The 54,828-nt window shown below is 63.6% G+C and carries 56 protein-coding genes and 1 pseudogene (2 of these 57 running past the window's edge); 24 read left to right on the top strand and 33 right to left on the bottom strand.

Annotated features, from left to right (window positions below; translation table 11 throughout):
- From MMB74_RS14340 to MMB74_RS14365, 6 genes are all read right to left on the bottom strand, one after another.
- Nucleotides 1-886, bottom strand: the start of a protein-coding gene (locus MMB74_RS14340) for an ATP-binding protein (RefSeq protein WP_277429312.1). Its footprint begins 1,565 nt before the window's first position; the window shows 886 of its 2,451 coding nt (coding positions 1-886); the start codon lies at nucleotides 884-886; its stop codon lies off the left edge, out of view.
- 7 nt (nucleotides 887-893) lie between these two features.
- Nucleotides 894-1,841 carry a 1-phosphofructokinase family hexose kinase gene (locus tag MMB74_RS14345; RefSeq protein WP_277429313.1) on the bottom strand — a complete coding sequence of 316 codons (948 nt, stop codon included), beginning with the start codon at nucleotides 1,839-1,841 and terminating at the stop codon, nucleotides 894-896.
- Between the two features lie 35 nt (nucleotides 1,842-1,876).
- Nucleotides 1,877-3,796, bottom strand: coding sequence for an ATP-dependent zinc metalloprotease FtsH (ftsH, locus tag MMB74_RS14350; RefSeq protein WP_277429314.1), 1,920 nt, complete (start codon nucleotides 3,794-3,796; stop codon nucleotides 1,877-1,879).
- Between the two features lie 52 nt (nucleotides 3,797-3,848).
- On the bottom strand, nucleotides 3,849-4,499 hold the full coding sequence (locus MMB74_RS14355) for a BON domain-containing protein (RefSeq protein ID WP_277429315.1): 651 nt from the start codon (nucleotides 4,497-4,499) through the stop codon (nucleotides 3,849-3,851).
- Nucleotides 4,500-4,655: 156 nt separating this feature from the next.
- Nucleotides 4,656-5,306 (bottom strand): BON domain-containing protein, encoded by a 651-nt coding sequence (locus tag MMB74_RS14360; protein WP_277429316.1) that lies wholly within the window; start codon nucleotides 5,304-5,306, stop codon nucleotides 4,656-4,658.
- 237 nt (nucleotides 5,307-5,543) lie between these two features.
- Nucleotides 5,544-6,188: an alpha/beta family hydrolase gene (locus tag MMB74_RS14365; RefSeq protein ID WP_277429317.1), complete on the bottom strand. Its 645-nt coding sequence runs from the start codon at nucleotides 6,186-6,188 to the stop codon at nucleotides 5,544-5,546.
- A gap of 190 nt (nucleotides 6,189-6,378) precedes the next feature.
- On the opposite strand from MMB74_RS14365, the gene MMB74_RS14370 reads away from it, so the two are divergent.
- Nucleotides 6,379-7,506, top strand: coding sequence for an aminotransferase class V-fold PLP-dependent enzyme (locus tag MMB74_RS14370; RefSeq protein ID WP_277429318.1), 1,128 nt, complete (start codon nucleotides 6,379-6,381; stop codon nucleotides 7,504-7,506).
- A gap of 209 nt (nucleotides 7,507-7,715) precedes the next feature.
- Here MMB74_RS14370 and MMB74_RS14375 read toward each other — a convergent pair whose 3' ends face one another.
- The 4 genes from MMB74_RS14375 to MMB74_RS14390 all read right to left on the bottom strand — a co-directional run bounded on the left by MMB74_RS14375 (nucleotide 7,716) and on the right by MMB74_RS14390 (nucleotide 10,378).
- A complete protein-coding gene (locus MMB74_RS14375) occupies nucleotides 7,716-8,381 on the bottom strand; it encodes a CPBP family glutamic-type intramembrane protease (protein WP_277429319.1) in 666 nt (221 codons plus the stop codon).
- 47 nt (nucleotides 8,382-8,428) lie between these two features.
- The gene (locus MMB74_RS14380; protein ID WP_277429507.1) at nucleotides 8,429-8,956 is read right to left on the bottom strand and encodes a hypothetical protein; all 528 of its coding nucleotides are present in this window, start codon (nucleotides 8,954-8,956) and stop codon (nucleotides 8,429-8,431) included.
- 228 nt (nucleotides 8,957-9,184) lie between these two features.
- The gene (locus tag MMB74_RS14385; RefSeq protein ID WP_277429320.1) at nucleotides 9,185-9,670 is read right to left on the bottom strand and encodes a nuclear transport factor 2 family protein; all 486 of its coding nucleotides are present in this window, start codon (nucleotides 9,668-9,670) and stop codon (nucleotides 9,185-9,187) included.
- A 27-nt stretch (nucleotides 9,671-9,697) separates the two neighbouring features.
- The gene (locus MMB74_RS14390; RefSeq protein WP_277429321.1) at nucleotides 9,698-10,378 is read right to left on the bottom strand and encodes a TetR/AcrR family transcriptional regulator; all 681 of its coding nucleotides are present in this window, start codon (nucleotides 10,376-10,378) and stop codon (nucleotides 9,698-9,700) included.
- A gap of 142 nt (nucleotides 10,379-10,520) precedes the next feature.
- Between MMB74_RS14390 and MMB74_RS14395 the strand changes: the two genes are divergently transcribed.
- A complete protein-coding gene (locus tag MMB74_RS14395; RefSeq protein ID WP_277429322.1) occupies nucleotides 10,521-11,186 on the top strand; it encodes a YceI family protein in 666 nt (221 codons plus the stop codon).
- A gap of 114 nt (nucleotides 11,187-11,300) precedes the next feature.
- Here MMB74_RS14395 and tdh read toward each other — a convergent pair whose 3' ends face one another.
- The gene (gene tdh, locus MMB74_RS14400) at nucleotides 11,301-12,329 is read right to left on the bottom strand and encodes an L-threonine 3-dehydrogenase (protein WP_277429323.1); all 1,029 of its coding nucleotides are present in this window, start codon (nucleotides 12,327-12,329) and stop codon (nucleotides 11,301-11,303) included.
- 13 nt (nucleotides 12,330-12,342) lie between these two features.
- On the bottom strand, nucleotides 12,343-13,542 hold the full coding sequence (locus tag MMB74_RS14405; RefSeq protein WP_277429324.1) for a glycine C-acetyltransferase: 1,200 nt from the start codon (nucleotides 13,540-13,542) through the stop codon (nucleotides 12,343-12,345).
- 157 nt (nucleotides 13,543-13,699) lie between these two features.
- Here MMB74_RS14405 and MMB74_RS14410 point away from each other — a divergent pair, with 157 nt between their 5' ends.
- Nucleotides 13,700-14,314, top strand: coding sequence for an XRE family transcriptional regulator (locus MMB74_RS14410; RefSeq protein ID WP_277429325.1), 615 nt, complete (start codon nucleotides 13,700-13,702; stop codon nucleotides 14,312-14,314).
- Nucleotides 14,315-14,397: 83 nt separating this feature from the next.
- Nucleotides 14,398-14,772: a DUF2471 family protein gene (locus MMB74_RS14415; protein WP_277429326.1), complete on the top strand. Its 375-nt coding sequence runs from the start codon at nucleotides 14,398-14,400 to the stop codon at nucleotides 14,770-14,772.
- Nucleotides 14,773-14,867: 95 nt separating this feature from the next.
- Here the strand turns inward: MMB74_RS14415 and MMB74_RS14420 are convergent, their stop codons facing one another.
- Nucleotides 14,868-16,073 (bottom strand): DNA-binding protein, encoded by a 1,206-nt coding sequence (locus MMB74_RS14420; protein ID WP_277429327.1) that lies wholly within the window; start codon nucleotides 16,071-16,073, stop codon nucleotides 14,868-14,870.
- A gap of 1,822 nt (nucleotides 16,074-17,895) precedes the next feature.
- Here MMB74_RS14420 and MMB74_RS14425 point away from each other — a divergent pair.
- A complete protein-coding gene (locus tag MMB74_RS14425; protein ID WP_277429328.1) occupies nucleotides 17,896-19,254 on the top strand; it encodes a replication initiation protein in 1,359 nt (452 codons plus the stop codon).
- Nucleotides 19,255-19,540: 286 nt separating this feature from the next.
- Here MMB74_RS14425 and MMB74_RS14430 read toward each other — a convergent pair whose 3' ends face one another.
- On the bottom strand, nucleotides 19,541-20,602 hold the full coding sequence (locus MMB74_RS14430; protein WP_277429329.1) for a ParB/RepB/Spo0J family partition protein: 1,062 nt from the start codon (nucleotides 20,600-20,602) through the stop codon (nucleotides 19,541-19,543).
- Between the two features lie 24 nt (nucleotides 20,603-20,626).
- Nucleotides 20,627-21,289 (bottom strand): ParA family partition ATPase, encoded by a 663-nt coding sequence (gene parA, locus MMB74_RS14435; RefSeq protein ID WP_277429330.1) that lies wholly within the window; start codon nucleotides 21,287-21,289, stop codon nucleotides 20,627-20,629.
- A 1,044-nt stretch (nucleotides 21,290-22,333) separates the two neighbouring features.
- On the opposite strand from parA, the gene arsC reads away from it, so the two are divergent.
- Nucleotides 22,334-22,693 (top strand): arsenate reductase (glutaredoxin), encoded by a 360-nt coding sequence (gene arsC / locus MMB74_RS14440; protein ID WP_277429331.1) that lies wholly within the window; start codon nucleotides 22,334-22,336, stop codon nucleotides 22,691-22,693.
- 179 nt (nucleotides 22,694-22,872) lie between these two features.
- On the opposite strand, the gene MMB74_RS14445 is transcribed toward arsC, so the two are convergent.
- From MMB74_RS14445 to MMB74_RS14460, 4 genes are all read right to left on the bottom strand, one after another.
- A complete protein-coding gene (locus tag MMB74_RS14445; RefSeq protein WP_277429332.1) occupies nucleotides 22,873-23,337 on the bottom strand; it encodes a DoxX family protein in 465 nt (154 codons plus the stop codon).
- The gene (locus MMB74_RS14450) at nucleotides 23,321-24,082 is read right to left on the bottom strand and encodes a DNA-binding domain-containing protein (protein WP_277429333.1); all 762 of its coding nucleotides are present in this window, start codon (nucleotides 24,080-24,082) and stop codon (nucleotides 23,321-23,323) included. Before MMB74_RS14450 ends, MMB74_RS14445 begins: the two co-directional genes overlap by 17 nt.
- The gene (locus MMB74_RS14455; RefSeq protein ID WP_277429334.1) at nucleotides 24,076-24,942 is read right to left on the bottom strand and encodes a DUF692 domain-containing protein; all 867 of its coding nucleotides are present in this window, start codon (nucleotides 24,940-24,942) and stop codon (nucleotides 24,076-24,078) included. Before MMB74_RS14455 ends, MMB74_RS14450 begins: the two co-directional genes overlap by 7 nt.
- 89 nt (nucleotides 24,943-25,031) lie before the next feature.
- Nucleotides 25,032-25,277, bottom strand: coding sequence for a DUF2282 domain-containing protein (locus MMB74_RS14460; RefSeq protein WP_277429335.1), 246 nt, complete (start codon nucleotides 25,275-25,277; stop codon nucleotides 25,032-25,034).
- A 472-nt stretch (nucleotides 25,278-25,749) separates the two neighbouring features.
- Between MMB74_RS14460 and MMB74_RS14465 the strand changes: the two genes are divergently transcribed.
- A complete protein-coding gene (locus tag MMB74_RS14465; RefSeq protein WP_277429336.1) occupies nucleotides 25,750-26,307 on the top strand; it encodes an NADPH-dependent FMN reductase in 558 nt (185 codons plus the stop codon).
- Between the two features lie 4 nt (nucleotides 26,308-26,311).
- Here the strand turns inward: MMB74_RS14465 and MMB74_RS14470 are convergent, their stop codons facing one another.
- Both MMB74_RS14470 and MMB74_RS14475 read right to left on the bottom strand, forming a co-directional pair.
- Nucleotides 26,312-27,067, bottom strand: coding sequence for a hypothetical protein (locus MMB74_RS14470; RefSeq protein ID WP_277429337.1), 756 nt, complete (start codon nucleotides 27,065-27,067; stop codon nucleotides 26,312-26,314).
- Between the two features lie 55 nt (nucleotides 27,068-27,122).
- Nucleotides 27,123-29,387, bottom strand: a complete 2,265-nt coding sequence (locus MMB74_RS14475) for a hybrid sensor histidine kinase/response regulator (protein WP_277429338.1) — start codon at nucleotides 29,385-29,387, stop codon at nucleotides 27,123-27,125.
- Nucleotides 29,388-29,883: 496 nt separating this feature from the next.
- Between MMB74_RS14475 and MMB74_RS14480 the strand changes: the two genes are divergently transcribed.
- The 11 genes and pseudogenes from MMB74_RS14480 (at nucleotide 29,884) to MMB74_RS14530 (ending at nucleotide 39,339) form a co-directional block, all read left to right on the top strand.
- Nucleotides 29,884-30,252 carry a response regulator gene (locus MMB74_RS14480; protein ID WP_277429339.1) on the top strand — a complete coding sequence of 123 codons (369 nt, stop codon included), beginning with the start codon at nucleotides 29,884-29,886 and terminating at the stop codon, nucleotides 30,250-30,252.
- Entirely contained in the window at nucleotides 30,245-30,868 is a 624-nt protein-coding gene (locus tag MMB74_RS14485; RefSeq protein WP_277429340.1) for a chemotaxis protein CheC, read from the top strand. The genes MMB74_RS14480 and MMB74_RS14485 overlap by 8 nt, the downstream gene beginning before the upstream one ends.
- A gap of 8 nt (nucleotides 30,869-30,876) precedes the next feature.
- Nucleotides 30,877-31,806 carry a diguanylate cyclase gene (locus tag MMB74_RS14490; RefSeq protein WP_277429341.1) on the top strand — a complete coding sequence of 310 codons (930 nt, stop codon included), beginning with the start codon at nucleotides 30,877-30,879 and terminating at the stop codon, nucleotides 31,804-31,806.
- Between the two features lie 291 nt (nucleotides 31,807-32,097).
- On the top strand, nucleotides 32,098-32,946 hold the full coding sequence (hpnD, locus tag MMB74_RS14495) for a presqualene diphosphate synthase HpnD (protein WP_277429342.1): 849 nt from the start codon (nucleotides 32,098-32,100) through the stop codon (nucleotides 32,944-32,946).
- 165 nt (nucleotides 32,947-33,111) lie between these two features.
- The gene (gene shc, locus MMB74_RS14500) at nucleotides 33,112-35,076 is read left to right on the top strand and encodes a squalene--hopene cyclase (protein ID WP_277429508.1); all 1,965 of its coding nucleotides are present in this window, start codon (nucleotides 33,112-33,114) and stop codon (nucleotides 35,074-35,076) included.
- Nucleotides 35,076-35,774, top strand: coding sequence for a phosphorylase (locus MMB74_RS14505; protein ID WP_277429343.1), 699 nt, complete (start codon nucleotides 35,076-35,078; stop codon nucleotides 35,772-35,774). Before shc ends, MMB74_RS14505 begins: the two co-directional genes overlap by 1 nt.
- A 242-nt stretch (nucleotides 35,775-36,016) precedes the next feature.
- The gene (locus MMB74_RS14510) at nucleotides 36,017-36,331 is read left to right on the top strand and encodes a hypothetical protein (protein WP_277429344.1); all 315 of its coding nucleotides are present in this window, start codon (nucleotides 36,017-36,019) and stop codon (nucleotides 36,329-36,331) included.
- Between the two features lie 294 nt (nucleotides 36,332-36,625).
- Nucleotides 36,626-37,075: pseudogene (locus MMB74_RS14515) on the top strand (lytic transglycosylase domain-containing protein); the annotation flags it as partial.
- A gap of 306 nt (nucleotides 37,076-37,381) precedes the next feature.
- Nucleotides 37,382-37,990, top strand: coding sequence for a hypothetical protein (locus tag MMB74_RS14520; RefSeq protein WP_277429345.1), 609 nt, complete (start codon nucleotides 37,382-37,384; stop codon nucleotides 37,988-37,990).
- Between the two features lie 75 nt (nucleotides 37,991-38,065).
- Nucleotides 38,066-38,656 carry a sigma-70 family RNA polymerase sigma factor gene (locus MMB74_RS14525; protein ID WP_277429346.1) on the top strand — a complete coding sequence of 197 codons (591 nt, stop codon included), beginning with the start codon at nucleotides 38,066-38,068 and terminating at the stop codon, nucleotides 38,654-38,656.
- Nucleotides 38,653-39,339 (top strand): hypothetical protein, encoded by a 687-nt coding sequence (locus tag MMB74_RS14530; RefSeq protein ID WP_277429347.1) that lies wholly within the window; start codon nucleotides 38,653-38,655, stop codon nucleotides 39,337-39,339. The genes MMB74_RS14525 and MMB74_RS14530 overlap by 4 nt, the downstream gene beginning before the upstream one ends.
- A 60-nt stretch (nucleotides 39,340-39,399) precedes the next feature.
- Here MMB74_RS14530 and MMB74_RS14535 read toward each other — a convergent pair whose 3' ends face one another.
- On the bottom strand, nucleotides 39,400-40,170 hold the full coding sequence (locus MMB74_RS14535; protein ID WP_277429348.1) for a hypothetical protein: 771 nt from the start codon (nucleotides 40,168-40,170) through the stop codon (nucleotides 39,400-39,402).
- Between the two features lie 282 nt (nucleotides 40,171-40,452).
- Here MMB74_RS14535 and MMB74_RS14540 point away from each other — a divergent pair, with 282 nt between their 5' ends.
- Entirely contained in the window at nucleotides 40,453-41,772 is a 1,320-nt protein-coding gene (locus MMB74_RS14540; RefSeq protein WP_277429349.1) for a S8 family serine peptidase, read from the top strand.
- A gap of 67 nt (nucleotides 41,773-41,839) precedes the next feature.
- Here the strand turns inward: MMB74_RS14540 and MMB74_RS14545 are convergent, their stop codons facing one another.
- The 11 genes from MMB74_RS14545 to sctU all read right to left on the bottom strand — a co-directional run bounded on the left by MMB74_RS14545 (nucleotide 41,840) and on the right by sctU (nucleotide 50,933).
- Nucleotides 41,840-42,295: a CesT family type III secretion system chaperone gene (locus tag MMB74_RS14545; RefSeq protein WP_102612670.1), complete on the bottom strand. Its 456-nt coding sequence runs from the start codon at nucleotides 42,293-42,295 to the stop codon at nucleotides 41,840-41,842.
- 85 nt (nucleotides 42,296-42,380) lie between these two features.
- Nucleotides 42,381-42,566, bottom strand: a complete 186-nt coding sequence (locus MMB74_RS14550) for a hypothetical protein (protein WP_146012142.1) — start codon at nucleotides 42,564-42,566, stop codon at nucleotides 42,381-42,383.
- Nucleotides 42,567-42,655: 89 nt separating this feature from the next.
- A complete protein-coding gene (locus MMB74_RS14555) occupies nucleotides 42,656-42,916 on the bottom strand; it encodes a type III secretion system protein (protein WP_277429350.1) in 261 nt (86 codons plus the stop codon).
- Nucleotides 42,917-42,924: 8 nt separating this feature from the next.
- Nucleotides 42,925-43,926 carry an HrpD5 family protein gene (gene hrpD5, locus MMB74_RS14560; protein ID WP_277429351.1) on the bottom strand — a complete coding sequence of 334 codons (1,002 nt, stop codon included), beginning with the start codon at nucleotides 43,924-43,926 and terminating at the stop codon, nucleotides 42,925-42,927.
- A gap of 94 nt (nucleotides 43,927-44,020) precedes the next feature.
- Nucleotides 44,021-44,983 (bottom strand): hypothetical protein, encoded by a 963-nt coding sequence (locus MMB74_RS14565; RefSeq protein WP_277429352.1) that lies wholly within the window; start codon nucleotides 44,981-44,983, stop codon nucleotides 44,021-44,023.
- On the bottom strand, nucleotides 44,980-45,243 hold the full coding sequence (sctS, locus tag MMB74_RS14570; RefSeq protein ID WP_277429353.1) for a type III secretion system export apparatus subunit SctS: 264 nt from the start codon (nucleotides 45,241-45,243) through the stop codon (nucleotides 44,980-44,982). The genes MMB74_RS14565 and sctS overlap by 4 nt, the downstream gene beginning before the upstream one ends.
- A 31-nt stretch (nucleotides 45,244-45,274) precedes the next feature.
- Nucleotides 45,275-45,925, bottom strand: a complete 651-nt coding sequence (gene sctR / locus MMB74_RS14575; RefSeq protein ID WP_277429354.1) for a type III secretion system export apparatus subunit SctR — start codon at nucleotides 45,923-45,925, stop codon at nucleotides 45,275-45,277.
- Nucleotides 45,909-47,024 (bottom strand): type III secretion system cytoplasmic ring protein SctQ, encoded by a 1,116-nt coding sequence (gene sctQ / locus MMB74_RS14580; protein ID WP_277429355.1) that lies wholly within the window; start codon nucleotides 47,022-47,024, stop codon nucleotides 45,909-45,911. Before sctQ ends, sctR begins: the two co-directional genes overlap by 17 nt.
- 43 nt (nucleotides 47,025-47,067) lie before the next feature.
- Nucleotides 47,068-47,787: a type III secretion system protein SctP gene (sctP, locus tag MMB74_RS14585; protein WP_277429356.1), complete on the bottom strand. Its 720-nt coding sequence runs from the start codon at nucleotides 47,785-47,787 to the stop codon at nucleotides 47,068-47,070.
- Between the two features lie 7 nt (nucleotides 47,788-47,794).
- The gene (sctV, locus tag MMB74_RS14590; protein WP_277429357.1) at nucleotides 47,795-49,855 is read right to left on the bottom strand and encodes a type III secretion system export apparatus subunit SctV; all 2,061 of its coding nucleotides are present in this window, start codon (nucleotides 49,853-49,855) and stop codon (nucleotides 47,795-47,797) included.
- Complete coding sequence (sctU, locus tag MMB74_RS14595; protein WP_277429358.1) at nucleotides 49,842-50,933, bottom strand: type III secretion system export apparatus subunit SctU; 1,092 nt, start codon at nucleotides 50,931-50,933, stop codon at nucleotides 49,842-49,844. Before sctU ends, sctV begins: the two co-directional genes overlap by 14 nt.
- Before the next feature lie 267 nt (nucleotides 50,934-51,200).
- Here sctU and MMB74_RS14600 point away from each other — a divergent pair, with 267 nt between their 5' ends.
- The 5 genes in view from MMB74_RS14600 to sctL are tightly spaced (at most 32 nt apart) and all read left to right on the top strand, a layout consistent with a single transcriptional unit that may run on beyond the window.
- Nucleotides 51,201-51,782, top strand: coding sequence for an HrpB1 family type III secretion system apparatus protein (locus tag MMB74_RS14600; RefSeq protein ID WP_277429359.1), 582 nt, complete (start codon nucleotides 51,201-51,203; stop codon nucleotides 51,780-51,782).
- 32 nt (nucleotides 51,783-51,814) lie between these two features.
- Nucleotides 51,815-52,210, top strand: a complete 396-nt coding sequence (locus tag MMB74_RS14605; RefSeq protein ID WP_277429360.1) for a type III secretion protein HrpB2 — start codon at nucleotides 51,815-51,817, stop codon at nucleotides 52,208-52,210.
- A 16-nt stretch (nucleotides 52,211-52,226) separates the two neighbouring features.
- Entirely contained in the window at nucleotides 52,227-53,054 is an 828-nt protein-coding gene (gene sctJ, locus MMB74_RS14610) for a type III secretion inner membrane ring lipoprotein SctJ (protein WP_277429361.1), read from the top strand.
- 16 nt (nucleotides 53,055-53,070) lie between these two features.
- On the top strand, nucleotides 53,071-53,763 hold the full coding sequence (locus MMB74_RS14615) for a type III secretion protein HrpB4 (protein ID WP_277429362.1): 693 nt from the start codon (nucleotides 53,071-53,073) through the stop codon (nucleotides 53,761-53,763).
- Nucleotides 53,760-54,828: the 5' portion of a type III secretion system stator protein SctL gene (gene sctL, locus MMB74_RS14620; RefSeq protein ID WP_277429363.1), read on the top strand. 59 nt of this gene lie beyond the right edge of the window; 1,069 of the gene's 1,128 nt are visible here — the first part of the coding sequence; the start codon lies at nucleotides 53,760-53,762; its stop codon lies off the right edge, out of view. Before MMB74_RS14615 ends, sctL begins: the two co-directional genes overlap by 4 nt.

Below are 54,828 nucleotides of genomic sequence, written 5' to 3' on the forward strand. Positions count from 1 at the left end.
ACGAAGGCAGATCGGGGGATTCGCCGGACTCCTCGCCTTTGCGGAACATCCCGACGTTGTCGAGCACGTCTAAGCGGACCGCTTCCAAATAGTCGAGCACGCGCGGCAGATCCGCGAAGGCCTGCTTGATCTGAGCGATCGGGCGTGTCACGGAAGCCATCGCCGTTTCACGATTCAGCGCTCGCAATTGCTCGCGCCGTTCCTTTTGCCATGCCGGAACTTGGTGCAAGAGCTTTTCGAGTCGTTCTTTGAATTCCTTCAGCGCGGCATCCATCTCCGCCCGGGCTTGCTCGGGCAAAGCCTCGTACTGCTCTTGGCTCATGGTCTCCCCGTCGCGCATCGGCGTCAGCGAAAATCCCATCGGGGTGCGCACGAGCGCGACGTGTCGCGCCATTGCATCGTCCCCAAGGTCGCCGAACGCCTTCTCTTCCCTCGACGTAAACGCGGCATCGATCTGTTCGACGCGCGCCCGATACGCTTCCCCCTCGAAGGTGGCAGGAATCGCCGCTTTCAAATCTTCGACTAGTTGGCTCATCTCCCGCCGCAATGCGCTGGCTCTACCGGGAGGCAAGCGGATTGCATGCGGCTTGTGCGGCTGCGCGAAGTTATTGACGTAGCACCAGCCGTCCGGGGTCGCTTCCGCTTTCGCTCGTTCGGCCAAGAAATGATTGAGGACGGTGCGCTTGCCGGCGCCCGTTCGGCCCAGCACGAACAAGTTGTATCCGTCGTGCCCCATACCCAAGCCGAAGCGAATCGCTTCGAGCGCGCGGGCTTGTCCGACGATGTCGTCGACCTCGGGCAAGTCGTCGGTCGTGTTGAAATCCAGCTTCTGGAGATCGCCTGCTCGGCGCAAAAGTTCGGGTGCTAGTTTCGATCCAACGGTCATGGCGGAGTCAATCCTCGATCGCAGCAAGCGCTAGCGAGTCATGATAGAAACGAACGACGTCGGCCGGATCGCAAAGCGTCGTTCCTGGGTTAGTCACCGCTGCGCTGCCGGCCGCGATCGCGTAGCGCAATGCTTCCTCGGAACTCGCTTCGTGATCGATCGCCCAAATCATCGCCGCAAGAAAGCTGTCGCCCGCGCCCACCGCGCTGACCACCGTCACCGGCACCGCGGGCAACTGCACGACGCCGTGCTGTGTCGCCAAGACGGCCCCGTGCCCGCCAACCGAGAGCGCCACCTTGTGCGCGCGGCCCTGCTCCACCAGGCGCTGCGCCGCTTCGCGCCACTCTCCCCAAGTCGCGAGCGGCCCCTCGCTGAGCCCGCGCAGCTCGTCTAGACTGGGCTTGATCAGAAACACGCCAACCTCGAGCGCGGCAGCGAGCGCCTCGCCGGAAGCATCGAGCGCCATGGCGACGCCCGCCCGATGAGCCCATCGGGCGACGCGCGCATAGAAATCCACGGGTACGCCAGGCGGCAGACTTCCGCTTGCAACGACATAGCGCGGCGGTGGATCGATCGCTTCGAGTGCATCGAGACACCGGCGCCATTCGAGCTCGGACACCGTCGGCCCAGGCATGACGAAGCGGTATTCGCGCAGCGTCGACGTCTCTAGCACCGTGACGTTTTCTCGCGTCTCGGCATCGATGGCAATGTGCTTCGTCTGCAACTGCTCCTGCGCGAGCAACCCGCCTAGACAGTCGCCGGTCGAACCGCCGGCGAGATAGATCGCGAGGCAATCGCTACCGAGGCGCTTCAGCACACGCGCCACGTTGATGCCGCCGCCGCCCGGGTCTTTGCGAGGCTGCGAGCATCTAAGCTTAACGGTGTCGACCAGGCGCTCTACCGATAGCGACAGGTCGATGCTAGGGTTCAGAGTGAGGGTGACGATGTCTGCCATGTTCTAGGTTCCGAGTGCGCCCGATCGGCCGCTAGCTAAGCCAGCGCGGACGGCGCCTTGTCGCCCTGCTCGGACGCAGAAGCGCGGGCAACGGGATCGGCGCCCGCGCCCGCTTGCTGCTGTACGGGTTCTTCGATCAGCCGCATGAGCGATTCACGATCGAGCACCTCGTGCTCCAGCAGACGCTGCGCGATCCGCTCGAGCAGCGCACGCCGTTCGGTCAACGTCTTCACGACGCGATCGTGCGCCTCGTTGAGCAACCGCCGCACCTCTTCGTCGACGAGTTGAGCCGTATTTTCGCTATACCGCACGCCTTCGGCGCCCAGCGGCGTCGTGCCCGAGTTCACGGTGGCGAGCCCGAGCCGCTCGTTCATGCCGCACCGTTCGATCATATGGCGGGCCATGACGGTTGCGCGCTCGAGGTCGTTTTCGGCCCCGGTGGAAACATCGTTGAAGACGATTTCTTCCGCCACGCGCCCGCCCAGCAGCGCATCGAGCCTGTCGAGCAATTCGCTTTGGCGCAGAACATAGCGATCCTCGGTCGGCACCTGCTGCGTGTAGCCGAGCGCCGCGACGCCGCGAGGAATGATGGACACCTTCTTGACCGGATCGCAGTGCGGGCGGCTTTGCGCGACAAGTGCGTGGCCGGCCTCGTGATAGGCGATGGTCACCTTCTCCTGCTCGTTCATCACGCGGCTCTTACGCTCCATCCCCGCCATCGCGCGATCGATCGCCTCATCGAAATCGGACATCTCGATCGCGTCCTTCTCGAGCTCGGCGGCATGCAGCGCCGCTTCGTTGACGACGTTGGCGAGGTCGGCCCCGACGAATCCCGGCGTACGCGAAGCCAGTTCGGCAACGTCGACATCCGCCGCGAGCTTTACGTGCTTCATATGGACAGCGAGGATTTGCCGGCGTCCGATCACATCGGGCCGGTCGATCGCGATGTGTCGATCGAACCGCCCCGGCCTGAGCAATGCCGGATCGAGAATTTCAGGCCGATTCGTCGCCGCCATGATGATGACGCCCGAGTTCGGCTCGAACCCGTCCATCTCCACCAGCAGTTGGTTGAGCGTCTGCTCTCGTTCGTCGTTGCCCGAGGTCACGCTTGCGCCGCGCACCTTGCCGAGCGCGTCGAGTTCATCGATGAAGACGATGCACGGGGCCGATTCCTGGGCCTGCTTGAACAAATCGCGCACACGCGCAGCGCCCACGCCGACGAACATCTCGACGAAAGCCGACCCGCTGATCGAGAAGAACGGCACCGATGCCTCGCCGGCTACCGCTTTGGCCAGCAACGTCTTGCCCGTACCAGGCGCGCCGACGATCAACACGCCTTTGGGAATCTTGCCGCCGAGCCGCCGGTAACGTTCCGCGTTGCGTAAGAACTCGACGATCTGCTGCAATTCGGCCTTGGCTTCATCGATGCCGGCGATATCGTCGAAAGAAATGCCGGTCGCCTTCTGCATGTAGACCTGGGGCCGGCTTTTGCCAATCCCCATGAAATCTTGGGCGGCGCCGCCGCGCTTCAAAAAGAAGTTCCACGCGACGACGAGGATGAGCACGGGCGCGACCCACGACAGCAGCGTGCCGAGCCAAGTCGATTCGACCACGCCGCGGTAGCGAATGCCCGCGCTCGACAGACGCTCGACGAGCCGGTCGTCGGCCACGCGCGTCGTCGAAAAGCGCCACGGCGCACCGGCTTTACCGAGCGCCGCCGCATCGGACGCCCCCAAGACCTTCGACGCCGCGCTCATCTGCACGACGCCCGTGATTTCGGTCGAACCGATCTCGAGGTCATCGACCGCATGTACGGCCACGAGACGCTGAAAATCGCTGTAAGCGATGGTGACCGCCGCGCTGTGCAGCGCCACCATCAGCACCTGCATCGCGATCAGCGTAATCAGCACCATCGTGATGATGGTGCTGATCGAGTCGGACTTCTTCGGTTCCATCAGTGAGCTCGATGCGCAGTTGGCCGGCGCCTACCCGCGTTATGACGTCATTTCATTGAACGTCGAGGTCGTCGATCACCGCATGCACGCCGCGCGCCGCCCATGCCGCGCCGCGCGCTGCCGCACGTTCGGCCAGCGAACCCACGGTGCCCGTCAGCGTGACGGTACCGTCATGCACCTTGATCTCGATGTGCTTCGCCTCGCGTTCGGCATGCCGTTGCAGGGCCCGACTGATCTTTTCCGCCAGGTCTTGTTCCGTCTGTCCCGCGCTGACGTCGATCAGGTTGGAGACGCCGACCACGCCGCGCATATGGCCGACGGTGCGCTCGGCGAGGTGCGACAGGTGCGCGCTCGGCACGCTGCCGCGCAGCGTGACCCAACCCTTCTCGACTTGGACTTTGACGGCTTCCTCGGACAGGCCCACCATCCAGCGCAACATGGCGCGCACGGCGCTGGCCGTGTCTTCGTCCGTGTGCAGATCCGACCTGGGCAACCGCACTTCCATTTCCACGACGACGGCCTTCACGCCCGAGACCCGCTGCGCCGCTTGCTCGGCCGCGAGTTTCTCGGCATAGCTCGTCGGATGCCCGGACAAGGTCACGATCCGGTCGTTCACCTCGACGCCGATGTCCGCGACGTCGATCGCGGGATCGTACTCGAGCTCTTCCTCGACTTCCTGCTTCAACTGCTTGTCTGTCTTCATCGCACACCTCGTGGGTCGTCTCGATCGCGCAGCTTCGGGCTGCATTCGATTCATCTTTACGTATTGCCCGCGAAACGCTCTGACCTGCATCAAGGAGTCGATGACTATTGCGCTTCTTCCGGCCGGCGCTACGTGGGCCTGGCAATTGGTCTGCGTTTAGGGGACGATCAAGCGGTTGACGACGTCGCGCACACCGTGCGTATGCCAGGCCACGCCCTCGGCCGCGCGCCGCTCCGCCAGCGATCCGACGGTCCCGTTAAGGGTGACGACGCCCTCGCGCACGTCGATATCGAGCTTTGCGGCCCGGGCGTGCGCGCGGCGCTCGAGCGCCGCCTCGATCTTTGCGCGAATCTCAGCCGGATCGGCTTCGGTGCGGACCCGGATCTTGTTGACGATGCCCACGACGCCGCGGGTGCGACCTGCCGCGATTTCGGCTGCGCGGCGCTGGTAACCGGAATCGACCTCGCCCGTCAACGTGACGCAGCCGCGCTGCACGGTCACGCCGATCGCATGCGGCGGCAGGCCTTCGGTTGCGCCGAGGACGGCGAGCACCGAGTCCGCAACGAGCGAGTCGGACCGCCCTCCGTCGGGCGGAGCCTTCACGGCCAGTTCGATGACGAAGGCCTTGACGTCCTTCATTCGCTGAATCGCTTTTTCGACGGCGATCTTATTGGCGTAGCTCGGCACGCTGCCGCTCAACGTCACGATACGGTCATGCACTGCGACCTCGATCTGCGAGGGGTCGACCGCCGGGTCCCAGTGCAGTTCGTCGATCGCGTCCTGCCTCAATTGTTCATCGGATTTCATAGGTTGCTCCGCTGTAAGCTCGACTGCTGCGAGCCGAAGACAGTTTCAGTACTGAAATCTTGGGAGATCGCGAAGTTTGCGTATTGACGGCGATCAACCCATGGGTGGGCCAACGGCACCGTGCTTGCAGGTGCGCGAGGGGCGCAGGCGCACCGCGGCTCCTAGCTGCGCCCACAACGGACGGCATGCTCTTCGGAGCGATAACGCTCTAGATTCTTCTATGGAATGGGGGGCGTGCTAGACGAGCCACCGCGAGAACCACTCGGCTGCAAGGCGTGCCGTTTCATCGAGCTTGCCCGGCTCCTCGAACAGATGCGTGGCGCCGGGCACGATGACGAGCTCGTGTTCGCAGGCGAGGTGGGCGGCTGCGAGCCGATTGAGCCGGATGACTTCCGTGTCCAGTTCGCCCACGATCAATAGCGTCGGGGCCTTCACGAGCGGCAGGGCTTCGCGCGCGAGATCCGGCCGCCCGCCGCGCGAGACGACGGCGCGCACCTGAGCCGGGCGCTCCGCTGCTGCGCACAAGGCCGCCGCCGCGCCGGTGCTTGCCCCGAACAACCCGATGCTGAGCGGGGCCAAAGCAGGCTGCGTCAGCAGCCAGTCCAATGCGCCCGATAGGCGGCGGCCGAGCAAGGGGATATTGAATCGATATTCGGCCGATACCGCGTCATGCGCGTGCTCGTCGGCAGTGAGCAGATCGAAGAGCAAGGTCGCGAGACCGGCGCGCTGCAAAATGCTTGCCACCTCCTGGTTACGGGGGCTCAAGCGGCTACTGCCGCTGCCGTGCGCGAAGACGACGATGCCGCGCGCGCCGTCCGGCACGCAAACCAGGCCCTGAAGGGCAACGAAATCACTCGAAATCGTCATCTCGGTGGTACGCATCGTCTGCTCCTTGGCGCGTCGCAAGCATCGTTGCCTGGGCTTCTCGTGCGCCTAACGACGCCACCTTAGTCTAGGATGCGCGGGCCGTCGCAGCTTGACGAACGTCAAGAGAAGCCGTGCGCAGCCGACGCCTCGTCGCGGAGAAGTAGGACATACTGCTCATATTGTTCATCCTGTAACGGAGGCGGGCGTGCCAGGTTTACTTCCCCAAGTCGATCGCGAGGGACTCCTCGAATATTCAGTCGTTTACACCGACCGCTCGATCAATCACATGTCGCAACGCTTTCAAGGCGTCATGCGCGACATTTCCGGTGCGCTCAAAAAGGTCTACAACGCGCAGGCGGTCATCGTCGTCCCAGGTAGCGGGACCTTCGGCATGGAAGCCGTTGCCAGGCAGTTCGCGACGAACAAGAAGTGTTTGGTCATCCGCAATGGCTGGTTCAGTTTCCGCTGGTCGCAGATCTTCGAGATGGGAGGCATTCCTTCCGAATCGATCGTGATGAAGGCGCGTCCGGTCGCAGGAGGCAGGCAGGCCGCCTATGCGCCGGCGCCCATCGAAGAAGTGGTCGCCACGATCAAGGATTGCAAGCCGGATTTGGTCTTCGCGCCGCATGTGGAAACCGCCTCCGGCATGATGCTGCCCGATGCCTATTTGCGGGCCGTAGCCGACGCCGTGCATGCGGTCGGCGGCATGTTCGTCCTCGATTGCATCGCCTCGGGTACGGTTTGGGTCGACATGCAAGCCACCGGCGTCGACATCCTGATTAGTGCACCGCAGAAAGGGTGGAGCGCGTCGCCTTGCTGCGCCCTGGTCATGCTAGGCGCGCTCGCTCGCGAAAGAATCGACGCCACGACCAGCACGAGCTTCGCTTGCGATCTGCGCAAATGGCTGCAGATCATGGAGACGTATGAGAACGGGGGCCACGCTTATCACGCCACCATGCCTACGGACAGTCTCGTGACGCTGCGCGACGTCATCAAGGAAACCGAGGCATACGGCTTCGATCAAGTGAAGGCCGAGCAGCTCGAACTGGGCCAGCGCATTCGGTCGCTTTTGGTGGCCAAGGGTTTCAAGAGCGTGGCGGCCGAAGGGTTTGAGGCGCCGGGCGTGGTGGTCAGCTACACCGACGACGACGGCATACGATCCGGCAAGAAATTCGCCGATGCCGGCCTGCAAGTCGCGGCCGGCGTACCTTTGCAATGCGACGAGCCCGAAGATTTCAAGACCTTTCGCATCGGGTTGTTCGGGTTGGATAAGCTGCATGACGTCGACGGCACGGTCGCTCGCTTCGCCGATGCATTGGACCGCATTCTTTGACGTCGATGGAAGTGGGCGCGCGGCGGGACGCTAGGCACGTTAGGTCCGAAAGGTGAGCGTTTGCGGGAGGTGGCTCGTACGGGCCTTTGCGGGTTCAGGCCGAGCACTCGCCACTCGGTGCCGCTGTGCCTCCCGCAGCGGTCCAGGCCTAGCCGACAGAAATGACGAGCAGGCTCACCGAGTGCGCTGCCCGCGGCGCCTTACCGTCGTTAGCCGCGCAAGAACCGCTCCAATCTCACACCGGCATTGTTCGCCGAATGAGCGACAACAGCGCCTGGAAGACCGTGCAAATACATCATGATCCCGAAGCCGATTCCTGAGACGAGCGTGTCGCGATACTGCCTGCTGCGAGGGTCGACGTTGTGTGCCCCCGCGAAGAGCGACGCCGCGATCGCTCCCGATAGAAAGCTTGCTGCGGACCGAGGTATGCCGGCGGCGACCAAACCGAGGGCCAGCCCTTCCTGGAGACCGACACGGAAGATCGACTCTTCCAACAACGGCGACACGAGTTCGGTGGCAAGACTTTCGTTGACCCAGGTCAGTTGAGGGTTGGTTGCTATGCTCGTACTGACGGACCGCTGCGGACCTCCGATCACGCGCGTCGCGTTCAGGTAGCCCATCGTGACGGATCTCGGCGCGACATCGAGGAACTTATCGATCACATCGGCGACATGGACGCGACACCTGTCGTCAACCGCCTTCGTCAACCAAGTCGCACCCCGAATCGCCACGGCGCCGGCCATTCCGGCCACCGTTTCCTCAGGAAAGAAATATCCGCCAACTGCAATCGTTGCGACGAAGCCCGCGTTGCTGACAAATACTCGAGCAGCCATGCTGGAGTAGTAAATCAGGCCGTTGACGCCGTTGTAGATCATGAGCCCCAGACCGTTTGGCCACATCGGCAGATCCTCCCATCAAAATGTCAAAACCCCACCTTCAACTGAAACCCGACCGTAAATGGCAGGTTATCCGAAGGAATGGGTGGCACGAGAATGAAATTCATCCCTACGCGCTTATACGCGACCATGACAATCGGCGCGGCCACCGGCCCGATCGAATGGTCGTGGCCGAAGCCGTAGCGTCCGTAGTTGTAGCCGGAAATGAGCCCGCCCATGACGGCCAATCGCACGAAGCCCCAATGCGCGAACTCGGGCGCCCACAGCCCACCGCCATACCAGGATGGATGCGAAAGCGAATTGCGAAACCCTCCCGCCGTCACGGCCCACTGGCCGTTGAGCCAACATTCCACGCCCAGGCCCGGGTTGACGTCCTCGAACGATTGTTTCGGGTGAATGTGGTGCGAAGCGAGCATCGCGTCGATCCAAACGCCGCCGCCGCACCAATCTGCCGCGCGTGCTGGCGTCGACCCTATCGCCAAAGCAGCCACGCTCGTGGCAACCGCCAACACCGCCTTAACCGTGCGCAAGCCCAGCCAACGCACTGCCGTCATCCTCAAACGCATGCCCGCTCCGTTTGCCGGCCGGCCGCCGGCACTGGTTTTCGTTCATCTCTCGCTCAGCGTTTGCACGCTCGTCGCGCACTGTACTACAGCACCTAGCGTCTGTGATGAATCGAACACACACTCGATTGAAGCGGGCGGCCACCGACGGGCATTCGGATCGACGCCTCTGTCTTTAGGCTCGATCGGGCCTTGACCGAGGCGGCCATTGCGCGTCGGTCAAAGCCCCAAATCCGACAGTCCCGGATGATCGTCGGGCCTGCGCCCGAGCGGCCAGCGATACAAGCGATCGCTTTCTCGAATCGGCAAATCGTTGATGCAGGCGAAGCGACGCGCCATCAGCCCATGCTCGTCGAACTCCCAATTCTCGTTGCCATACGAGCGAAACCAATTGCCCGAATCGTCGTGCCACTCGTAGGCGAAGCGCACGGCAATGCGATTGCCGTCGTGCGCCCAGAGCTCTTTGATGAGGCGATAGTCGAGTTCTTTCGCCCACTTGCGACGCAAGAACGTGACGATCTCGGCGCGGCCGGTCACGAACTCGGCGCGATTGCGCCAAACGCTCGACGGCGTATAAGCCAGCGCGACGCGCTCGGGATCGCGCGTGTTCCAGCCGTCTTCGGCGGCCCGCACTTTTTGCGCAGCGGTTTCGCGGGTGAAAGGCGGCAACGGCGGCCGCGTTTCGTGAGTACCGGCATCGGACATCGAATTCTCCTAGAAGGGCGATTCACATTACGTCGATAAAGATGCGCGCTTCGCCTTCGAAACGCGCGTTCGCGGCTCCATAACCGCATGTTCGAGCAAGTGCTGCGCGGCCGCTTGCGCGTCGCGCGCCGCTTCGGCCGAGCCGCTGACGAGTGCGACACCAATGGCGCCATCGACGAGCACGAGCCACTGACGCGCGAGCGCGGCGGCCGAACGCGAGCTCATGCCGTGCTCAGCCGCAAAGGCATCGCAGCGTTGTGCGATGAATCGCAAGAGCGCCGCCTTGTGCTCGCGCGCCACCACCCGGATCGGGTCGTCGGCCGAAGCGATTTCGCCCGACGCGTTCAGAAACGCACAACCATGAAAGCCTGGCGAAGCAAACCACTCGCGCAACAGATCGAACATGCCGAGCAACTGTGCACGCGGCGTCCTGCCTGTATGCAGCGTGCCATCGACGAACCAGTTCATCCACCGGCCATGCCGCCGTGCGAGCGCCGCGGCGACGAGCGCGTCTTTCGATTCGAAGTAGGAATAAAAGCTCTTGCGCGTTGCCTGTGCCGCGCGAACGATGGCATCGACACCGGTCGCATGGATACCGCCCGCGTAAATCAGGGCTTCGGCCGCATCGAGCAATCGCTCGCGCGGGCCCGGCTGCGCTGCGTCCAAATGCTTCGCCATCGGTTCGAGACTTTCAATGCGAGTATTCATAGTCGCTAAGGTAGAACGATCATTCTCCTTTGTCAACAAGTCGCGAAGCGCTAAGCTATCGGCCAAAGGTGAGAACTTACGGGAAGGATCGCGAAGGCGCGGCCGGATCGTTTTGGACAACGCGAGAAAGGAACCGACAACGATGAGAACGCCAAAGACGCGCACCGCGCTATGTTCGGCGCTCACGGTATTAGCCATTGCAGCCGGTGCGCTGTCGATCTCGGCATGCACGCCGCTGCGTGTCGTCACGCATACGGTTGCCGCCGACGAAGCTCGGGTGCCCGTCGGCGCGTATAAGATGGACGCCGATCATTGGAGCATCACGTTCGACGTTGAGCATTTGCAGTATTCGCGCTTCGTGATGCGGTTCGACCGCGCGCATGCGCTGCTGGACTGGAAGCCGGGCGGGCTCGAGGCTAGCACCGTCGACGTGACGATCGACGCGGCTAGCGTGGACACGAAGGTGCCGTTGCTCGACAAGATGGTGAAAGGGCCGGACATGTTCGACGCAACGGCTTTTCCGACGCTGCATTTCGTCGGCAAACGGTTCGTTCGAACGGGCTCTGCGCAAGGCAAACTCGAGGGCGAGCTCACGATTCGCAATGTGACGCGGCCTATCACGCTCGACGTCACGTTCAACGGATACGGCCGCAATCCATTGACGAAGGCCGACACGCTCGGCTTCTCAGCGCAAGGCGTGTTCAGCCGCGCCCAGTTCGGACTGGCGACTTGGTACCCCGCCGTCGGCAACGACGTGCATGTGCGCGTGGAAGCGGAATTCGAGCGTACGGAGAAGGCGGGGGCATAGCGTGCGCGAAGCACGCTCGCCAACGAACGGTTCAGGAGAGAGAGCAGGCTTGGGTTTCCAAGGAGCACCTTGGATGGCTGCGCGCGCGACGCATCGGCGCGCGCAGCCGCTGCGTCAAACGGTCCAGTCCAAGATCACCTTGCCGCTTTCGCCTGAAAGCATCGTCGCGAAGGCTTGCTCGTAATCGTCGATGGCGAAGTGGTGAGTGAGGATCGGCGAAAGATCGAGCCCGCTTTGCAACATCGCGACCATCTTGTACCAAGTCTCGAACATCTCGCGACCATAGATACCCTTGATCTCGAGCCCTTTGAAGATGACCTGATTCCAGTCGATCGCCGTCTGCGCCGGCGGTATGCCGAGCAGGGCCACTTTGCCGCCGTGGTTCATCGCCTCGAGCATGCCCGTGAACGCGCTGGGCACACCGGACATTTCCAGGCCGACGTCGAAGCCTTCCGTCATGTGCAGATCGCTCATCACGTCTTTGAGCGACTCCTTCGAAATATTCACCGCTCGCGTGGCGCCCATCTTGCGCGCAAGACCGAGCCGGTACTCGTTCACGTCAGTGATGACGATGTTGCGCGCCCCGACGTGTCGCGCAATGGCCACCGCCATGATGCCGATCGGCCCCGCGCCGGTAATGAGCACGTCCTCGCCGACCAGGTTGAACGAGAGCGCCGTATGCGTGGCATTGCCGAACGGATCGAAGATCGCGGCGAGGTCGTCGGAGATCTCATCGGGAATCTTGAACGCATTGAAAGCCGGAATCACGAGGTACTCGGCGAAAGCGCCCTCCCGATTGACGCCGACGCCCACCGTATTGCGGCACAGGTGCCTGCGTCCCGCCCGGCAATTGCGGCAGAAGCCGCAGGTGATATGGCCTTCGCCCGAGACGCGATCGCCGATTGCGAAGCCGCGCACTTCCTGCCCCATCTCGACGATTTCGCCCACGTACTCGTGCCCAACATGCATCGGCACGGGAATCGTCTTTTGCGCCCAATCGTCCCACTTCCATATGTGGATGTCGGTACCGCAAATGGCCGTGCGCTTGATGTGGATCATGACATCGTTGTGGCCGACTTCGGGCTTCTTCACTTGCGTCAGCGTCAAGCCTGGCGCACGTTCGAGTTTTGCGAGCGCTTTCATTGGCGAGGTCTCCTTAAACGATGCCCAGCGAGCGGCCCACGCGCGTGAAGGCATTCACGGCGCGATCGATGTGCTCGGTTGTGTGCGCCGCGCTCATCTGCGTACGGATGCGCGCACGTCCTTTCGGAACCACCGGGTACGAAAACCCGGTGACGTAGACCCCTTCCTGCAGCAATGCGTCGGCCATGCGCGAGGCGACCGACGCATCGCCCAGCATGACCGGGATGATGGGATGTTGTCCCGGCACGAGCGTGAATCCGGCCTTGCTCATCGCCTCCCGAAAATGCTCACCGTTGGCCCGCACTCGACGGCGCAGGCGGTCGCCTTCGTCGCTTGCGAGCAGTTCGAGCACGCGCAAAGAGGCTGCGGCGATGCTCGGCGTGAGCGTGTTCGAGAACAGGTACGGCCGCGAACGCTGGCGCAGCAGCTCGACGATTTCGCGGCGGGCCGCCACATAGCCGCCCGATGCGCCGCCGAGCGCTTTGCCTAGCGTGCCGGTGACGATGTCGACGCGACCTTCCACGCCACAGAATTCGGGGGTGCCGCGCCCATGTTCGCCAATGAAGCCGACGGCATGCGAATCGTCGACCATCACGAGCGCGCCGTAACGGTCCGCCAAATCGCAAATGCCGGCGAGATTGGCGATGATCCCGTCCATCGAGAACACGCCATCGGTCGCGATGAGCTTGAAGCGCGCACCGGCCGCATCGGCCTCGCGCAGCTTCGCTTCGAGATCGCCGAGATCGTTGTTCTTGTAGCGGTAGCGCTTTGCCTTCGACAATCGAATCCCGTCGATGATGCTGGCATGATTGAGTTCGTCGCTGATGATCGCGTCGGTCTCGTCGGTCAGCGTTTCGAACAGCCCTCCGTTGGCATCGAAGCAGCTCGAATACAGGATGCAATCTTCGGTGCGCAAGAACGCAGAGAGTTCACGTTCGAGATCTTTGTGGACCGTCTGCGTGCCGCAAATGAAGCGCACCGACGCCATGCCGAAACCGTCTTGGTCCAGCCCTTCTTTCGCCGCGGCAATGAGACGAGCGTCGTTGGCCAGCCCCAGATAGTTGTTCGCGCAGAAATTGAGCACATCCTCGCCCCCCGCCAGACGCACTTGCGCCGACTGCGGGCTCGCGATGACGCGTTCGGATTTGTAAAAACCGTCGGCGCGGATCTGATCGATCGTGCCGCGCAAATGGGCGAGGAAGGTGTCGCGCATGGGTTCGCTCCTGGCGGAAAGGGCGCCGCTCGCACCGGATGGCGGACGATGCGGCCGTCTATAGCTGTTATAGTCGGTTGTCCGGTCATACCGAACAATTCCAGTTTTTCGAACCAAAGTTCGATATAGCGAACAACTTTAAGCGATCGGAATTCAAATGGCAAGCTCCGCGACCCGGCGCACGGCGTCTCCGCCTGCGCCCGCCACGCCCGCGCAGACCCTGGCGCCGCCGCGCGTCGGCGAGCAAATTCAGCGGCTACGCATGGAGCGGAAATTGACGCTCGATGACCTCTCGCGCGCGGCGGGCGTATCGAAATCGATGCTTTCCGAAATCGAGCGCGACAAAGCGAATCCGACCATTGCCGTGGCATGGCGGCTGACCAACGCGCTCGGCGTGAGTCTCGACCAATTGTTCGCGTCCCAGCGGGAGCACGAAACGATCGCCGTCAGCGGGCCGCACGACATCCCGACGCTCGATGGGCACGACGCGAAGTACCAGCTGCGCGTTTGGGGCCCCATCGAATTGGCGGGGAAGTTCGAGTGGTACGAATTGACGTTGCAGCCCGGCGGTGCGCTCGTGTCGAATGCGCACGAGCCCGGCACCCGCGAGCATTTGACAGTGCTCGGCGGTTCGATCGAAGTCGAGGCCGATGGCGAGAGAAAGCGCCTCAAAACGGCCGATACCGCGCGCTACCAAGCCGACGTGCCGCACGCCATACGCAACGCCGGCAAGACCGAGGCAAAAGCGCTGTTGATCGTCATCCACGGCTAGCCACGCAGTGCGTGCCGCCACCTGTGCGCACCGGACAAAGTACTGTATATTTCCACAGTATCTCGATATCCCGGAGAGCGGCTATGACCGAACGCGATCTCGCCGCGCTGACCTTTCAGGGCGCGGCGCGCGACCTCGAACACATCGTCCGTCATATCGCGGCGCGCTATATCGTGCAAGGCGTGCCGCTGAGTTGGCGCTTGCTGCACGCAATCGAAGCGGAAGCGCTGGCGGACCTCGGCTTTGCCGGTCGACACGATCCTTTCGTGCTCGACCTATTCAAACGCCCGGAACACATGATCTACCCCGAAACGGACGATCCGGCCACGTTCGGTAAATCGAACGCGTTGCCTGCTGCGTTCGCTTTCGCGGTTGCGGCTTACGAAGAGGCGCAAGCGGAACAAACTGCTCAAACGCCGCTCGGTCAAAACCGCGGGCAAAGGCCCCGGCTGGCATGAAGCGGGAAAACCGTCCCGCAAGAGCTCACCTTTGACATCCCGAATTTCCTCACCATGAGGCGAATGCAGCGATGCTTCGTTGAAAAAGCCACCGCTTAAGCTGGCGAACCGGTGCGCTGCGGGTGCATAAAGTGGGTCACGGCTTCTAGGCGCGACCGCTTCGCTCCAGAGGAGTGCTCGCATTCCGGGCACGACAGCTCGTATCCATCGCCGTCTCGCGCCAGTTCGGGTTCGCCGTCGGCGCATTTGGGGCAATGAGACGGGAGTTCGATATGCGCATCCAATGCAGTGCCGAGCGAAGCGAAGTCGGCGTCCGCAAATCGCCCCGCCTGTGCCCACGAGCGGATGAGGCCGGTCACCTCGGGGGAAAGTGCGCCTCGTTCTCGAGCTGCCGCCAGCTCTCGCGTTAGCGCATCGATTTCGTCGGATTGCTCGCGCGTTTGCGCTTCGAGCCGGTCGCCGCGGCTTTTGGCGGCGCTCAATTGCTGAATGAAGTCGAACTCTTTGCGGCTTGCGTCGCGAATGCCGGCTTGATAGGTGCTGGCCATGCTGCGCAGGGAATCGAGTTCGACGAGCATCGGCTTGACGCGGCGTTCGGCTTCCGCGATTGCGTCCTTGATTTGGTTGGCGTAATGCTCGGTGCTAACACGCAGCTCTTGATGAAGGGCCTCGATGCGTTCGTGCAACGAGGCGTTCGTTGCCTGTTCGGTCTCCAGACGCTGCTCGAGCCGCGACTTTTCCATTTCGAGCCGCGCGACCGTTGCGCGTAAGACATCGTCCTCGCTCACGCGCAGTGCTGCGGACGCGCCGATCTGCGCTTCCAGTTCGCGCACACGAGTGAGCGCAACCTCGGCGCGCGTCTCAGCGCGTTGCCAGGCATCGTGCGCGGTTTCTTGACGAATCTGGGCTTCTCGCAGCGCGCTGGTGGTTCGATCGAGGGCTTCCGACGCGTGGCGGCGCTCCTCGTCGAATCTTTGTCCGGCTGCCGACACAGCGTTTTCGTACAATGCCCCCAGCAATTCGCCCGCTTTTTCTTCCAACGATGGCGGAATCGCGCCGCCACCGATACGCACGCGCGACGCATCGCGGATGCGTTCCCAGAAATGATCGATATCTTTTGGGATGTCGCTGGCGCTGCCGGTTTGGGTCAGTTCGCGGACAGCGGCGCTCGAGGGCCTGATGCCAAGATCAAAAAACAAGCGCTTGCAGGCATGCAGCGACAATTCGCGACGATGGGCGCCGCTTGTCCGCAACGATTCGAGCTCTTGCCGGATGGCGTTGCGTTCCTCGTCGATGTTCATAGCCAGCTCGCAATGATCTGAAATGTAGCAATAATAACGGAACACGTATCAAAAAGTACGATTTTGAGCGCGTCAGATATGTGTGCTTGCATCGGGTTGGAAAAGTGTCTTAGCTATGCCACGGAGAGTTTCCCTGTAGGGGTGTTCCGTGAAACAAAGCGAGGAATCTAGTAGAAGCTATTGATTTTACTGTGAATTGTCGGTCGTAGCCTTGATCACGCCGTGTTTCACGGGACGGAACCGTTTTTAGAGCGCCGTATGTCTCTAGGCGCACAGCATTGTCTTGAGAGTCATTGAAGTAAACACCCTTGAACCCTTGTTAAAAACGTTAACGCCACGGCAAACCCTTACCAGCAAAGGCTTTCAGGGCGGTTCAGTGAAGCTTTACGGGAGAGGAGGTGAGCCGGGACGGGAGCTATCCGTGATGAGGTTCGGGGAGGAGAGTGAGCCGGAGCAGGAAGCAATGTGAGGGGATTCAGGGGGATGCCGTCTTGCGTGGAATCGGTGCAGTGAGGTTTTGCGGGAGACGTCAGGCCCGTGAGCTAGATGGGGTGGCGAGGGATGCCACTCACCCAATCGAGCGAAGGTGAGACTTTTCGGGTCCTGTTAAAACGGCAAGATTCATCGTCATTTGCGCCGCTGACAAGGAGTGGGTGAGAGGCTGCGGGACAAATCGCGCTCGATAAGTGAGTCTTTCCGGGAAAACCCGGCCTTTTTGACACATGTGCAGACCAAAGGTGAGCTTTCTCGGGACCTGGCCACGGGCGCGTGCGGCGATTGTCGCGAGCCCCCGCCCGCGGCTGCGCTCGAAATTGCATTGAGGTGAGGTTTTGCGGGAGCGGCAGTCGCCACATCTCGCTTCAGTGAAATCGCGGTTTCGCCTCTCGCGGTGGTGAGGTTTTTCGGGATTGCGATATTCCGTCGAAATCCGGCTCCGAGTGAAGTTAGTCGCCACTTCCCGCGAGACATGCGCTGGAACTGCATGGTGAGAGCGCTCCGGAACCATTTGGATCTGCCAAAGGTGAGTGTTTGCGGGGGGCGGGGAGGATTCGCACGTGAGCGCGCCGGGGAATGCACAGCCGTGGATAAGGTGAGGCCTTACGGGACCTGGGCGCGCTTCATGCAGGGCGACCCATGGCGACGCTAAGTATCGGATCTGCTTAGGAAATATCTTTCCGATTCGGTTCAGGTGAGGTTTTGCGGGAGCAGCGGGCGGCCGATGAGTTGCCCGGTTTGCACGGCCCGTTGGCCCCTTAGGTGAGAATTTTCGGGACTTGATTGCCGCTCCGCGGTGCCGGGCAAGCGGTGGAATCGGCAAGCACTCGGCCTTCCGTCTAGCTGCAAGGTGAGCTTATTCGGGATCCGTGGCGCGATGCCTCCCTTGGATACTCTTCGGCTTGCGAGCACTCCCGGTACGCAGGCCCTGCTCTCGTGGCGGGTTCATGGCCCGACGAACCAACCCATTCGCGTGAATGGCGCGTCGTTCGAACAGTCCGTACGCGCTATGCAGCGAGGGGCCGATGGTCTTTGGTTATCGGTCGAATCCACGTAGCGAAATTGCGACATTTGGCACGGTGAGCCGATACAGGAGGCATCGCTGCCCCTACTCGGCGAGGCGCAAAAGAGCGCGATTCGCGTGGACGCAGATCCGGCAAAGAAACGAAGCGCGCGCCGGGTTTGATCATTGGTGAGGCCTTACGGGAGCGCAGCGAGGTGAGTCGCCGTCGAGAACCGCGTTTCACCGGCAAGGGTGAGAGTGTGGTTGTAGACGCCCATCACCGCACTCTGTATCCTGTCGGAAAATTTCCTTCACGACCGATGCATGGCAACGAAGCGCGCGAAGAAAACCGATGTGGTGAGTCCAAGCTCCGCTGAATTGCGAAAGGCCGTCGAAGCGATCGCCATTCAGCCCAAGAGCGGCAAGATCACGCTCCTTACACGAAAGTTGTTCAACGTGTTGCTGGCCGTTGCGCAGCAGGCGGACGAGTCCGGCGACACCTACCGCGCCTTGCTGTCGGACATCGTCGCCAATTCGGCGTTCGATTCCAACGATACCGCCCTGGTGAAAGAGCACCTGCGGCGGATGGTGTCTGTGCAAGTCGAGTGGAGCCAAGGCACTTCGAGCCAAAAGCCTGGCCGCAAATGGGGCATTTCGACGCTGATCGCCGATGCCGAAATTCTGGAAGACCCCGCTACGCGGCGGGTCTGGGTCGAGTTCTCGTTTGCGCCGAAGATCAAGAAAAAGCTGCTCGACCCCGTGCAGTATGCGCGACTGAGCTTGCAGTTTCAGAGTCAACTGCGCAGCAGCGCGGGGCTGGCGTTGTATGAGATCTGCGTGCGTTATCTGACCAATCCCAGTCATCTGACGATGCGCGAGTCGTGGGCGTGGTGGCGGCCCATCCTCTCCGGCACGCCGGACACCGAGGCGGGCGACGAGGCGAAGCGCGAATACAAATATTTCAAGCGTGATTATCTGCGGCCTGCCATCGCGGAAGTGAACGCCGTGACCAACATCTTCGTGGAACTCATCGAGCACCGCGAAGGCCGGCGCGTCGCGGAAATTCAATTCCGCGTGACCGAGCGCAAACAGCCGATGCTCGCGTTGGACGAGCATCCGAACGTATTCGACAGCACGCTGATCGACCGGATGGTCAAGATCGGAATTCCGCTGAAGGAGGCACAGGGCCTTTACGCCGATAGCGAGGAGAACCGCATCCGCGCTGCGTTGCAAATGACGGAGCAGCGCATGCGCAGCGCCTCGCTGCCACCCGTTCGCAGCGCGCCCGCCCTCTTCAAGGACGCGCTCAAGAAAGGTTATGCCCCGCCCGTGGACTTGGTAGAGCAGCCGCCTAGCGGGACCGTCAAGGGGCTATCGGGCACCGTGCCGGCCGACGAGCTCAAAGCACGGCTGCTGGACGAATATGCCGCGTACCGGCGGAAAGAGGCGCGTTCGCTCTACGAAGAGCAAGGTGAGTCGGAACAGGAGCTCGCCAGGCAATCGTTCGAAGAGGATATGCTGCCGCAGTTGGGTTCTCACCTACGAGAGGATTGGCGTCGTCGCGGCCTGAGTTCCAAGCTCGGCGAGACGGCTTTCTTCGACTGGCTGGCACGTAAAACCTGGGGCGAACCCACCGATGGGGATTTGCTCGCCTTCACGTTGAGCCATTCGCGGGCGGCCTGAGAGGGGCTTTGCCCGAGAACGCGATCCTCGGTTCTCCACGCTGGAGCGACGCTTGTCGTCGCTCGGCGCCTCGATTTCCATACTGAAGTATCTGCGTTGCGGCGGCGCGATGATGACGGCGCTTGCCGCCGCTTGCGCCGTGCCTTCGATATCTTTCAAATGAGTGGCAACGCGGGCTTGCTCAGGCGTGCTCCGCGTTGCGCCAGCTTGACGGTGATGCGGGTGGCGAGATGCACATGCCGGCGGGCCTCGTCACATGGGGGCGCTGGCGTGCGCTCCCAGAGGCTCAGCTCGATTGCAGTATTTGTTCGATGCGCCGCAGAATCTCGTCGCGCTTATCACGGGACAAACCGCGCAGTCGCAATTCGAGCCGGTCGTCGCCGTAGGATTTGAGATCCCCCACGGCCACGCCTTCCAGTTTGATCTCCATTCGCTGCGCGTAGCGTTGGCGCGTGGCCGGCTTGACGTCGTCCTGCGAATTCGCGCGCCCCTTCACGATATCGGCCACCTGCCGTGTGCTCAAATCGTCAGCAACGATGCGGTTGATCAAGCGTAGCGTGGCATCGACCCCGCGAGCCGAGAAATAGCGGCCCACCTGATATGCCATGTTGGAGCCAAAGCGATCGGGGCGCGCGACCATTTCCTGCATGATCGATTCCGGAAGCTTGGCGAGCGATAGCGCCACGGCCACCGTCGATTCGTCGAGCCCCAAGTGCTCGGCCAATTCTTTCTGACTTTGGAAGTGCTTTTCGTCGAGGAATCGCCGCCAGACGATCGCGTTGTCAAACACGGTCTGGGAATCACGTTGAACGTTAAGGTCGTAACCGAGCTTATAGCTTTCAATTCCGACGGGAAGATCGACCACGACCGCTTTGACGGTCTCCTTGTTCGCTTCCTTCAAGGCGCGTACGCGCCGGCCGCCATCGCTGACAAAGTACGACCCCGGATTACCGTAATCGGGAATGACGTGGATGGCTTGCTGCTGGCCCTGCTTTGCGAGGTTGACAGCCAGTTCTGCGATCGACGCCTTTAGATAAAAATGGCGTGGATTGAACGGGCTGGGCTTGATAGCCCGCAAATCGAGTTCGATCACCTGCCCGGGGTTGTAATTATTTGACAGACGCCATACGCGATAGTCGTTCGATTCATTTGCATGGTGCGAGTCGGTCGACGACGTGACGGAATGAAGAACCGCCTCACCCCGCGCCGGCGTGGTCTTGACCGATGCCTTCGCGTCGCCTTGCACGATGTCGTCTATCGCGTTGAGCCGATCGAGGGCCGTGCGCTTCTCGCTGCTCGTGGTATCGGGGCGCGCCTGGAAGCCTTTTGCCAACTGGGAGGGTTTCATTGAGGGTCCTTTATGCGCATAAAGTCAGGGGAGCATCGAGGCGATTTCCGCCGCGCACGCTCGAATCTCGGCCGCGGCGAGCTTTGCACCGCGGTCATTCATTTGCAGTACCGTTTGACCGAGAGCCATTGCCTGCTTGTACGCTTCTCGCGTCGGAATCTGTGTTTTGAGAAGCGGAAACCCAAGGTCCTCGAGTGCACGTTTGAGTTCGCGAGTCAGCATGCGCTTCTCTTCGGTCTTGTTCAGTAGGAAGACCGCACGAAGGTCCTCGTTCATCACTTGGGCCTGTTGAACGAGTTTCACCAAGCCAACGCTCGACCAATAGTCGGCGGGAGATGACGACGTAGGAATCACGGCGACGGAGGCCGCCAAGAGGACAACGCCCGACACTTTTTCGGTAATCGAAGGTGGACAGTCGACCACGATCACGTCGTAGTCACCGATGAACTTTTTGATCTCACGGTGAATCTGGCCGCCGGCTTCGGAGAGGTTGACGACCGGAAAAGGAATACCTGAATCGCCGTCTGCCGAGGCGCTCGCCCAGTGGACCAAGGTGTTCTGCCCATCGGCGTCGACCACGAGGACGCGTTTTCCTTTTTCATGGAAAGCCGCACCCAGATGCATCGCGATGGTGCTTTTGCCCACCCCGCCCTTCTGTTGAGTTACCGCGACGATTTCGGCTGCCAATTTTTTAGCTCCTTAACAGATCGACGAATTCTACCTTGTAAATTTTGAATTTCAATGTTTTCGTCGTTATCTCGCCACGATTTAGCCATTCGGACAATGTTTATGCGCATAAAGTGGGTGGAGATTGGCGCGCCGGAATCCTCCGGTTCGTCACTGGGTTGCAAAAGTGGCCCTGCAATGAAGCCGCGGTGTTTGCCGATCTTGGGATGCTGGACGGAACGGATTATCGATTTGGGAGAACACGTGCGCCGAGAGACACGACATTCGGCGAGGTGCTCCGTCCAGCATCTCTCGCAGCATTTCCTCCTCGCCTGGCGGCCGGCGATCAGTAGATTGTGGAATCCATGGTTGCGGTATCGAGGACCTGCTCGCAAATACAGGAAGGAGTAGCGCGGCGTACCGTGGCACGGAGTCTCCTCGCGCGAGTAAATCTGAGAAAGCGTTGCCCGCGCTGCGAATGGCGAGTGTGGACAGTTGCAGCTCACGCCGAAAGCGCTCGGTGTAGCCAGCTGCCCGGTAACTTAGCTCCCATGCGGTACCACTTCGGAGCAACTCGTTCAACCGTGCGTCGGCCCGGTCGATGTGCGCCTAACGTGGTAGTCCGCGCGACTACCCGCCAGTCGAGGGCCAGACGGCGATTCGGCCTTTTGGACGAGGGTCGATCTCGGCTACCGCTGCCCGGCTGCCCACCGGTTTATGCGCATAAACTGCAGCGAGCCGTTGCGGTTCGCCGGGGCGGCTGGCACTGAACGTACATGCGAATGCCTAGAATCGGGTGTAACAAAGGTCCCCCGGCTGGCCGAGCCAAACGAGCAACGATCGACTGCGCCATGCGGTCGTCCTCGTCGCTGCGCAAGCCCCTTCAGCATGCGACCAGGCGTTAAGAAACCGGGAGCGCATCTGCGGCCTTCTCCCCGATACCTACCTCTTCCTGCCACCGTTTCGCGAAAACAAACGCCGATGCCGCGGCTTGCGCAAGCCGATGACCATGGTCTGGCCCGCGCCCGTAAAATAACCGCCTCTCAGCGAACAAGCGAACCGATCATGATCACTATCTACCATAATCCCCGTTGTTCCAAATCGCGTGGCGCGTGTGAACTCGTCAAGGAACGGCTCGACCAAACTGCCGAGCCGTTGACCGTTGTCGAGTATCTGAAAGAGCCGCCATCGGTGGAAGCGCTCAAGGCGCTGCACGGAATGCTGGGCGGAGCAGTCAGAGACATGATTCGCGACAACGAGGCGCCGTATCAGCAACTGGGCCTCGATGATCCTTCGCTGACCGACGATCAACTGTACGCAGCGATTGCAGCCAATCCGATCCTGCTGCAGCGTCCTATCGTTGTCCGCAATGACCGAGCCGTTATCGCCCGCCCGCCGGAGAATGTCGCCGCTCTCTTCGAGTGACGCCGTCGTCCTTTTTGAATTGAATGGGCTCGTGGCAAGGAGAGATGTTGCATCGCCTCGCCACGAGCCAAATGACGTTTTCAGCCTTCGAGCCAGGAGAAACCGCAGCGAACATCAAGGCGGCCCGAACCCGCCAAGGGCCATGGGTCCACAGTATGGCCAGTTTTCGAAAATTGCCTTCACGCGCGGTGTTGCTGCACGCCGCCCATGACCTTTCCTCGACGAAGAAAGGCTTGAAGCGACCAGCGCCCGGCTCCGTGGAAGAACAGATAAGCGATCAAGACTGCCCACAGAATGTGGTCTTTGATCATGACGGGTTCCAAGCCTGGGTAAGACAGCACCGCGACGAGATTGACGATAAAAAGCCCAGCAGCCGCAAAGCGGGGCTGCAATCCAACCAACAGCAACACCGGGAAGATCAATTCGCCCCCGGCGCCCATCACGGCCGCTACCGCGGGCGGCAACACGGGCACGTGATATTCGTTGGAGAACAAATAGAGCGTGCTATCCCAACTGCGCAATTTCGTTAAGCCCGACAGGAAAAATACGCGAAATAAATAAAGGCGAATCGCTAGCGCAAATAACGGTTGTAGTGCGACTGCAATGTCATCGAGACGATGAAACAAGCTAGATATGCGTTTCATGATGAGGTACCTCGATAGCGTGAACGAGCCGACGACCAAATAGTTGCGCAAGCAACGAATTCGCGTCGGCGCCTGTATCGGCGAGTGCCGCTTCAATGGAGGCGCCAGCCATCAGCGCGGCGACGGCTTGCGCCTCTGCCATCCCCAGCGCTTGCCAATGCACGGAGAACGCTTCTCTCCAAATCAAAATGGACTGGCCTCCCGCGTCCAACCGTGCGGGGGGGCCGCCGTCATGCATCCGCAAAATGTCGGCGATTGGCCAAAGGTTCGAGCGCGCCAGTGCGACCGATGGCATGAGCCGAAGTGAGGCCGCGGCAAATCGCTCGGGACCGAGTTCGGCGAGTCTCGCGCCATCGACCGCATCGGCGTCGTCGGCGAAGTAGGCTCGATGCAGCCGCCAATCCACGTCGGCAACATCTCCCAAGTAGGGCATCTCGGCTGCCGGCTCGAAGTTGCGAATGAAGGCAGCAAGCTCGGCGCCGTCCTCGTGAAGGTTGGCGCTCGCGGCCGGCGTGCGATCGACATAGGCGCGTGCAAGCGCATGGAAGTAGTCCTCACCGACGAGCTGAACGACGTTGACGAATGCATCGGTGAGGGCGGCGATGCGATTGAGTCGCACATTGTTTCGATAAACGCTCAAGCGCTCTTGCGTGGCCGAGGTCACCCCGGTGAGTGGGACATCGTCGCTACCGAGCGATGCAGCGAAAGCGCCGAGCCGCGCGGCATAACAGGACCGGCTCAACATGGCGCCGCCTCGTGCATCGCGCCTCGGGCCGAGCGCAGGCGCGTATCGGCTGCCGCCACGCGTTGTTCCAATCGCCCGTATTCCACGAGCAGCGCGTCCAATGGCGGCAAGTTGGTGTCTCGCTCGAGCAGCACTGGCGTAGGGCCGAAGCGATCGAGTGCGGCGTCGAGCAGCGACCATGCGGCGTCGCAAACCGGGGCGCCGTGCGAGTCGATCGCGATCGCATCCAACCACTCGAATCCGGCCACGTGAATCTCGCCGACGCAGTCCCTCGGCAATCTCGCCACTTCCTCGAGCGGATCGATGCCGAGATTCAGCGCATTGACGTACAGGTTGTTCACGTCGAGCAAGACGCCGCAGCCTGTGCGTGCGACGAGCTGTGCGAGCATATCGGCCTCCGTGCACAGCTCGTCGTCGAAAGCGACATAGGCCGACACGTTCTCGATCAGGAGCGGCCGGCCAAGGGCGTTTTGAACGGCGTCGATGTGTTCGGCGATGACCTCGATTGCGCCTTCCACGCGGGGCACCGGCAGCAAGTCGTTGAAATAACGGCCGCCTGCTCGATTCCAAGAAAGGTGCTCGGAGACGAGCGCAGGTTCGATGCGCGCGACGAGCGCCCGCAATTGTTTTAGATGATTCGGCGCGGGCGCTTCCAAACTTCCGAGTCCGAGCCCCACACCATGCAGGCTCACCGGATAGTGCTCCCGCACGCGCGAAAGCGCTGCGACGGGCTCGCCGCCGCCGAAATAGTTTTCGCTATGCGCTTCCCACCAGCCGACGCGCGGATGGTGCGCGAGCACGCCGGCGGCATGAGGCGCACGCAACCCGAGCCCTGCGCCCGTCAATGCTCGCGTATTCATCGTGTTTGCTCCTAAGGTCCCAACGCGCTCGCGTGCGCAAGCCGCCAGAGGGGGCGGCGACGGCGCGCCGTCGCCGACATACCGCTGCTTTACATCGCGGGCTGGAGCGTGCCGCCGAGTTGGCCGCACGTGCCCTTGGCGACAGCCTTGAATTCGCCTTTATCCATATCCTTCGTCGCTTGGCCTGCGCACGAGTGGTTATTGCCCTTGCAGTCGTTTTGGCCTGCGTGCGCGATGCCATAGCACTTTTCCATGTCGGCCGCGAACACCGGCGTCGTAAGCGTTGCACCGAGGGCTGCGGTGAAAGCGGCGGCGGCGATCCATTGCTTGTTCATTTGCTGCTCCTGACTTGAATTGAAGTGAGAAATGCGATGGCCTCTTGCTAGGCCTCGATAGCTTGAGCCGTTGTCCGCTGGACGGGACGAGAAGCCGGAATCTTTCGATTGCCTGACTGACCGCCCTTGCCGTCTCGCGTCGCACGACCCTTGCTGCCTTCAATACGCGCAGTGCAAGCGAACGGATGCAACGCAACGCAAAGATGTTTCGCTCGCTGACGGATGGCCTTCCAGGGCGTCATGCAATCGTCATGGATGTGTCGATTCGTAAGCGCGGCGGGATATTGACGACTTATCCACAGATTCTGTGGAAAAGGTTGTGGAAAGGCGGGGCGAGAGGCCCAGCCAGCGGCGCGTTTAGTGGGTTGCCGGAAAAACGGGCCGGCGAAGCGAAGCATCGATGGCTATGATGGGTAGTCGGGCCGAACCTTCCGGCTTCGGCATTCTCGTCCTCAATCATGGGAGTAGCGCCATGGCTTACAAAATCGAAGTGGTGGTCGGCAGTCTGCGGCGGGAATCGTTCAACAAGCAGCTCGCGCACGCGCTGACCAAGCTGGCGAGCGGCGATTTCGAGTTCTCGTTCCTCGACATCGGGTCGTTGCCGCTCTATAGCCAAGACTACGACGCCAACTTTCCCGACGTCGCGAAGGAACTGAAAAAGCGAGTGGAAGCGGCGAACGGTTTGCTGTTCGTCACGCCCGAATACAATCGCTCGATGCCGGGCGTGCTGAAGAATGCGCTCGACTGGGGTTCGCGGCCCTGGGGGACCAATTCGTGGAAGGATAAGCCGGCCGCGGTTTGCGGAATTTCGCTAGGCGCGACCGGCACGGCGCTATCGCAGCAGCATTTGCGCAACGTCCTCGCCTATCTCGATGTACCTACGCTCGGCCAGCCCGAGATCTTCCTCAAGCACACCGATTCGTTCTTCGACGCCAATGGCGGTATCGCCAGCGAGGACACGCGCAAGTTCCTGACGACGTTCGTGCAGCGCTTCGAAGCATGGGTGAAGCGACACGCTTCGCCGAAGTGACCGCTCACGTTCCGTCAGGCTTGGACTCGTCGCCGCCGTAGCTTTCGGCGTCCTGCAAGTATTCGTCGGGGACGGCGGGAGGCCGCGGTGTCGACGCCTCGGGCGCGACAGGCGGCGCCGGCGGTTCGCCGCGCCCTGACGCGAATACAGCGCCCATGCCGGGGGCGGAGCCGGCTGCGACGGCAGTCGCGCTTGCTTCGGTGGCCGGCTGTTGCGCAGCGCCTGCTGCCGGCACGGAGCCGACAGCGGGCTCGCCTGCGGCAGTTCGCGGATAGCTTTGAACCGCGCTCGGGCGCATTGCCGCAGAGGGCACGCTAGAGCGCAAGCCGAGTTCTTCGAGCGGTGAATGCGAACGTGTGGCGTCGTCGGCCGGCGCGTGCCAGGTCGCCGCGCGTTCCTCGATGTCGAGCGGCCCCATGGCTTCGAGCGTTGCACGGGAGAGCTGCGCGAGCGCATCGGTCGGCGCATCGACGCAGACCATCACGGCGCCTCGCCGAACCGCCTCAGCGTACTGCGCGCTCTTGTACTCGGTCGGCGCGGAGACGAACAGCGATTCGAAAAAGCGCTCGATGCTGGCGAGCAAGCCCTCGTTCGCGGTAGGCGCGGTATCGACGGCCGAGGTCGCATCGCTTGCATAAGTCGGCTCGCATCGGGCCTTGAGCATCACGTCCTCATGCGCGACGCCGGCCGCAACGAGCGCATCGCGAGCGGCTTCGGCCTGGGGATAGGTATCGAAAAACGCGATAACGGTGTGCTGCATGATGACCTCCTCGAGGCTGGGTGCCCGATGAACACGCAAAACTCGCGCCGCCCTCTCAAGTCGCCTTGCCGTGCGCATGGGCGCGAGGCTCGCGCTCGCGCGCAATGGTCTGAAGCATCGATTCCAGCAACGCGATATCGAAAGGTTTGGACAGCACGCGCACGTCGACATTCCTCGCACGCTCGAGCTCCTGTGCGTAGCCTGTGATGAGAATGACGGGAATCGGCGCGGCCAGCGCTTGCGCCGCTTCGGCGAGGTCGATGCCGTTGTGGGCGCCGGGCATGTGGATGTCGGAGATGAGTACTTCGAACGGGTCGTCTGCCCTGGCTTCGCTGTCCCCGATGAGCCGCAAGGCGGCGTCCGCATTGAACGCGCAGGTCACGCGGTGCCCCATCATCCGCAACAGCGCCTCGGTGCCGGCGGCCACTTCGTCGTTGTCTTCGACTAGCAGGACGTGCATGGCGCCGGGTGGCTCGGCGTAGGCCGTCCGCTGGGCGACCGAAGCCGCGGCCGTAGGCGCATTGACGGCGCGCGGCAAATAAAGCCGCACCGACGTGCCGACGCCCAAGGTGCTGTCGATCGTGGCCAGACCGCCCGAGCGGTCACAGAACGCGAATACCTGCGGCAGGCCGAGGCCCGTGCCCATCCCCTTGGGCTTGGTCGTGAAGAGCGGTTCGAACGCATGAGCGAGGACATCGGGCGCCATGCCCGCGCCCGTGTCTTCCAGCGAAACTTGCACGAACTCGCCCGTGAGCGCGAAACCGCCTTCACGTTCGAGCCTCACGTTGGTGGCGCGCACGGTGAATCGCCCGCCGTTGGGCATCGCATCGCGTGCGTTGACCGCGACATTGATGAGGGCGAGCTCGAGTTCCGCGCTGTCGACTTCGATCGGCCAGATGTCGCGGCCGATGTCGACGACGAGCGACGCCTTGGCGCCGAGCGAGGCGCGCAGCAATTCGGAACTGGCCGCCATCCAGCGCGACAAGTCGATGACTTCATTGCGCAGCGGCTGTTTGCGCGCGACGCCGAGCAATTGGCGCGTCAGCGACTGCCCGCTTTTCAACGCGCGCTCGATGGCGCTCAGTTCGCGGTCGAGACCCGCGGCGTCGCGTCGGCGCGCGATTTGGACATTCGTTGCGACAATCGTCAGAAGATTGTTGAAGTCGTGCGCGACCGTGCCCACCAGATTGCCGAGCGCCTCCATTTTGCGCGACTGCCGATACGCCGATTCGATGGAGCGCCGCATCGACGCTTCCGCTTGCCACCGTTCCCATGCTTGCTTTTCGGCAGCGAGACGCTTGAGCGATAGAGCAAGCACGAACCAGAGCACGATAGACGGCACGAAGATGGACGTTGCCGAAATCAAGGCTCTGTTGGACCAGGCCGCCCAAATGGCCGCTTCGCTATAAGCGCACGAGACATAGACGGGATAGGACCCGACCTGCCGATAAGCGAGAATGTGGCCGCCGTGCGGATCGCGCTTGCCACCTTCGGCCGCAACGCGCAGCACCCCGGAGCGGTTGTTGGCGGCGAGCGCCGCAGCCAATTGCGGAGCGACCACGGCCGATTCGGGGCGCGGCGGATACGCGGCGAGCACCGCGCCGTCGCTGCGTGCAAGCGTCATCGACATGGCGCCGCGCTCGTTGCCGAGCAGTTCGTGGTAAAACGATTCGAAATACGAACGGCGCAGCGCAACCGAGACGAGCCCCGCGAACGAACCGCCGGCGCCGCGCCGAGCGATGCCCGTATTGAAGACGGCGTCGCCGCTGCCCGCATGCCAGACCATGACCTTCGACACATGCTCGAGTATGCGTCCGCCGCGAATACCGACGAAGTCGTCGCGCGTGGCGATCGAGGCGTGCGGCGCCGGATAGTAGCGGCTGTTTGCGAGCAAAGCGCCTTCCGGGCCGAAGATCGACACCGAAGCCACTTGCGGATAGCCGCCGCCGATCTTTTGCAGCTTGTTGTGGATCTCGGCTTCGCGCGCGCGAATCGCCTCGTTATCGAGCCCGCGTACGAGATCGTCGACGCGCGCATCGAGCGTTTCGTTCAGATCGAATACCTTTAGCGCGTGTTCTTCGGCGATGCGGACCGTTCTAACCGTCGCGTCGGTCGCCGACGCGACGCGGGCGCGGAAATCCGAGTAAGCGATGGCTGCGGCATACACGCACGGCAAGACGATCGCCGCGGCAAGCAGCACGATCAACGTCACGCGCCGGGCGGAGAAGTCCGGTACGGGCATGGCCGGCACGGGCGAGCCGTCTTGCCATTCGTCAGGCAGGGCGTTCGTCGTCGAATCAGCGGGCCGTTGGCGGGTCATGTTCTTGGCGTGTCCAATTGGCGAGCGGGTACCTTTCCAATCATCATAAGCGACTTGTTCCCGTGCGAGCTTTTTCTCGCTCCCTCGATGCACGGCGAAGTCCGAACGTTCGCCCTAAAACAGCGACAAAATCGGAAGCGCAAACGTACACAAAAGAAAAATTACCGCACATTCTGCCAGAAGCGTCTGCTTTATTTCTTCATACGGGAGAAATGGATAGGCTTGCCTGATCGATTCTGAAATTGGAGAGTTGATTTTCCGCCGGTTTGCTCCGAGAATTTCGCTTCATTTTTATGAACATGATGCGCTCAATGTAACGGGCGCACGCCGAAGCACAGCTTCCGCCGCTCTCGCGCGCCGCGTTTTCGCCCCGGCGATAGCGCAATTGCGATCGTTTTCGCGCGCCGCCCGTCGACACGCTCCGTTTCCCGCTAAAGAAGGGTGCCGAGCCGCCGTTAACGCGATATAGACCGTTTTCGTTTCCGTCACGCTTGCCATGCCTTTGCCGATTGTGATCGCCGATGATTCCCTGCTTGCCCGTAAGGTCCTGACCAAAGCCTTGCCGGCCGACTGGGACGTCGACATCGCATACGCATCGAACGGGCGCGAGGCGCTCGCGCTGTATCGCGCGGGAAAGGCCTCGGTGATGTTTCTGGACCTGACGATGCCGGACATGACCGGCTATCAAGTCCTCGAAGCATTGCAGCATGAAGACCTGAACACGTTCGTGATCGTCGTATCCGCCGATGTGCAGCCGCTCGCTCAAGAACGCGTGCGGGCGCTGGGTGCGGCCGCCTTCGTCGCCAAGCCCGTGACGCCCGAGGCGATATTGCCCATCCTCATGGAGTACGGGTTGTATGCGTGAGAACGTGTTCACCGAAGAGCAGCGCGACGCCTTGCAGGAAATCGCCAACCTGGCGATGGGGCAGGCGGCCACGCGCCTCGCGCGTCTGCTAGACACTTTCATCGAGTTGTCGGTGCCTCGCGTTCGCGTCGTGCGCGCCGAAGACGCTGCCCGGACGCTGCGAGAAATGACCGGCATCGAGGAGAGCGTCACGGCGGTGCGGCAAGGGTTTCGCTCCGACCTCAAGGGCGAGGCGCTCGTCATCTGCCGCAGCAGCGGCGTGGGCCAACTGTGCGCGCTCGTGAACGATCCGTACGTCAATTCCGCCTACGATTCGGTGAGCCAAACCGAGCTGATGTTCGACGTGGCGAACGTGCTGACGGGAGCGTGCGTCTCGTGCATCCTCAATCAGCTCGACCGCACGCCGATCTTTTCGGCGCCTGGTTTGCTCGGCGAAAAAATCTCGCTCGACGATGTCTTTCAATCGGACGTGCTCGCGTGGAAGACGGCGTTGCTGCTCGAGGTGAATTTCGCGCTCGAAGACCAGACGTTTCGCGCGCACCTCGTCATGCTGATGGCCGAGGATTCTATTCGTCGGATGAATGAAGCGCTCGACGCGCTCTTGTCCAGCCTATGACCGATGCGATGGAGCAATCTCTCAGCGACCTGGTGATCGAACGCGTCGGTTTTGGCATCTTCGTGCTCGACCGCGACATGAACGTGCTGATGTGGAACCGGTTCATGCAGGATCACAGCGGCCAGCCTGCCGAAACGGTCGTCGGTAGATCCATCTTCGACACATTTCCCGAATTGCCGCGCGTATGGCTGTCGCGCAAGATCGAGAGCGTGTTTCAGCTCGGCAGCTTCGCGTTCAGTTCCTGGGAGCAACGGCCATATCTGTTCAAGTTCGACCACGACCGGCCGATCACGGGGGGCGTGGACTTCATGCAGCAGGACTGCACGTTCATGCCGCTCACGCGCGGGCGAGAAGTCGAAGCCGTATGCGTGACGATCTCCGACGTCACGCACGTCAGCGTGGTCCAGCGCGAACGTGAGGAGGCCGTCGAAAAGCTGCAGGAATACGCCAATCGCGATGGCTTGACCGGCATCGCGAACCGGCGCTTCTTCGAGAGCCGCCTGCGCGACGAGTTTCTACGCTGGCAGCGTTACGGCGGCGAGCTCTCGGTGCTGCTGTTCGACCTCGACCATTTCAAGGACATCAACGATCGCTTCGGCCACGCCGTTGGCGATACGGTGCTGCGCGTGATGGCTCAACGCGTTGCCGATGCGGTGCGAGTGCAAGACACCTTCGGTCGATTCGGCGGCGAGGAATTCGCATTGCTGCTGCCTTGCACGCCGCTCGCCGATGCGATGATCGTCGCCGAAAAGGTTCGCATGACGATATGCGATACGCCGGTCGAAGCCGAGGGCGTGCGCGTGCCCGTCACGGCGAGCGTGGGCGGCGCGGCGGCGCGCCCGGGGCTGCCGAGCTACGAGGTGCTCATCAACGAAGCCGACGCCGCGCTTTACAGCGCCAAGCGCCAGGGACGCAACCGCTCGATCGCGCTCGCCTAGCGCGCTGCGCATTCGACGAACGAGCGCGCGCGGGCTCATGCGGGCGCGCGCATCTGCCGCACCGATATGCCTGGACGAATCCGGCCGCCGCGCTCGCGTCCGTGGCTGCTCAATGAAACGTTGGTATACTTTTGCCCGTTTCCGGCCCCGTTTGCCGGCCCACTTTGCCGGCGCTGCGCGCCGCTTGCCGAAGCTAGCGCGTTGCATCGGAGTGGCGCAGTGCCTGTGGCGCGTGCGGCAAATCAGCATCGATTTTCATTCGCCCCGCAGGGGCGCATAGCGGAGTTCGCCTTGGCCGTTTCCAATCTCGTCGCGGACGAACCAGCAACCGACGCCGCAGCCGTCACGTCGAGCAGCTCGTTCTATCTCGCGATGCGCATCTTGCCCGCCGCGCAGCGCGATGCGATGTTTCAGATCTACGCGTTTTGCCGCGCGGTCGACGATATTGCCGACAGCAACGCGCCGCGCGCCGAACGTAGCGCCGGGCTCGCACGCTGGCGCGCCGATATCGACGCGTGCTACGACGGCGAGCCGCGCCCCGCGTTGGCGGCGCTAGCGCGCCAGATTCGCGCGTTCGGCCTGCGTCGCGAGGATTTCCACGCGATGATCGACGGCATGGCGATGGACGCCGCGGAGGATATCTGCGCGCCCGACGAAGCGACGCTCGATCTTTATTGCGACCGCGTCGCTAGCGCAGCGGGCCGTTTGTCGGTGAGAGTTTTCGGGATGACTGACGATGCGGGACATGCGTTGTCGCATCATCTGGGGCGTGCGCTGCAGTTGACCAACATCTTGCGCGACATCGACGAAGATGCGGCGATCAACCGGTGCTATTTGCCGCGCGAATTGCTCGCTCGCGAAGGCATCGCCGCGATCGATCCGGCCGCGATCGCCGACGATCCATCGTTGCCGCGCGTGTGCGCGACGTTGGCGCAGCGTGCGCTGGCGCATTTTGCTCAGGCCGATGCGATCATGGACGCCGCGCCGCGCAATGCCGTGCGTGCGCCGCGCATCATGTCGGGCGTCTACCGGTGCTTGCTCGAGCGTACGCTCGAGCGCGGTTTCGACGTGCCCCGCACGCCCGTGGCGAAGCCCCGTCTGCGGCTGTTGTGGATCGTCTTACGCTACGCGTTCTTTTGAGCGGGCGCCTCGCTCGCGGTGTCGCCCGTATCGCGACGCGGTGGCGTGCAGCGCCGCCCCGGCCAAGGCCGAACGTAAAACCCGAGCATTCGACCGCGAAGCCCTGGGCTTCGCCTTCAACCCATTGATATGCCGATGAACGACATTTCCGCCCCTTCCGCCGTGATGGCGGCCTCGAGCTCTTCAGGCGCCGCTCAATCGCGCGCCGCGCTCGAGACCTCGATCGCGCGTGCGACGGATGCCATCCTTGCCGATCAGCGCCCCGACGGGCATTGGGTTTACGAACTCGAAGCCGACGCGACGATTCCGGCCGAATACATCCTGCTCGTTCACTACTTGGGCGAAGCGCCGAACCTCGAACTCGAACGCAAGATCGTGCGTTACTTGCGCCGCATTCAACTGGCCGACGGCGGCTGGCCGTTGTTCACCGATGGCGCGATGGATGTGAGCGCGAGCGTGAAGGCCTATTTCGCTCTGAAGATGGCCGGCGAGCGCGAAGATGCCGAGCATATGCGGCGCGCGCGCGCGGCGATTCTCGGGGCGGGCGGCGCCGAGGCGGTGAACGTCTTTACGCGGATCTTGCTGGCGTTGTTTGCCATCGTGCCGTGGAGCGCCGTGCCGATGATGCCCGTGGAGATCACGCTGTTGCCGCAGTGGTTTCCGTTTCATCTCTCGAAAGTGTCCTACTGGGCGCGCACGGTCATCGTGCCGCTGCTCGTGCTCAATGCGCGACGCCCTGTGGCCAAGAATCCGCTCGGCGTGCGGATCGACGAACTCTTTCTCGGCGATCCGTCGGCGACGGGTCTACTGCCGCGAGCAGGGCATCAGAGCCGCGGCTGGTTCGCTTTCTTCCGCGTCGTGGATTCGACCTTGCGCGGGGTCGACGGGTGGTTTCCGAAGCGCACGCGCGAGCGCGCGGTGCAAAAAGCGGTGGATTTCGTCGACGAGCGCTTGAATGGCGAAGACGGCTTGGGTGCGATTTTCCCCGCGATGGCCAATGCCGTGATGATGTACGACGCGCTTGGCTATGGACCGGACTATCCGAACCGAGCCATTGCGCGCGCTTCGCTCGAAAAGCTGCTCGTGATCGACGAAGAAGAAGCGTACTGCCAACCTTGCTTGTCGCCGGTTTGGGATACCTCGCTCGTCGCACATGCGCTGCTCGAAGTCGAGGCGCCGCGTGCGCAAGAGGCGGCGTTGCGTGGCCTGCAGTGGCTGCGCCCGCTGCAAGTGCTCGACGTACGCGGCGATTGGATCTCGCGCCGCCCCGACGTGCGTCCCGGCGGGTGGGCGTTCCAGTATGCGAACCCGCATTATCCGGACGTCGACGACACGGCTGTCGTTGCAATGGCGATGCATCGCGCGGCCGCGCTGACGCGCTCGAACGTCGATCGCGAAGCGATCGCGCGCGCACGCGAGTGGATCGTCGGCATGCAGAGTAGCGACGGCGGATGGGGCGCCTTCGAGCCCGAGAATACGCAGTACTACCTGAACAACATTCCGTTCTCGGATCATGGCGCTTTGCTCGATCCGCCGACAGCCGACGTCTCGGGACGGTGCCTGTCGATGTTGGCGCAGTTGGGCGAGCTGCCGGGCAATAGCGGGCCTGCTCGGCGCGCGTACGACTACTTGCTCGCCGAGCAAGAAGACGACGGCAGTTGGTACGGCCGGTGGGGCATGAACTACATCTACGGCACGTGGACGGCGCTATGTGCGCTGAACGCCGCGGGTATCGCGCATGACGACGTGCGGATCAAGCGCGCGGCGCAGTGGCTGATTGCCATCCAGAACGAAGATGGCGGGTGGGGCGAGGGCGGCGAGAGCTACAAGCTCGACTATCGCGGCTACGAACCGGCGGCAAGCACGGCTTCGCAAACGGCGTGGGCGCTGCTTGGATTGATGGCTGCGGGCGTCATCGATCATCCGGCCGTCACGCGCGGCATCGACTATCTCGTTCGGACGCAGCGCGAGCACGGCTTGTGGGACGAGACGCGCTTCACGGCCACGGGCTTCCCGCGCGTGTTCTATCTGCGCTATCACGGTTACCGCAAATTCTTCCCGTTGTGGGCGTTGGCGCGCTACCGCAACCTCACGCGTGACGGCCGCGCGCGTGTCGCGGTCGGCATGTAATGGCAATCGACGCGGCACTGCCATTGATCGTGGTGACGGGAATGGCGTTCGAAGCGCGCATCGCGCGTGGGCCGGGCGTCGAAGTCGTTTATGCGGCGCGTGCGGATCGGCTCGAACGTGCGTTGGAGCAGGCGTTGGCGCGCGGTGCGTGCGGCGTGATGAGCTTCGGCACCGCGGGCGGGCTCGCGCCGAACTTGGCGCCGGGCACGGTTATCGTCGCCGATGCGATCGACGCGCCGTCAGGGCAGATGGCGACCGATTCGGCGTGGAGCGAGCGCATCGCCTCGGCGCTGCGCGTCGCGCTGCCCGGCACGCCTTTCGCACGCGGTGTGCTCGCCGCGGTGGCAGCGCCAGTGGTCACGCAGCAGCAGAAGGCGGCGCTGCATGCGCGCACGGGCGCGCTGGCCGTCGATATGGAGTCGCACATCGCCGCGGCACAGGCGGGCGCGCGAGGGCTGCCGTTCACTGTGTGCAGAGTGGTGGTCGACCCGGCGGGGCGGACCTTGCCGCCCGCGGCGATGGTGGGGCTGCGCGACGATGGCACGACGGCGCTGGGGCCGATTTTGCGTGAACTCGCGCGAGCGCCTGCGCAATTGCCCGCGATGATCCGATTGGCGTTCGATGCACGCGCCGCACGAGCTTCGCTCGTTGCGGCACGGCGGGCAATGCAACATGCCGGCGCACTGAGCGCCGCGTGAGAGGTTGACGACACGCCGGCTCTAGTGTTCCGTGCGAGGGCTTGCAGGCCGGCACAAGAGCCTATCCGCGGCTCATTCAACCCGTCGCCGAAAAAGCGCGGTTTGGCATGCGGGGCAAGCGGCCGAGTCGTCTCGCACCTGGCCCTCCTTGTCGCATGGCCACCTCCTTGGCGCTTCGCCCGCGTGGTCGACATTTCGTTTCATGAGCTAGCGATTCCAGGCCGTTTGCGGACTATCGTTCCATGAGCGAACCAAACTGCGAACGGGAGGGCATCCGGGTGTTTTACGAGAACGAAGAACAGTCAGATCCATGGGACGCGCCGGACGACGCTTTCGGTGTGTCGGTGCCGGTTTCCATGGTCCATCACTCGTCCGGGGACATCGATATCCTCGTCATCGACTTGACGCATCAGGACGAAAGTGGGTGTTTTGCCCAACACCGAATTCGCTTCAGCGCACAAGCGGCAGCTCAGCTTCTCGATGCGATGAGCGGCGCCGTCGAGAGCGGGCACGTCCTATTCGGCGGCGAACGTCCCGCGATGGCGACACTGCACTAGCTCGCAATTTTTGCTACGCGCCCGCCTGTCGTGACCGCGAGAATGGAAGCTCGCTTTCAACACGATCAGGAGCCATCCCATGTTGGGCCATGTCGACCCGATCGAGCTCACGCATGGCGAACGCCGGCAACGTCCACGGCGTCCTGGTCCGAGCGGTGCGCCGGCAAGCGCGTCCGACACGCGAACGCTGAGCTTCGTGAGCGGTGTCTGGACTTCGCAATTGCGAACGGCGCGACTATTCGCGTTGGCGAGAATGGGCGCGTTTAATTGCACTCTTGTTCGAACCGACGCGAAATGCCGACGAAAACCCGCCGCCTATCACGATCGCTCGCCCTTGCCGCTTTGCTCTGCCTGGCCTGCGCGTGGGCCGATCCCGCACACGCCGACTGCTTTGACGAGGCCGGCGCCTACCAGCATGTCAATTCGATGGTGCTGCGCGCCATTGCCTGGCTCGAATCGCATAACCGGCCCGATGCCATGCATCGCAACGCTAACGGTTCGATCGATTACGGCGTCATGCAAATCAATTCGATCCATTTGCGCGAACTCGATCGCTACCATATCTCCCGCGCGACGTTGATGCGGCCATGCGCGAACGTCTATGTCGGGGCGTGGCACCTGCGCCGCATGATGAACAAGTACGGCAATACATGGGCGGCAGTCGGCGCCTACCATTCCGAGACTCCGGCCGAGCGCGATCAGTACGCGCGCCACGTCGAGCATATCCTCGCCAAGTGGCGCCTATCGGTCTTTTCGCACAAGGCAGGGGAGGGCGACGGCATGCGGGTGTCCCCCGTCAGCGTCGCAGCGGACGACGACGCGCCGGAGAGCGGGCCGCAGAGCGGGCCGGCCGCCGCGGGGTGGCCGGATGTGAAAGGAATAGTTTTCGGGGTGTTGCAACATTTCAGCGCGTACATGGCACGTACTGCGACATTTCATTTGGAGTGAGCGCGCCCGGGCGGCGGGGCAACCGCCGATGAGCAGGCGCGGGCGCGATCGCCAACCGGCAGGCTGACCCGCGAGCGAGGCCGCCCAACGCTGGAGAGACCCTTGTTGAATTTCCCGGATGCGGGGAAAGCGGCGAAACTGCGGCTGGCCGGCTCTGCCGTGCTCCTATCGCTGTTGCTCGCAGCATGTGCCCATCTCACGCTGATTCCGCTGCCGCAGGACCCGACGGCGGCCGCAGTGAGGCGGATGGCCGTCGCCGGCGATCGGATGGTCGTCATCGGCATCGCCGCCGGCGTGGGCCGCACGCCCGGCGATTTCCGCGATCCGCAGATGAAGGCGACGATCGCCGCGCTCGAGCGGGATTACCAGTTGCGCGAGATTTTCGAGTGGCCTATCGTGTCGCTGCAGTTGCATTGCGTTGTGCTCGAAATCGAAGGCAGGCAATCTCGCGACGCCCTGCTGAGCAAGCTTACGGCCGATCGGCGCGTGCGGCTTGCGCAGCCGCTCGTCAGCTTCCACACGCCTGACTCCGCTACGGGCCGGTGCCAGCGCGGCTGCGCCGGGAGACGGCGCGACCGGACCGGCGAACTGCTTGCGGTTGCGGGTATTGCGGATAAGGACTTCCTTACCCCCGAATCCGATGTCGGCTACCTTGTGGCATGGTGCGAATTCAAGCACGCCGGAGCAGCCGCCGCGGCAGGTTTTTTTTGACCCCGTCCCGCAACTTTTTCATCGCTTCGCGCTACCTACAGGGTCCCAGCGCTTGCTCCAACTGTGATCCGCGTCATGCTATTGAATCAAGCCACTCCCTTTTGCGATGACAAAGAAGCCACCGATGCGGACGACCTGCATCTGCTGCGGCGCGTGGCGGATCAGGACAAGCAAGCGCTGGCGCAGCTTTACCGGGCATACCACGGCCGGCTCGCGCGCTTTCTCAACCGGTTTACGAGGCGTCAGGATCTGATCGAGGAAGTCATCAACGATACGTTCATGGTGGTCTGGCAGAAGGCGGAGGCGTTTCGTGGCGATGCGCGCGTGTCCACGTGGCTGATGGGCATCGCCTATCGCGTGACGCTGCGTGCGCTGCGCGACGGCAGCTTCCGCTATCAGGAGTTCGCCGCGGACTTCGAACACGAGGCAGTCGAGCCGTTTGTCGATCATGAGCAGGCCGACTGGGTCGACAAGGGGCTGAGGAAACTTTCGCCCGAGCAGCGCTTGGTGATGGAACTCGCTTACGTAATGGGCCATTCCCTCGAAGAGATCGCGCAAATTACCGAAGCGACGGTGACGACGGTCAAGGCGCGGATGTTCCATGCCCGCGTGAAGTTGCGGAATATTATGCCGATGCTGGCAGGCGTGACCGGAGACGAGCGATGAGCATGATTGCAGTCGACGACGAACGCGTGCATCTGCGTGTCTGGGAGATGCTGCCGTGGGTCGTGAATGGTAGGGCCGACGCGAGCGAGTTGCGCCGGGTGAACGAACATCTGCGAGGGTGTGCCTTGTGCCTGTCCGAACTCTCGCGTCAGCGCGACCTGCGCTCGATCATGAACGGGCGCGAGCCGCAGGCGCCGCGCGTGGAGAGCGGACTCACCAAGCTGCTGCAACGGATCGCTGACGCCGAAGTCGACGCCCAGGCGCATCGGGTGTCGGCGCTGCGGCAGCCCCAGGCTGCAGCGAACGCCCGCTCGGGTGTCGCAGCGGCGCTGGCATGCGCTCTAGCCGCGGTCGTGCTGCTGCAATCGGGCGCGCGCGCCGTGCTCGATGAGCGCCTGCGGGCAGAGCCGGCAGCGGTGTATCGCACGTTGTCCGAACCGGTTGCCCGCCCCGATCGGGCGGCGATCCGGCTCGTCGTCGACGAGCGGATGTCCGTTCACGACTTGCAGACGCTGTTGATTTCGCGAAACCTGCAGATCGTCGCCGGCCCAGATGCAAGTGGCATTTATTCGCTTGCACCGCTCGGCGCAACGGCTTCCCTCGACGCCGTGGCGGCCGCGTTGCGCGCCGCGCCGGGCGTGAGATTCGCGGAGCCGGTCGCGCAGGCGCCGAGCGGGCCGTAATCGCGCCGCGACCCCTCGGCCGATTGGCGCCGCGGCCAGTGCGGGGCGTCCGTCACGGGCTCAAAAATGCCAGATGACGTCGGCGATCCAACGGTGGGCGAGCAGGCTGCCCATCCGCGCCTGTATTTGCGTGGGCGCGCGCGTACCGATATACCAGAGATCGCACTGGATCGAGCCATACTCGTAGGTCAGTCCGGCATCGCCATAAACGAAGCCGCTGCCCAACTGGGCGCGCAGATCGTAATAGCCGATACCGGCTGTCGCCGAGAAGCCATGCGCGAGCGGTAGCCGGCCTGCGATGTCGTAAGAGAACGCCCGCGATTTCGGCGATGGACCGAATGCGGTATCGGGCGAAGCCGTGACGGAGGCGAACACGGTGTCACGCCATCCGCCGCGCAGCGCGACTTCGGCGTAGCCCATCCGCGCGGCGAACGGCATATGCTCGAACTGATAGCGCGAGACGATGGTCTGGACAGTCCAATCGCCGTGGACTCGCCACGTGTAGCCGGCATCGGCGACGATCTTGGCGCCCTCTTCCGGAAAGTGCGTCGAGCGCATTGTCAGTGCCGACGCCCCGATGAAAAAACCGCCGCCAGGGTCGGGGTACCAGCTTGCGCCGATACCGACCGTCGGCGTCTTATCGCTTTCGACGATGCCGCGCGTCGTAGCGCCGGTCGCGCCGCTGACCTCGAATAGCCACCCGTTCGGCGCGGCGGATGCCGCCTGCGGCACCAACATGCAAGCGGCAACGGCGCAATGCGCCCAGAGCACGCGCGCAGGCGCCGTGGCTGCGCTTCGTGAGGGTCCGATCGTACTGCGTCTCGACTTCATGGAAACAACGACTCGACTCGCGGCCGGCGCGGGCCAGCCGCCTACTGATGAACGCAGCGAACGGGTGAATATTGCTCGCGCCGGAAACGACGTGTGCCCGATCCAACCTTTGGGGAGCCAATCGTAAATCAGATCAAAAAAAAACTCGACCCGGGACCCACCTTATTGCAACATTCCGTGCAGGGTGAGGCACTCACCCTTATGCGCTGCTGTCGTGCATCGGCCACGGCCGACGCACGCGCTGTTCGGCAGCCAACGACCGAAGGAATCAAGGAACGACCGATGAATCGATGTGCCGCAGCAGGTCCGTGGTGGCGCCGGGGTGCCTGGCTGGGCGCGGCCGCAGCGTTATGGCTTGCCGCGTGCAGCAGTAGCCCCTCGCTCATTCCGCCGTCGGTGAACGACGTCGATCCTGCCGTGGTGGCGCGAATGACTTCAGCCACCGACAAAATGGTGGTCATTGCCGTCGAGAACCCGGCGGAATCGGTTCCAACGATGGCTGGGACCACGGCCGGCGGGTACGGCAGCCCCCCGGGCTATCTCGCATACGGTAGCGCGCGGGCGATGGTGGCCGCGCTCGCCAAGGATTATCGCTTGCGGGAGCTGACAGCCTGGCCGATTCTGCCGCTTCATGTGCATTGCGCGGTTCTCGAAATCACGGGCGGCCAGCGGCGCGACGTGCTGCTGGCGAAGCTCGCACACGACCGCCGAGTGCGGCTTGCCGAGCCGCTGCAGTCGTTCCGGACGCTGAGCACGCCGTTGCGCTACGACACCGGTTACGAGTCGCTGCAGCGCGGCATGAAAGAGATTGATGCGCTTGCCGCGCAGCGTGTGACGCACGGAGACGGCGTGCGCGTCGCCGTGATCGATACGGGCGTCGATACGCGGCATCCCGGTTTGTCGGGCAGGATCGCGTTGACGCGCGATTTCGTCGAGCGCGACATGGCGCACTTCAATCGCGACGTGCATGGCACCGCCGTCGCAGGCGTCATTGCGGCAACCCCCAGCGACGGGCGCGGCGTCATAGGCGTCGCGCCGGGGGCACGGATACTTGCGCTCAAAGCATGCTGGAGCGTGCCGGAAACGGCGGCGTCGCTGTGCAACTCGCTGACGCTCGCGGAAGCGCTGTCGGCCGCGATCGAGTCTCATGCGCAAGTCATCAATCTGAGCCTGACGGGCCCGCCCGATCCGTTGCTTGCGCAACTCGTCGATTACGCGCTGCGCCATGGTGCGATCGTGGTCGGCGCCGTGCCGCCGGACGGCGACCGCCATGCGTTTCCTGTCGGCGTGCCCAACGTGATCGGCGCAGATTTGCCGGGCTCGCACGTGAGCGATGTCGTCCACGCACCGGGTCGCGACGTGCTGACGTTGACGCCGGGGGGGCACTACGATTTCCTGTCCGGCTCGTCTTTTTCGGCGGCTTACGTCTCGGGCATCGCCGCACTGATGCTGGCCGTCGATCCGCATCTCGACGCGGCGCACGTCTATGCGGCGCTCAAAGGCAGTGTGAACGGCGCCGGCAGCACGCAGACCGTCAACGCCTGCGATGCCCTCGCGGCGGTCGGTGGTGGGGCGTGCACGGCCGTGGCAGCGCTGCACTAGGAAAACATATCGGGGCGCAGTCTTTGGTTCGATCGCTCGGCGCGACGCCGCGTGGGACTGCCCTCGATCAAGCGCGCAGCCAGAAGTACGAACCCGACGCGATCCCTTCGAACATCTCGTCACTCGACTCGATGATGTTCTGCCGCCAGTAGCGGCCGTGCTCTGCGTAATGAGTGAGCAGTTCGGCGACGGTGTCGCCGTTGACGTCGTCCGTGATCGGCAACCGCAGGATCAACACGATGCCGCCCGTATCGGCGTCGAGCCCGAGCTGCGCCTGATCCTGCGCATAAATGAGCAGATTCGCTTCCAGCATCAGCCGAAACACGTTCAGCGTGCGGCCTGCCGTGACGGTGCCGTAATGGAAGTTGACGTACATCGCGGCCGGATCGTTCTCGAAGTGATCGAGCCGCACGTCGAAGCCTTCCACTTCGAGCGTATGCGTTTGCAGCACGTAATCCGCATTGGGCAGACCGACCACGGCGCAGGTTTCGCGGACGATCTCGCCGTAACGTTCGAGGCTCATGCAATGCTCCTTGTCGGCAGCGCTGCTGCAATGGGCAAGAAAAAAGCCGCCCGCCGCGCAAACGGCGGGCGGCCGAGCGATGCCGTTACGACTTCTGCGACGCTGACTGTACGCCCGAGGCGGCAGCCTTTTCGACGTTGGTGAAGGCTTCGATCATCGAAATGATCATTTGATCTTCGGCCGCTTGCAGCATGACCGGAATCATTGCCATCATCGACGACTTCATACCGCCCGAAGCGGCGCCTGCTCCAACTGTGGATGCTGCGGACATAGCATTCTCCTATAGGAAAAGATTGAGGTGGACTACAGGGGTGGAACAACCGGCATCGTGACCGAGAGGTGTGCCAGGCGATGCTCGTTTCAGCGCGGGTTTTGCCCGAGCGTTTGCAGCTCGTGCAGGTGCGCCACGATTCGGCGCGCCGCGACGAAGCCGCGATAAAGAATCTGCAATTCAGAACGTTCCTGATCGCCGCCGGCTTTTTGCGTGGCGTCCGCGAGTTCCTTCGCGGTCGTTTCGAGCGCATCGGTGGCGCGCTTCACGAGCGAGTGGCTCATCGGCGAGGCCAGCGTGGCCTTCAGGTGGGTCAGGTCGTTCGCCACGGGTGCGAGTGATTCGTACATGGTTCGCCTCACAGATCGGATGGAGAAGTGGCAGAGTGCTTCGTCTCTGCTTGCGGATAAAGGTGCTTCACACCGTCGGGCGTTTCGACGTAATGCACGCCCGCGATGGAGATGACTTCGGAGTACTGCTCTTGCGGCAGCGTGTGTGCCGCTTCGGTGACCGCCACGTCGATGCGCTTGACGTTCTGGTCGAGATCGGTCTTCGCGTGCGCGAGCGCCGCTCGGAAGGCCGGCAGCGACGATACGCTGCCGGCCACTTCGAAGGCGCCCGCGCCGCGGTACGAGACCTGTACGCCGGGAATGCCGAGCGCTTGCTTGAGGCTGCGGCAGTCTTCTTCCGCGACGTCGTAATGCCGGAGCACATGGCTCTGGTCGGGCGCCACTCGCGCAAACACGGCACGGGCGGCCACGTCCTCGGCGGCGTTTCTGACCATGCCCGTGACCACCACGGCGGCGCCGCGCGGCGCGACATCGAGTCCATCGATGCCGGCCGAATGGAGTTCGGAGGCGATACGCGCCGTCAGCGTACGTGGATCGGGCGTTGCATCGGCCTCGCGGGGCGCACCGACAAAGAGCGCGACGCCCGTGATCAGCAGTGCCCCGACCATGCCGGCGCCGATGAGCGTGGCCACGAGCGGGGCGGCGATGCGGCGCTTATGGGGACCCGGCGCCGCGGATGCGGCCGGCGCTTCGGGCTTGATCCAGAGCATGCGCAGCAAGTCGACGTCGCTTGGCCACGAATCGTCCTCTGGGCCGGCTGCGAGCACCACGTCGCCGAACGGGATCGGGATCAGGTCCGGCACGAGCGTCACCGTGGCCTCGGCCTCGTCGTCCGCGGTTTGATGCCAGCGCAGCACGCCGCCGGCATCGAGCGAGAGCACGATGGCGTGATCGTCCCAATCGGTCACGCAGATGTCGGCGGCATCGTCCGGCCCGATCCGGTACTCGCCCGGAACCAGGCGGATCTGTGCGCCCGCGTGGGCGCCGGTCAAGATGCGTAGCTGCTTCATGTCGGTTGTCCTGCTGTGCGCGTCCTGCATTCGGTTTCGGATATGGGCCAGTGTACGAAGCGACGATGCATGTCCCGGTGTGCGTGCGAAGGGATCAAGGGTTTTGCGAAGCTTTCGGTCCGTTTGTCTGCGGCCGAACGTCGCCGTGCTCGGGCTCGGTGCTCACGGCGGCAAGGCCCGAATGCAGCAGGTTCGCAGCCAACGCGAGCTGACGCGGCGTCGACGGGCGTTCCGCACCGAGCATCATGAGCGGAGCGAGCAGATTGACCGTGCGCGCACGATCGTCGGCGACCCGGGGCGACGCGGCCGGTGGCGCACTGTCCTGCACTTCCAGGAGGAGCTGCTTGACGCCGGCAAGGCCTGTCGGGTTCGGTTTGATCCCGCGCTTGCGCAGCGACTGAAGCGCAGCGTTCAGATCGATCGAAAGGCCGAGCCAACGCGGCGTCGCCCGCGCCTTCGGATCGCCCGACAATGGCCTCGCAATGTCGAGCACCTGTTTAGCCAGCGCTCGCCGCATGTCGAGCTCGAGTTGCGCGGGGGGGGCGCCCGGCGCCTCGACCGCGGCAAGCACGGCGTGGCTGGCCGCAGCCGGATCGATGCGCTTCGCGCGGCGGACCTTGACGATGGGCGGGGCTTGATCGTCGCGTCCTTCGCGCTCCCTTTGCCGCTCTTGCTGGCCTTCCTGCTCGCGGCCTTCTCCCTGGCCACCGCCGTGATGGCGCCCGTCTTTGCCCAAGCGCTCATGCCGCCGGTGCTGACCATGCTCGGTCCGGGCCGTCTTGGTCTCCGTCTGCGCGTTGCGGCGCACCGGCCGATGCAGTACGAGCGGCTTGCGGCGTCGGCGCTTGAGCTTGGTGAGCGGATGATTGTGCTTGAGCGTGTGATGCATCGGCGAGGCGATTTCTTCCTTCGCGGCGAAGCGCGCTTCACGATAGAAGCGGGTCTGCTGTGTCTGGCGCAGCGTTCGCGCGATGCCGGCCGCGAGCCGCGCGGCCTCGGATTCCGTTTCGTCGGTCTCCGCGTGCGGCGGCGGACCGCCCCCATGGACCGAGATCATGACGGCACCGCCACGGCGATCAACTGATGCGCGAAGCGCACGATCATGGCGGCGCCCCAGGCGCCGAATATGGCGATGCCGGCGACGGCTGCAACGAGCTTGACGGCGAAGGACAGCGTCTGGTCCTGCAGCGAGGTGATAGCCTGCAGGAACGAGACCAGCATGCCTGCGCTCGCCGCGATGACGACGATCGGCAGCGACACATACAGGCAGATCAGCATGCCTTGTGTCGTGAGGCGGATCAGATTGTCGATTTCCATACCGGTTTCTCCGTTGCGTGCGGCGCGCCCGTCAGCGATAGGTGAGAACGAGACCATGAATCAGGGTCGACCAGCCATCCATGACGACGAACAGCAGCAGCTTGAACGGGATCGCGACGTTGGTCGGCTGCACCTGAGTGAGGCCCATTGCCATCAGCACGTTGGCGATGACGAGATCGACCACGACGAAGGCGATGTAGAGCAGAAAGCCGATCCGGAAAGCATCGGTCAGCTCTGTCAGCGTGAACGCCGGCGCCAGCACGATGAGGTCGTTCTCCTGTAGCTTCGCTGCGAGCGGCTTCGGCCAGACGATCGACGCCGAGTGCAGGAAGAACCGCTTTTCGCGCTCGTTCGTGTGCTTCATCAGGAATTGCCGGAACGGCTCGCGGGCGGCGCCGAACGTATCGATCATCACCTGCGAGGTGTCTTGCCGCGTCCGTTCTTGCTGCACGGTATCGAGCGCCTGCATCGCGATCGGTGCCATGACATAGATCGACACGAGAATGGCGATGCCGTTGAGCACGGTATTGGGTGGCACCTGCTGCACCCCGAGACCGTTGCGTAGCAGCCCGAGCACGACGACGATCTTCGCGTACGAGGTGACGACCATCGCGACGAAGGGCAGCAGCGTGATCGCGATGACCGCGATCAGCAGCCCGGTGAAGTCACTGAACTGAATCATCGCCGTGTGTCATCTCGAGAATGCGAACGCCAAGATGCTCGCCGACCGTCACGAGCTCCCCGAAACCGATGGTCTGTCCGTGCGCGCTCATGCGAATGCGCGCGTCGGCGAGCGGCACTGCCAGCTCCACGACATAACCGGGACGCAAGGCCGTGAGCTGCGAGACGGGCATGGCGACCGTGTCGACCTCAAAGCGGATCGGCAGGCCCAGGCCGCTCACGTCGAACGCGGCCTGGTCTTCGGGTTGTTCGGACGGGATGTCCATTTCTGCTTGGGTCATGGTGGGTTCTCCTGTCAAGGTCATCGTGTTGGTGCCGACGCGCACCGGCACGCGGATGCCGGGTGCGCCGGGCGTGCCCCATAGCGCGTGGATTTCGGTGGTGCGATCGCGTGTCGCGAGCCAGTCGGATACGCGCGGGTCGAGCGCGCGCAACACAACATCGCCCGCGCGCAGCGAACGTAGCGTCGCGATTCGCATCGTCTTCGTGCCGAGCGCGAGCCTGCCGGGCACGCGCAGCGCGCCAAGCGCCCTAGGCAGCGGCAGACGCTGGGTGCCGATGCGCGCTTCGAGCACGTCGAGGCAGCCGTCGTCGGGCGGCGGCATGATGCATTCGAGCGCAAGCGCTTGAGCGCGCAGCGAAATGGCGAAGCGCGCATTGCCTCCGCGCGGCGGTGTTCCGCGGTGAACGGCCGCTACGCTCAGTTCGCCAAGACCGAGCGCAGCGCAGCGTTGGGTCAGCGGTTCGAGCAGCGCGGCGGCCACGGCGTGGCGCAGGGCATCGTCGGCGGGTACGGGCCGTCCGGCGCCGGCGTGTGCGCCATCGGCGGCGACCGCGGCGAGCGCCGGGTGGCGCGAGAGGTCGATCGCGGCCGCAGCGTGGGCAAAGCCATGCCGCAGTTCGATCCAGCCGGCTTCGTGAAAGCGCGTGGATTCGGCCGTGCCGACGCGCCAGTGCGTAATGCCGTGCTGGCTCAGCCATGCGGGTAGGCGGGCGTCGGCGAGGAGCCGGGCGAAGCGGGCGGCGCCGTGCGTGAGCGCGGGCGGAGCGCTGTCCGCCAGCCGCTTGACGGAGCCTGGTTTGCGCGAGGAAATAGACATGGCGGTATCTGCGGGTTCCATGGTCAGGGTCGGCGTGGGAGCGTCAGTCGACGGCGATCTCGATGTCGCGTGGCTCGCCGCGTTGCGCGAGCGTGGCGGCGAGCTGCGCCTTCAACGTTTGTTCGTGATGCAACACTAGATGCCGCGAAAGGTTCGCCTGCGTCTCGAACCGAAGCGCCAGAGTGAAATGCGAAAGGCTCAGATGCAACGTGCACTCCGGCAGGATCGCGGGGTCGAGCGCCAGGCGGATGGCCCACTGACCTTGTGCGCCGACGGCACGGTCGCAGCAGAAGTCCGCGGCACGCTCGACGAGAAAGCGGACCCAACCGTCGAATTCCTGACGCATCGCCGCGATCGCGCCGACGCAGGGCGCCGCGTGCGTTTCGATCCGGCGTCCGATCGGCGTCCGCGCGTGCGTACCAGGGGGAGCCGCTACCGCTGCCCGTGGCGTGGCATGGCGACCCGCGAGCGGCTCAGGTGCGTGCTCGCACCCGCTCGCGAGCGTCAGTGGCTCGTGAGCGTCGCACGGTGCCTCGTGCTGCTCGTCGTGCAGCGTTTCGCCGGCTTGCCGGCGGTCGGCATGTTCGTCGAAGCCATGCCCGGCTTTCGTCGGCCACCAGGCGGGCGAGCGCCGCGGGGCTCGCCGCGCGAGTCGCACGAGTGCGCCGTAGTCGCCGCGACGCACGCTCGGCGGCGCGACGCCGCCGGGCAAAGCGCCAGGCAGTACGCGTAGGGGTAGGGGATTGACGCTGTATATGGACATGGCGGCCTCACATCGTTATGCGACCGACAGGCTGCATCTGGACATGGCCGCCCAGTTCCTGGTACGAGTAGACAGGCAGCCATGCGAGCCGGCTTTCGATCATGCGCCGCACGTAGCGGCGGATGTCCATCGAGGCGACCACGGCGAAGGCCTCGCGCGGCGTGTCGCCCGCATGCGCGGCGATGCTGTCCACGAAGTACTGCATTTCTTCGGGCGGCAGCGCGAGGAAGTTGCCGGTCGGCGTTTGCCGGATCGCCTGACGGATGTGCTGCTCCACGGGCATATCGAGCACCACCGCCGCGAGCGCGCGCTGCGCGCCGGCCGCGCGGTGGGCAAGGTAAGGCGCGAGGTCGCCTCGCACATACTCGGCGAGCAGCAGCGGATCCTTCTCCTTCGGCCCCCACAGCACGAGGCTTTCCATGATGCCGCGCACGTTGCGGATCGAGATCTGTTCTTCCAGCAGCCGGCGCAGTACGTCGGCGATCTTTTGCAGCGGTACGGCCTTGGTCACTTCGGTAACGAGGCCCGGATAGTCGACGTTCAACTGGTCGAGCATCCATTGCGTTTCCTGGATGCCGAGGAACTGCTGCGCGCGCATGCGCAACAGCGCGATCGTTTCGTGTGCGATCACATCCTCGGCGCGCCAGACGGTGGCTTTTGCCGGCGCCGCGTTTTCGCCGATCCAGAAGCTCTCGAGCGCACCGCCGGCCGCGCCGCGCGCCTCGCATCGGGCCGCGAGTTCGGGCTCGCGGGCCGCATCGGGCAACATGACTTTCCCCGCGGGCAGCGCGACGCGGGCGCCGGGTACGTCGTGAATCAAGACTTCGTAATTGGCGGCGGGCAGCTCGGACGACGACCACATGGTGATGCCCGGGAACGGTAGGCCGAGCTCGTCCTGCAAGCGCGTGCGGCAGACGTCGAACGCATCGTTGAGCCGCTGCGCGGACAGATGCGCGACGAGATCGGGTGCGAGGCGCACGCCGATCGGCGCCGCGAACTGCGGCGCTCGTGTCATGATCGCCGGCGCCTCGCCTTTCGCACCCGCGCGTTGGAAGGCGGCCACGGCATCGCTTGCCTTCGATTCGGAGCGCGTGTTGCTTTGCTTCGAGAGACGATAGCCGGCGAAGGCGAGGATGCCCGCAAGCAGCACGAACAACAGCTTGGGGAAGCCCGGCACGAATGCGAAGCCGATCAGCAGCAGGCTGGCGAAATAGAGCGGGCGCGCCTGGCCGCCGAGCTGGCGCAGGATTTCGTTGCCAAGCGACTTGTCCTTGCGTTCGTCGAGGTCGTTGGAGACGCGCGTGATCATCACGCCGGCGGCCACCGAGATCAACAGCGATGGGATTTGCGACACCATCGCGTCGCCGACCGAGAGAATCGAGAAGCGGTTTGCGGCCTCGCCCGCCGTCATGCCGTGATAAGCCACGCCGACCGCGATCCCGGCCAGGATGTTGATCAACGTGATGATGAGGCCCGCGACCGCGTCGCCCTTGACGAACTTCATCGCACCGTCCATCCCGCCGTGGAGTTGGCTTTCCATGGCGAGATGCGTGCGCTTGCGGCGAGCCTCCTCGGGCGTGAGCGCGTTCGAGCGCAACTCGGCATCGATACTCATCTGCTTGCCCGGCATGCCGTCGAGCGTGAAGCGCGCCCCGACTTCGGCCACGCGCTCGGAGCCTTTGGCGATCACGATGAACTGCACCACGGCGATCGTCACGAATACGACGAGACCGACCACGAGGTTGCCGCCGACCACGAGCTCGCCGAAGCTCTCGATGATGTGACCTGCGTTCGCGTGCAGCAGAATCGCCTTGGTGGAGGCGATGTTCAGCGACAGCCGGTACAGCGTCGTGAAAAGCAGCATCGAGGGGAAGGTGGACAGTGCGATCAGGTCTTGCGCATAGAGCGTCGTCATCAGGACCGTCACGCTGAGCGTGATGTTGACGGCGACGAGCGCATCGATCGCTTCAGTGGGCAGGGGCAGCACCATCAGAGAGACGATGGCCACCACGAGGCCGGCGATGCCGACCTCGCCGATGGCCGGCATGCGGAGTTTACGCAGATTCATGGTCAGGCTCCGGGTAGGTGGGGCTCGGCTCGCGCAACGCACCCACGCTGTTGACCCAGCGCAGGATCGCGGCAACCACTTCGAACATCGTTTCGGGAATCGGATCGCCGACTCTCACGCGGTAGAGCGTGCGTGCGACTGGCGGGTTGGCGACCACGGGCACGCCGGCCTCGGCCGCATAGCGGCGCACGAGCGCGGCATCGGCGTCGACTCCACTCGCGACCACCACAGGCAGCGCGTCGGTCCCGGGCTGATAACGCAGCGCGACGGCGTAGTGGGTGGGGTTCGTGACGACGAGCGTGGACAAACCGACGGCCTTCTTTTGTGGCTCTTCCATCACCATCTCGCGGCCGATCTTCTTGCGTTCGTTTTTGATGTGGGGGTCGCCGTCGTCCTGTTTGCGCTCGCGCTTGACATCGTCTTTCGACATGCGGTTCTGACGGACGAACAGCCAATGCATGACCTTGTAGTCGGCGATGCCGATCACGAGATAGGCGACGGCCGCGATGGCGAGCAGCCGCTCGAGCGAATGCCAGAGCAGGGTGATCAGCTTGGGCAGCGTTTGATACGGTGCGCCCGAGAGTAGCGGCAGCAGGCCGCGGATCGTCACCCACATGATCGCCAGCAGCACCGACGATTTGATGATCATCTTCACTAGGTCGATGACCGCGCGCAGCGAAAAGATGCGCTTGAGGCCGCTCGCCGGGTTGACCTGATCGAACTTGGGCATCACAGGTTCGAACGAAACGAGCAGGCTTACCTGCGCGGCGTTGGCGACGCCGGCCGCGAGCGCCGCGCCGAACGCGATCGGCACCGAGAGCAGCACGCCGGCTTTGGCCATGGCGCCAAGCGCCACGAGCGTGCTCTGCAGGGAATGTTCGCCATGAACCGCTTCGAGGGCAGCGTGAACGATCGTGTGCAGCAAGTCCGTCACGAGATGCAGCCCGACGGCGAGCATCATCACCACGGCGAGCACGCACACGCTTTCCGCGATGTCCTGACTCTTGGATGCCTGCCCTTTCTTACGGACATCCTTGAGTCGCTTCTGTGTGGGTTCTTCGGTCTTCTCCCCGCTCATCGCCGGGCCTCGCTTACGCAATCAATCGACGGGCCGACGATAGCGTCGCGTACCGAGAAGCGCCGCGCTTATTGACAATCTGTTGCGATCGGCTTTCACACTTTTTTGCAATCGGGCGGGCGCTCGGACGCAAGCTCGGGCGGCTTCGCAAACGCGCTATTTCCTTCGCATCCTGAACGTGTTGTCCACATCGGATTGTTACTTTGAGTGCAAGACCGATCGCCAAGCGGCGAGCGGCATGCCACCGACCATGGAGAGGAAACGGAAATGAGCGAAGCGAACGAGTACATGCGTTTCGATGACCACGTCGTCGACATCATGCTGGAAGTGCTCGGTGTGGCGATGCGCGACAACTTCCCGAACTGCCGCATCGATCACGACGACATGGCCTATATCTACGACGCGCTGACGGTGCTGTGCCACCACACGCCCGAGCTCGATATGTTCGAGGGCCTGCTCAACGTCGCGCGGCAGGACTTCATCGGCGCGAGCCACACATTCCAGCGGCTGGTGGATCAGGAACAATGCCTGCCGAGCAGCCGCGCGCTGCTGGTGGTCTGCAAGGCGATGAACAACGATCCGAACTGGGAGGGCGAAGCGCGGCAGATCGTCGAGGAGGAGACCGACGAGGACACGGTGCTCATGGTGCGCACCGTCATCGCGCGCCAGGACTTGCTCAACGCGATCGAGTCGGCCAAGCGCTCGGGGCAGTTCGAGATGCCGGCTTCGATCGTGGCGCTCAAGGAGGACCGTGCGCGGCGCCAGGCGGTTCAAGCCGAGGGAGCCGTGCCGGTGCCGACGCAAATCGATCCGTCGCTGGTGATGGGCGGCCAGTACATGCGCTTGTGATTCGTGCGCAATCGCGGTTCGGGAGAAACATCATGAGTGCAGCACCGATTTCGTTTTCGCAATTCAGCCAAGTGCTCTCGCACGCGTTCGATGGCGCAGGGGCGGCGCAGGCCGGCCCGGCGCGAGGTGCGGACGCCTTCCGCGCGATGGCCGAGACGAGCCGCATGACGCCGCCGCGCCCGCCCGAGACCGACACCGGCGCGCTGGTCTCGCGGCTTGCGCGCTCGCAGGACGCCGCTTTCAAGACCGTGTCGGACGACATGCTCTACATGGTCAACAACGCCGAGCGCATGTCGATGCCGCAATTGACCGCGGCCACCGTCCAGGTGCAACTCGAGACGGCCGGCATGCAGGTCGACCTGCAGACCAAGCTGGCGGTCGTGACGTCGTCGAAGGACGCGCTCGACACGCTGATGAAAAACCAGTGACGCCGCGGTGACCATCATGCGCAAGACCTTTTCCCGCGCGCTGCTGCGCCGTGCCGCGCTCCAGGCGAGCCTGGCGCTCGCGCTGCTGCTCGTGGGCTGCCACAGCGAGCTGTACGGCAACCTCACCGAGCACGACAGCAACGAGATGGTGGCCGTGCTGCTCGACAACAACGTCGATGCGCAGAAATCGACGCAGGACGGCGGCAAGACCTGGGACGTTGCCGTGGACAACGCCCAGTTCGCGCGTGCCATGCAGGTACTCGGGGCAGCCGGCCTGCCGCGGCGCAAGTACGACAACCTCGGCGATCTGTTCAAACAGAGCGGGCTCGTATCGACCCCGACCGAGGAGCGCGTGCGCTTCATCTACGGCGTGCAGCAGGAGCTTTCGGACACGCTTTCCAAGATCGATGGCGTGATCGTCGCGCGGGTGCAGATCGTGTTGCCGAACAACGACCCGCTGGCCTCGACCGTCAAGCCCGCGTCGGCCTCGGTCTTCATCAAGTATCGGCCGAACGCGGACCTCGCCACGCTCACGCAGCAGATCAAGAACCTCGTCGCGCATAGCGTCGAGGGGCTGTCCTACGATCAGGTGTCCGTGACGAGCATGCCGGCCGATCCGGTGGTGCTCGCGACCCACTCACGGCATGGGGCCCCTGGGCTCATCGTCGGTATCGCGCTGCTGATCTTCTTCTGCTGCGCAGCCGTGCTCTATGTGGTGCTCTCACGCAAGGCCTCGGCGGGACGTGCGGGCGGATTGATCGGCCGCTTCTTCGGCAAGCGCGTCGCGCCGGCGGAAGGCGCACCCGCGCCCACCCCCGTCGAGCCGACGATGGCGGCGCACTGAGCCGATGGAGCGGACCATGAGCATTGCACCGAGCCACGTGCATGAAGGGCTCGATACACCCGTGCGCCGCATCGCACAGGTGCTGGCGCGCTTCGAGGCGAACCGCCTCGACCTGCTCGCCTGGATCGACCGCTCGTGGCTTCCGGCGTGGGCCGAGCGGCTCGCGCCGGCCCTGCGCCGCGACGAAGGTGCGCTGGCGCTCGCCCATGCGATCGGGCTCGGTTTGCCGCGGCTCGACGCCTGCACCGCCGACGATCCGGCACAAGGCGCGTTGGCGATGCTGAGCGTCGAGCAGGCCATGACGATGTTGCGCGTGCGCTCGCTCTGGTTCCGCCGCAACGAATTGCGGCGTCTGGTCGGCCGCGTCAGCCGTGACCATTGTGCGCAGTTGATCGGCATCCGCGGTGCGGCTGGCTTGCTGCGCCACATTCAAGCCGCGACCGACGGCCCCCAGATCGAATCGCTGCGCCGCGCCGGCATGCCGGCAGTCGATACGCTCACCGCGCCGGCCTTGGCATGGGAGGGTTGGTGCCTGTTTCGCCGCGATGGCGTCTTGCCGGTCGACGGTCCGGCCGATCTCGTGCGGCTCGCGATGCCACGCGAATGGTCCGAGCCCGACTGGCTGGCCGGCTGCGATCGGACGATCGATGCCCACGGTTCGGCCCGGACGCTCGAGCTTTTACCTCATCTTTTTCCGGAGCGGTCATGATCCTTTGGCTTCGCGCCCGCAACGGCGACCCACATTCGATAGACGAGATCGCGCCTGAGTTGCCCGCGTGCGGCGTCGGTCTCGAAAGCGACGACGATGTCGTGCGACGCGAGGCGTTCGCGATGGTCCTCGACCTCGATGCAGCGGCACACGAGATCGAGCGCCAGCGCGAGACCATACTGGCCGATGCGCAGGCGCGCGCCGACGCGCTATTGGCCGAGGCCGAGGTCGAAGCCGAGCGCGTGCGGGCGCAAGCGCAAGACGAGTACGAAACGGCGGCCGAGCGCGGCTACCATGCAGGACGAGAGCGCGGGCTGGCCGAGTGGTACGAACGCAGCGCGCGCTCGGCCGCAGGCCAGCGTCGCGTGCAATCGCTGTTGCGCGAGCGAATCGTTGAACTCGTGGTCGATGCGACCGAGCAGATCGTGCGCAATGTCGACGTGTCGGCCCTCTTTGCCCGTTCGGCCGAGGTGGTCGAGCGCCTCGTCGAGGGCAGCACCTATTTGCGGGTTCGCGTACATCCCGACGACGAACGCGCAGCCGTCGGCGAGTTCGACCGGCTGGCCGCCATCTGGCGCGAGCGCGGCCACGGCGTCGCCGTCACGGTCATGGCCGATCGCGCGGTGGCGCGTGGAGCCTGCTTGTGCGAGTCCGATCTCGGCACGGTGGACGCGAGCCTCGACACGCAATTGGCAGCCTTGCGGGCGGCTGTGACGCGCGCGGTGCAGCGCACGGCCGGCGCCAGCGATGCAGATCTGGTGGATGCGGGCGTGGATCTCGAAGCGCTTGCCGACAGCGCGGCGCAGCGGGCCAAGGACACCGCGCCGGAAGTCGGCAATGACGCCGCGCGTGGATCCGACATCGCAACCGACGATGAAGCCGCTCCTGACGACGAATTTGAAGCGGGCCGCCGCGCAGCTCTTGCTCGCGCTGGCCAGCCGCAAGAACAGGACGAGCTCGAAGCGGCGACCGATGCGCAGGCCGCATCCGATGCCGAAGCGCAAGGCGAGGGGACGGCCGGCGACGACGAGCCCCACCACGACCCGTACGCGATCCCGTGGCTCG

Origin of the sequence: Trinickia sp. Y13 (assembly GCF_029522115.1) — a bacterium.
Taxonomy (GTDB): domain Bacteria; phylum Pseudomonadota; class Gammaproteobacteria; order Burkholderiales; family Burkholderiaceae; genus Trinickia.

What these genes read in the sequence shown, in the direction of transcription:
- MMB74_RS14405 (WP_277429324.1), bottom strand. Translation starts at nt 13,542, where the DNA reads ATGCGCGACACCTTCCTCGCCCATTTGCGCGGCACGATCGATCAGATC.
- MMB74_RS14465 (WP_277429336.1), top strand. Translation starts at nt 25,750, where the DNA reads ATGGCTTACAAAATCGAAGTGGTGGTCGGCAGTCTGCGGCGGGAATCG.
- MMB74_RS14450 (WP_277429333.1), bottom strand. Translation starts at nt 24,082, where the DNA reads ATGTTGAGCCGGTCCTGTTATGCCGCGCGGCTCGGCGCTTTCGCTGCA.
- MMB74_RS14390 (WP_277429321.1), bottom strand. Translation starts at nt 10,378, where the DNA reads ATGAATACTCGCATTGAAAGTCTCGAACCGATGGCGAAGCATTTGGAC.
- MMB74_RS14470 (WP_277429337.1), bottom strand. Translation starts at nt 27,067, where the DNA reads ATGCAGCACACCGTTATCGCGTTTTTCGATACCTATCCCCAGGCCGAA.
- MMB74_RS14360 (WP_277429316.1), bottom strand. Translation starts at nt 5,306, where the DNA reads ATGAAATCCGATGAACAATTGAGGCAGGACGCGATCGACGAACTGCAC.
- tdh (WP_277429323.1), bottom strand. Translation starts at nt 12,329, where the DNA reads ATGAAAGCGCTCGCAAAACTCGAACGTGCGCCAGGCTTGACGCTGACG.
- shc (WP_277429508.1), top strand. Translation starts at nt 33,112, where the DNA reads ATGGCGGCCTCGAGCTCTTCAGGCGCCGCTCAATCGCGCGCCGCGCTC.
- MMB74_RS14430 (WP_277429329.1), bottom strand. Translation starts at nt 20,602, where the DNA reads ATGAAACCCTCCCAGTTGGCAAAAGGCTTCCAGGCGCGCCCCGATACC.
- MMB74_RS14355 (WP_277429315.1), bottom strand. Translation starts at nt 4,499, where the DNA reads ATGAAGACAGACAAGCAGTTGAAGCAGGAAGTCGAGGAAGAGCTCGAG.
- sctJ (WP_277429361.1), top strand. Translation starts at nt 52,227, where the DNA reads ATGCGCAAGACCTTTTCCCGCGCGCTGCTGCGCCGTGCCGCGCTCCAG.
- MMB74_RS14395 (WP_277429322.1), top strand. Translation starts at nt 10,521, where the DNA reads ATGAGAACGCCAAAGACGCGCACCGCGCTATGTTCGGCGCTCACGGTA.
- MMB74_RS14540 (WP_277429349.1), top strand. Translation starts at nt 40,453, where the DNA reads ATGAATCGATGTGCCGCAGCAGGTCCGTGGTGGCGCCGGGGTGCCTGG.
- sctP (WP_277429356.1), bottom strand. Translation starts at nt 47,787, where the DNA reads ATGTCCATATACAGCGTCAATCCCCTACCCCTACGCGTACTGCCTGGC.
- MMB74_RS14455 (WP_277429334.1), bottom strand. Translation starts at nt 24,942, where the DNA reads ATGAATACGCGAGCATTGACGGGCGCAGGGCTCGGGTTGCGTGCGCCT.
- MMB74_RS14460 (WP_277429335.1), bottom strand. Translation starts at nt 25,277, where the DNA reads ATGAACAAGCAATGGATCGCCGCCGCCGCTTTCACCGCAGCCCTCGGT.
- sctS (WP_277429353.1), bottom strand. Translation starts at nt 45,243, where the DNA reads ATGGAAATCGACAATCTGATCCGCCTCACGACACAAGGCATGCTGATC.
- MMB74_RS14365 (WP_277429317.1), bottom strand. Translation starts at nt 6,188, where the DNA reads ATGCGTACCACCGAGATGACGATTTCGAGTGATTTCGTTGCCCTTCAG.
- MMB74_RS14550 (WP_146012142.1), bottom strand. Translation starts at nt 42,566, where the DNA reads ATGTCCGCAGCATCCACAGTTGGAGCAGGCGCCGCTTCGGGCGGTATG.
- MMB74_RS14525 (WP_277429346.1), top strand. Translation starts at nt 38,066, where the DNA reads ATGCTATTGAATCAAGCCACTCCCTTTTGCGATGACAAAGAAGCCACC.
- MMB74_RS14505 (WP_277429343.1), top strand. Translation starts at nt 35,076, where the DNA reads ATGGCAATCGACGCGGCACTGCCATTGATCGTGGTGACGGGAATGGCG.
- MMB74_RS14510 (WP_277429344.1), top strand. Translation starts at nt 36,017, where the DNA reads ATGAGCGAACCAAACTGCGAACGGGAGGGCATCCGGGTGTTTTACGAG.
- MMB74_RS14615 (WP_277429362.1), top strand. Translation starts at nt 53,071, where the DNA reads ATGAGCATTGCACCGAGCCACGTGCATGAAGGGCTCGATACACCCGTG.
- MMB74_RS14530 (WP_277429347.1), top strand. Translation starts at nt 38,653, where the DNA reads ATGAGCATGATTGCAGTCGACGACGAACGCGTGCATCTGCGTGTCTGG.
- MMB74_RS14565 (WP_277429352.1), bottom strand. Translation starts at nt 44,983, where the DNA reads ATGATCTCGGTCCATGGGGGCGGTCCGCCGCCGCACGCGGAGACCGAC.
- hrpD5 (WP_277429351.1), bottom strand. Translation starts at nt 43,926, where the DNA reads ATGAAGCAGCTACGCATCTTGACCGGCGCCCACGCGGGCGCACAGATC.
- MMB74_RS14480 (WP_277429339.1), top strand. Translation starts at nt 29,884, where the DNA reads ATGCCTTTGCCGATTGTGATCGCCGATGATTCCCTGCTTGCCCGTAAG.
- MMB74_RS14485 (WP_277429340.1), top strand. Translation starts at nt 30,245, where the DNA reads ATGCGTGAGAACGTGTTCACCGAAGAGCAGCGCGACGCCTTGCAGGAA.
- MMB74_RS14445 (WP_277429332.1), bottom strand. Translation starts at nt 23,337, where the DNA reads ATGAAACGCATATCTAGCTTGTTTCATCGTCTCGATGACATTGCAGTC.
- MMB74_RS14415 (WP_277429326.1), top strand. Translation starts at nt 14,398, where the DNA reads ATGACCGAACGCGATCTCGCCGCGCTGACCTTTCAGGGCGCGGCGCGC.
- MMB74_RS14600 (WP_277429359.1), top strand. Translation starts at nt 51,201, where the DNA reads ATGAGCGAAGCGAACGAGTACATGCGTTTCGATGACCACGTCGTCGAC.
- MMB74_RS14555 (WP_277429350.1), bottom strand. Translation starts at nt 42,916, where the DNA reads ATGTACGAATCACTCGCACCCGTGGCGAACGACCTGACCCACCTGAAG.
- MMB74_RS14535 (WP_277429348.1), bottom strand. Translation starts at nt 40,170, where the DNA reads ATGAAGTCGAGACGCAGTACGATCGGACCCTCACGAAGCGCAGCCACG.
- sctU (WP_277429358.1), bottom strand. Translation starts at nt 50,933, where the DNA reads ATGAGCGGGGAGAAGACCGAAGAACCCACACAGAAGCGACTCAAGGAT.
- arsC (WP_277429331.1), top strand. Translation starts at nt 22,334, where the DNA reads ATGATCACTATCTACCATAATCCCCGTTGTTCCAAATCGCGTGGCGCG.
- MMB74_RS14410 (WP_277429325.1), top strand. Translation starts at nt 13,700, where the DNA reads ATGGCAAGCTCCGCGACCCGGCGCACGGCGTCTCCGCCTGCGCCCGCC.
- MMB74_RS14380 (WP_277429507.1), bottom strand. Translation starts at nt 8,956, where the DNA reads ATGACGGCAGTGCGTTGGCTGGGCTTGCGCACGGTTAAGGCGGTGTTG.
- MMB74_RS14425 (WP_277429328.1), top strand. Translation starts at nt 17,896, where the DNA reads ATGGCAACGAAGCGCGCGAAGAAAACCGATGTGGTGAGTCCAAGCTCC.
- MMB74_RS14345 (WP_277429313.1), bottom strand. Translation starts at nt 1,841, where the DNA reads ATGGCAGACATCGTCACCCTCACTCTGAACCCTAGCATCGACCTGTCG.
- MMB74_RS14490 (WP_277429341.1), top strand. Translation starts at nt 30,877, where the DNA reads ATGGAGCAATCTCTCAGCGACCTGGTGATCGAACGCGTCGGTTTTGGC.
- sctV (WP_277429357.1), bottom strand. Translation starts at nt 49,855, where the DNA reads ATGAATCTGCGTAAACTCCGCATGCCGGCCATCGGCGAGGTCGGCATC.
- MMB74_RS14420 (WP_277429327.1), bottom strand. Translation starts at nt 16,073, where the DNA reads ATGAACATCGACGAGGAACGCAACGCCATCCGGCAAGAGCTCGAATCG.
- MMB74_RS14475 (WP_277429338.1), bottom strand. Translation starts at nt 29,387, where the DNA reads ATGACCCGCCAACGGCCCGCTGATTCGACGACGAACGCCCTGCCTGAC.
- MMB74_RS14385 (WP_277429320.1), bottom strand. Translation starts at nt 9,670, where the DNA reads ATGTCCGATGCCGGTACTCACGAAACGCGGCCGCCGTTGCCGCCTTTC.
- MMB74_RS14375 (WP_277429319.1), bottom strand. Translation starts at nt 8,381, where the DNA reads ATGATCTACAACGGCGTCAACGGCCTGATTTACTACTCCAGCATGGCT.
- MMB74_RS14545 (WP_102612670.1), bottom strand. Translation starts at nt 42,295, where the DNA reads ATGAGCCTCGAACGTTACGGCGAGATCGTCCGCGAAACCTGCGCCGTG.
- MMB74_RS14605 (WP_277429360.1), top strand. Translation starts at nt 51,815, where the DNA reads ATGAGTGCAGCACCGATTTCGTTTTCGCAATTCAGCCAAGTGCTCTCG.
- sctR (WP_277429354.1), bottom strand. Translation starts at nt 45,925, where the DNA reads ATGATTCAGTTCAGTGACTTCACCGGGCTGCTGATCGCGGTCATCGCG.
- sctQ (WP_277429355.1), bottom strand. Translation starts at nt 47,024, where the DNA reads ATGTCTATTTCCTCGCGCAAACCAGGCTCCGTCAAGCGGCTGGCGGAC.
- ftsH (WP_277429314.1), bottom strand. Translation starts at nt 3,796, where the DNA reads ATGGAACCGAAGAAGTCCGACTCGATCAGCACCATCATCACGATGGTG.